51 protein-coding genes and 1 pseudogene (2 of these 52 cut by a window edge) are annotated in these 55,936 nt (G+C 72.5%); 20 read left to right on the top strand and 32 right to left on the bottom strand.

Going from position 1 to position 55,936, the window contains the following annotated elements:
- The 17 genes from lpxA to Z164_RS0110615 form a co-directional block, all read right to left on the bottom strand.
- Positions 1-535: the 5' portion of an acyl-ACP--UDP-N-acetylglucosamine O-acyltransferase gene (lpxA, locus tag Z164_RS0110695; protein WP_024890692.1), read on the bottom strand. It extends 254 nt beyond the left edge of the window; the window shows 535 of its 789 coding nt (coding positions 1-535); it begins with the start codon at positions 533-535; its stop codon lies off the left edge, out of view.
- A 1-nt stretch (position 536) separates the two neighbouring features.
- Positions 537-992 (bottom strand): 3-hydroxyacyl-ACP dehydratase FabZ, encoded by a 456-nt coding sequence (gene fabZ / locus Z164_RS0110690; RefSeq protein WP_024890691.1) that lies wholly within the window; start codon positions 990-992, stop codon positions 537-539.
- Entirely contained in the window at positions 989-2,020 is a 1,032-nt protein-coding gene (lpxD, locus tag Z164_RS0110685) for a UDP-3-O-(3-hydroxymyristoyl)glucosamine N-acyltransferase (RefSeq protein ID WP_024890690.1), read from the bottom strand. The genes fabZ and lpxD overlap by 4 nt, the downstream gene beginning before the upstream one ends.
- A gap of 20 nt (positions 2,021-2,040) precedes the next feature.
- Complete coding sequence (bamA, locus tag Z164_RS0110680) at positions 2,041-4,569, bottom strand: outer membrane protein assembly factor BamA (protein WP_024890689.1); 2,529 nt, start codon at positions 4,567-4,569, stop codon at positions 2,041-2,043.
- 56 nt (positions 4,570-4,625) lie between these two features.
- Complete coding sequence (rseP, locus tag Z164_RS0110675) at positions 4,626-5,993, bottom strand: RIP metalloprotease RseP (RefSeq protein WP_024890688.1); 1,368 nt, start codon at positions 5,991-5,993, stop codon at positions 4,626-4,628.
- Positions 5,994-6,014: 21 nt separating this feature from the next.
- Positions 6,015-7,193 (bottom strand): 1-deoxy-D-xylulose-5-phosphate reductoisomerase, encoded by a 1,179-nt coding sequence (locus tag Z164_RS0110670; RefSeq protein WP_043689765.1) that lies wholly within the window; start codon positions 7,191-7,193, stop codon positions 6,015-6,017.
- A gap of 2 nt (positions 7,194-7,195) precedes the next feature.
- Positions 7,196-8,032 (bottom strand): phosphatidate cytidylyltransferase, encoded by an 837-nt coding sequence (locus Z164_RS0110665; protein WP_024890686.1) that lies wholly within the window; start codon positions 8,030-8,032, stop codon positions 7,196-7,198.
- A complete protein-coding gene (uppS, locus tag Z164_RS0110660) occupies positions 8,029-8,781 on the bottom strand; it encodes a polyprenyl diphosphate synthase (RefSeq protein ID WP_024890685.1) in 753 nt (250 codons plus the stop codon). The genes Z164_RS0110665 and uppS overlap by 4 nt, the downstream gene beginning before the upstream one ends.
- Before the next feature lie 147 nt (positions 8,782-8,928).
- The gene (gene frr, locus Z164_RS0110655; protein ID WP_024890684.1) at positions 8,929-9,486 is read right to left on the bottom strand and encodes a ribosome recycling factor; all 558 of its coding nucleotides are present in this window, start codon (positions 9,484-9,486) and stop codon (positions 8,929-8,931) included.
- 86 nt (positions 9,487-9,572) lie between these two features.
- Positions 9,573-10,322 carry a UMP kinase gene (pyrH, locus tag Z164_RS0110650; protein ID WP_024890683.1) on the bottom strand — a complete coding sequence of 250 codons (750 nt, stop codon included), beginning with the start codon at positions 10,320-10,322 and terminating at the stop codon, positions 9,573-9,575.
- 31 nt (positions 10,323-10,353) lie between these two features.
- A complete protein-coding gene (locus Z164_RS0110645; protein ID WP_024890682.1) occupies positions 10,354-11,877 on the bottom strand; it encodes a GGDEF domain-containing protein in 1,524 nt (507 codons plus the stop codon).
- Between the two features lie 216 nt (positions 11,878-12,093).
- Positions 12,094-12,972, bottom strand: coding sequence for a translation elongation factor Ts (tsf, locus tag Z164_RS0110640; RefSeq protein ID WP_024890681.1), 879 nt, complete (start codon positions 12,970-12,972; stop codon positions 12,094-12,096).
- 102 nt (positions 12,973-13,074) lie between these two features.
- On the bottom strand, positions 13,075-13,899 hold the full coding sequence (gene rpsB, locus Z164_RS0110635; protein WP_024890680.1) for a 30S ribosomal protein S2: 825 nt from the start codon (positions 13,897-13,899) through the stop codon (positions 13,075-13,077).
- A 271-nt stretch (positions 13,900-14,170) separates the two neighbouring features.
- On the bottom strand, positions 14,171-15,199 hold the full coding sequence (locus tag Z164_RS0110630; protein ID WP_043689762.1) for a Csu type fimbrial protein: 1,029 nt from the start codon (positions 15,197-15,199) through the stop codon (positions 14,171-14,173).
- Positions 15,196-17,613, bottom strand: a complete 2,418-nt coding sequence (locus Z164_RS0110625; RefSeq protein WP_024890678.1) for a fimbria/pilus outer membrane usher protein — start codon at positions 17,611-17,613, stop codon at positions 15,196-15,198. Before Z164_RS0110625 ends, Z164_RS0110630 begins: the two co-directional genes overlap by 4 nt.
- Positions 17,573-18,307 carry a fimbrial biogenesis chaperone gene (locus Z164_RS0110620; RefSeq protein ID WP_024890677.1) on the bottom strand — a complete coding sequence of 245 codons (735 nt, stop codon included), beginning with the start codon at positions 18,305-18,307 and terminating at the stop codon, positions 17,573-17,575. The genes Z164_RS0110625 and Z164_RS0110620 overlap by 41 nt, the downstream gene beginning before the upstream one ends.
- 10 nt (positions 18,308-18,317) lie before the next feature.
- Entirely contained in the window at positions 18,318-18,815 is a 498-nt protein-coding gene (locus Z164_RS0110615) for a Csu type fimbrial protein (protein WP_024890676.1), read from the bottom strand.
- A 173-nt stretch (positions 18,816-18,988) separates the two neighbouring features.
- Here Z164_RS0110615 and map point away from each other — a divergent pair, with 173 nt between their 5' ends.
- From map to dapE, 6 genes are all read left to right on the top strand, one after another.
- Entirely contained in the window at positions 18,989-19,768 is a 780-nt protein-coding gene (gene map / locus Z164_RS0110610) for a type I methionyl aminopeptidase (RefSeq protein WP_024890675.1), read from the top strand.
- 10 nt (positions 19,769-19,778) lie between these two features.
- Positions 19,779-22,391, top strand: a complete 2,613-nt coding sequence (gene glnD / locus Z164_RS0110605) for a [protein-PII] uridylyltransferase (RefSeq protein WP_024890674.1) — start codon at positions 19,779-19,781, stop codon at positions 22,389-22,391.
- A 44-nt stretch (positions 22,392-22,435) separates the two neighbouring features.
- The gene (gene dapD, locus Z164_RS0110600; protein WP_052338411.1) at positions 22,436-23,302 is read left to right on the top strand and encodes a 2,3,4,5-tetrahydropyridine-2,6-dicarboxylate N-succinyltransferase; all 867 of its coding nucleotides are present in this window, start codon (positions 22,436-22,438) and stop codon (positions 23,300-23,302) included.
- Positions 23,303-23,438: 136 nt separating this feature from the next.
- Positions 23,439-24,164, top strand: a complete 726-nt coding sequence (locus Z164_RS0110595; protein ID WP_236621790.1) for a hypothetical protein — start codon at positions 23,439-23,441, stop codon at positions 24,162-24,164.
- Between the two features lie 37 nt (positions 24,165-24,201).
- On the top strand, positions 24,202-24,558 hold the full coding sequence (locus Z164_RS0110590) for an arsenate reductase (protein WP_024890671.1): 357 nt from the start codon (positions 24,202-24,204) through the stop codon (positions 24,556-24,558).
- A 10-nt stretch (positions 24,559-24,568) separates the two neighbouring features.
- Positions 24,569-25,711, top strand: a complete 1,143-nt coding sequence (dapE, locus tag Z164_RS0110585) for a succinyl-diaminopimelate desuccinylase (protein ID WP_024890670.1) — start codon at positions 24,569-24,571, stop codon at positions 25,709-25,711.
- A 36-nt stretch (positions 25,712-25,747) separates the two neighbouring features.
- Here the strand turns inward: dapE and Z164_RS23350 are convergent, their stop codons facing one another.
- From Z164_RS23350 to Z164_RS0110570, 3 genes are read right to left on the bottom strand one after another with little or no spacing between them, the layout of a single operon-like run.
- Positions 25,748-26,344, bottom strand: coding sequence for a hypothetical protein (locus tag Z164_RS23350; protein ID WP_024890669.1), 597 nt, complete (start codon positions 26,342-26,344; stop codon positions 25,748-25,750).
- 30 nt (positions 26,345-26,374) lie between these two features.
- Positions 26,375-27,247 carry a hypothetical protein gene (locus Z164_RS20370; protein WP_152540919.1) on the bottom strand — a complete coding sequence of 291 codons (873 nt, stop codon included), beginning with the start codon at positions 27,245-27,247 and terminating at the stop codon, positions 26,375-26,377.
- A 28-nt stretch (positions 27,248-27,275) separates the two neighbouring features.
- Positions 27,276-28,013, bottom strand: coding sequence for a hypothetical protein (locus Z164_RS0110570; RefSeq protein ID WP_152540918.1), 738 nt, complete (start codon positions 28,011-28,013; stop codon positions 27,276-27,278).
- A 473-nt stretch (positions 28,014-28,486) separates the two neighbouring features.
- Between Z164_RS0110570 and asnB the strand changes: the two genes are divergently transcribed.
- From asnB to Z164_RS0110555, 3 genes are all read left to right on the top strand, one after another.
- Positions 28,487-30,181: an asparagine synthase B gene (gene asnB / locus Z164_RS0110565; protein ID WP_024890666.1), complete on the top strand. Its 1,695-nt coding sequence runs from the start codon at positions 28,487-28,489 to the stop codon at positions 30,179-30,181.
- Positions 30,182-30,293: 112 nt separating this feature from the next.
- A complete protein-coding gene (gene fabV, locus Z164_RS0110560) occupies positions 30,294-31,499 on the top strand; it encodes an enoyl-ACP reductase FabV (RefSeq protein WP_024890665.1) in 1,206 nt (401 codons plus the stop codon).
- 127 nt (positions 31,500-31,626) lie between these two features.
- Entirely contained in the window at positions 31,627-32,226 is a 600-nt protein-coding gene (locus Z164_RS0110555; RefSeq protein ID WP_024890664.1) for a nitroreductase family protein, read from the top strand.
- 34 nt (positions 32,227-32,260) lie between these two features.
- Here the strand turns inward: Z164_RS0110555 and Z164_RS0110550 are convergent, their stop codons facing one another.
- Positions 32,261-34,765, bottom strand: a complete 2,505-nt coding sequence (locus Z164_RS0110550) for a penicillin acylase family protein (protein ID WP_024890663.1) — start codon at positions 34,763-34,765, stop codon at positions 32,261-32,263.
- A gap of 140 nt (positions 34,766-34,905) precedes the next feature.
- Here Z164_RS0110550 and bfr point away from each other — a divergent pair, with 140 nt between their 5' ends.
- Positions 34,906-35,403 (top strand): bacterioferritin, encoded by a 498-nt coding sequence (gene bfr, locus Z164_RS0110545; protein WP_024890662.1) that lies wholly within the window; start codon positions 34,906-34,908, stop codon positions 35,401-35,403.
- Positions 35,404-35,533: 130 nt separating this feature from the next.
- Here bfr and phbB (Z164_RS0110540) read toward each other — a convergent pair whose 3' ends face one another.
- The 4 genes and pseudogenes from phbB (Z164_RS0110540) to gluQRS form a co-directional block, all read right to left on the bottom strand.
- Complete coding sequence (phbB, locus tag Z164_RS0110540) at positions 35,534-36,274, bottom strand: acetoacetyl-CoA reductase (RefSeq protein WP_024890661.1); 741 nt, start codon at positions 36,272-36,274, stop codon at positions 35,534-35,536.
- A 142-nt stretch (positions 36,275-36,416) separates the two neighbouring features.
- A pseudogene (gene phaR, locus Z164_RS0110535) lies at positions 36,417-36,970 on the bottom strand (polyhydroxyalkanoate synthesis repressor PhaR).
- Between the two features lie 43 nt (positions 36,971-37,013).
- On the bottom strand, positions 37,014-37,754 hold the full coding sequence (phbB, locus tag Z164_RS0110530; protein WP_024890659.1) for an acetoacetyl-CoA reductase: 741 nt from the start codon (positions 37,752-37,754) through the stop codon (positions 37,014-37,016).
- Positions 37,755-37,800: 46 nt separating this feature from the next.
- Positions 37,801-38,715, bottom strand: a complete 915-nt coding sequence (gene gluQRS, locus Z164_RS0110525; RefSeq protein WP_024890658.1) for a tRNA glutamyl-Q(34) synthetase GluQRS — start codon at positions 38,713-38,715, stop codon at positions 37,801-37,803.
- Between the two features lie 120 nt (positions 38,716-38,835).
- Here gluQRS and htpX point away from each other — a divergent pair, with 120 nt between their 5' ends.
- Positions 38,836-39,729: a protease HtpX gene (htpX, locus tag Z164_RS0110520; RefSeq protein WP_024890657.1), complete on the top strand. Its 894-nt coding sequence runs from the start codon at positions 38,836-38,838 to the stop codon at positions 39,727-39,729.
- 146 nt (positions 39,730-39,875) lie between these two features.
- Here htpX and Z164_RS0110515 read toward each other — a convergent pair whose 3' ends face one another.
- A complete protein-coding gene (locus Z164_RS0110515) occupies positions 39,876-41,951 on the bottom strand; it encodes an EAL domain-containing response regulator (protein ID WP_024890656.1) in 2,076 nt (691 codons plus the stop codon).
- 103 nt (positions 41,952-42,054) lie between these two features.
- Complete coding sequence (gene epmB, locus Z164_RS0110510; RefSeq protein WP_024890655.1) at positions 42,055-43,062, bottom strand: EF-P beta-lysylation protein EpmB; 1,008 nt, start codon at positions 43,060-43,062, stop codon at positions 42,055-42,057.
- 79 nt (positions 43,063-43,141) lie between these two features.
- Between epmB and efp the strand changes: the two genes are divergently transcribed.
- From efp to folE2, 7 genes are all read left to right on the top strand, one after another.
- A complete protein-coding gene (gene efp / locus Z164_RS0110505) occupies positions 43,142-43,708 on the top strand; it encodes an elongation factor P (RefSeq protein WP_024890654.1) in 567 nt (188 codons plus the stop codon).
- Positions 43,709-43,715: 7 nt separating this feature from the next.
- Positions 43,716-44,561: a PA3715 family protein gene (locus Z164_RS0110500; protein WP_052338409.1), complete on the top strand. Its 846-nt coding sequence runs from the start codon at positions 43,716-43,718 to the stop codon at positions 44,559-44,561.
- 4 nt (positions 44,562-44,565) lie between these two features.
- A complete protein-coding gene (locus Z164_RS0110495) occupies positions 44,566-45,903 on the top strand; it encodes a TRZ/ATZ family hydrolase (protein WP_024890652.1) in 1,338 nt (445 codons plus the stop codon).
- A 35-nt stretch (positions 45,904-45,938) separates the two neighbouring features.
- Complete coding sequence (gene ubiG / locus Z164_RS0110490; RefSeq protein ID WP_024890651.1) at positions 45,939-46,661, top strand: bifunctional 2-polyprenyl-6-hydroxyphenol methylase/3-demethylubiquinol 3-O-methyltransferase UbiG; 723 nt, start codon at positions 45,939-45,941, stop codon at positions 46,659-46,661.
- Positions 46,658-47,338, top strand: a complete 681-nt coding sequence (gene gph, locus Z164_RS0110485) for a phosphoglycolate phosphatase (protein WP_024890650.1) — start codon at positions 46,658-46,660, stop codon at positions 47,336-47,338. The genes ubiG and gph overlap by 4 nt, the downstream gene beginning before the upstream one ends.
- 27 nt (positions 47,339-47,365) lie before the next feature.
- A complete protein-coding gene (locus tag Z164_RS0110480) occupies positions 47,366-48,040 on the top strand; it encodes a hypothetical protein (RefSeq protein WP_024890649.1) in 675 nt (224 codons plus the stop codon).
- Between the two features lie 120 nt (positions 48,041-48,160).
- A complete protein-coding gene (gene folE2, locus Z164_RS0110475) occupies positions 48,161-49,087 on the top strand; it encodes a GTP cyclohydrolase FolE2 (RefSeq protein ID WP_024890648.1) in 927 nt (308 codons plus the stop codon).
- 61 nt (positions 49,088-49,148) lie between these two features.
- Here the strand turns inward: folE2 and Z164_RS0110470 are convergent, their stop codons facing one another.
- Genes Z164_RS0110470 through yidD form a run of 3 tightly spaced genes read right to left on the bottom strand, consistent with a single transcriptional unit; the run spans position 49,149 to position 51,567 of the window.
- Positions 49,149-49,985, bottom strand: a complete 837-nt coding sequence (locus Z164_RS0110470) for a M23 family metallopeptidase (protein ID WP_024890647.1) — start codon at positions 49,983-49,985, stop codon at positions 49,149-49,151.
- Positions 49,985-51,334 carry a dihydroorotase gene (locus Z164_RS0110465; protein ID WP_024890646.1) on the bottom strand — a complete coding sequence of 450 codons (1,350 nt, stop codon included), beginning with the start codon at positions 51,332-51,334 and terminating at the stop codon, positions 49,985-49,987. The genes Z164_RS0110470 and Z164_RS0110465 overlap by 1 nt, the downstream gene beginning before the upstream one ends.
- Positions 51,331-51,567, bottom strand: coding sequence for a membrane protein insertion efficiency factor YidD (yidD, locus tag Z164_RS0110460; RefSeq protein WP_024890645.1), 237 nt, complete (start codon positions 51,565-51,567; stop codon positions 51,331-51,333). Before yidD ends, Z164_RS0110465 begins: the two co-directional genes overlap by 4 nt.
- Before the next feature lie 108 nt (positions 51,568-51,675).
- Here yidD and dksA point away from each other — a divergent pair, with 108 nt between their 5' ends.
- A complete protein-coding gene (dksA, locus tag Z164_RS21935; RefSeq protein WP_081770148.1) occupies positions 51,676-52,638 on the top strand; it encodes an RNA polymerase-binding protein DksA in 963 nt (320 codons plus the stop codon).
- A 292-nt stretch (positions 52,639-52,930) separates the two neighbouring features.
- On the top strand, positions 52,931-54,517 hold the full coding sequence (locus Z164_RS0110445) for an alkaline phosphatase (protein WP_024890642.1): 1,587 nt from the start codon (positions 52,931-52,933) through the stop codon (positions 54,515-54,517).
- A 7-nt stretch (positions 54,518-54,524) separates the two neighbouring features.
- On the opposite strand, the gene Z164_RS0110440 is transcribed toward Z164_RS0110445, so the two are convergent.
- Both Z164_RS0110440 and Z164_RS0110435 read right to left on the bottom strand, forming a co-directional pair.
- On the bottom strand, positions 54,525-55,490 hold the full coding sequence (locus Z164_RS0110440) for a glycosyltransferase family 32 protein (protein WP_024890641.1): 966 nt from the start codon (positions 55,488-55,490) through the stop codon (positions 54,525-54,527).
- Positions 55,491-55,907: 417 nt separating this feature from the next.
- On the bottom strand, positions 55,908-55,936 hold the 3' portion of the coding sequence (locus Z164_RS0110435) for an MFS transporter (protein WP_024890640.1). The gene runs 1,249 nt beyond the window's last position; only the last 29 of its 1,278 coding nucleotides appear in the window; its start codon lies off the right edge, out of view; it ends in the stop codon at positions 55,908-55,910.

Raw genomic sequence — 55,936 nt, 5'->3', positions numbered from 1 at the left:
CGCCGTTGACGAAGGCGCCCATGCCGACGAAGGCGTGCATGCCGATCCGGCAGAACTGGTGGATGCCGGCGAAGCCGCTGAGGATCACGTGGTCGCCGATCTCGACGTGGCCGGCGAGGGTGGCGTTGTTGGAGAACACGCAGTGGCTGCCGACGATGCAGTCGTGGGCGACGTGGACGTAGGCCAGCAGCCAGTTGTCGTCGCCGATGCGGGTGGTGCCGCCGCCGTCGCCGGTGCCGCGGTTGACGGTCACGAACTCGCGCACCACGTTGCGATCGCCGATCGTCAGGTCCACGCGCTCGCCGCGGAATTTCTTGTCCTGGGGCTCGCCGCCGATCGCGGCGTGGCCGTGGAAGCGGTTGTCGCGGCCGATCCGCGCCGGGCCCTGGATGCTGCAGTGGGGGCCGATGCGGGTGCCGTCGCCGATCTCGACCTCCGGCCCGATCAGGCTGAAGGCGCCGACCTCCACGCCTTCGCCCAGCCGCGCGCCGGGATCGACGACGGCGGTGGGGTGGATGCGCGTCGCGGCGGCCATGTCAGGCCGCCCGCGCGCACAGGATCTCGGCGCAGGCCACCTCCCGCCCGTCGACGCGCGCCACGCCGCCGTACAGGGTCATGTTGCGGATCTCGCGGCGCACGCCGACCTCCAGCTCCAGGCGGTCGCCGGGCAGCACCATGCGCGAGAACTTGGCCTTGTCGATCTTGACCAGGTAGGACAGCTCGCCGCAATGGTCGGCGCCCAGGTCGAGGTGGGTGAGGATGCCGCCGGCCTGCGCCAGCGCCTCGAGCACCAGCACGCCGGGCATCACCGGGCGGCCGGGGAAGTGGCCCTGGAAGAACTGCTCGTTGCCGCTGACGCTCTTGTGGCAGACCACGCGGGCGCGCGGTTCGTAGGCGACCACGCGGTCGATCAGCAGGAACGGGTAGCGATGCGGCAACAGCTTGAGCACGCCGTCGTGCTCGATCGGCAGTTTGAAATCCCCAGTGGTCATGCTTGTCCTTCTCGTGCTTTCTCCAGCGCGCCCACGCGCCGCGCGAGCGCGTCGAGCTGCCGCAGGCGCACGGCGTTGCGACGCCACTCGCGGGTGGCCATCGCCGGAATGCCCGACGAGTATTCGCCGGGCTCGTCGATCGAAGCCGAGACCATGGACATCGCGTGCACCAGCACGCGGTCGCAGATCTCGAGGTGGCCGGAAATGCCGACCTTGCCCGCGATCATGCAGTAGCGGCCGATGCGGGTGCTGCCGGCCACGCCCACGCAGCCGGCCATCGCCGTGTGCGCGCCGACGTGGACGTTGTGGGCGATCTGGATCAGGTTGTCCAGGCGCACGCCGTCCTCGAGCACGGTGTCGTCGAGCGCGCCGCGATCGACGGTGGTGTTGGCGCCGATCTCGACGTCGTCGCCGCAGACCACGCCGCCGAGCTGCGGCACCTTGATCCAGCGTCCGTCCTCCATCGCCAGGCCGAAGCCCTCCGCGCCGAGCACGGCGCCGGGCTGGATCTGCACCCGCTTGCCCAGGCGCACGCGGCGGTCCAGCGTCACCCGCGCGACCAGCACGCAGCCGACGTCCAGATGGCAGTCCTCGCCGATCGTGCAGCCCGGGCCGATGCTGCAGCCCGCGGCCACCGTGCTGCGCGGGCCGACGTAGACGTGCGGGCCGATCGCCGCGCCTGGATCGATGCGCGCGCTCGGATCGACCACCGCGCTGGGATGGATGCCCGGCGCATGCGCGAGGCGAGGCTCGTACAGCGCGGCGATCTTCGCGTAGGCGACGTAAGGGTCCTTGGCCAGCAGCACGGTGCCGGCATGGCCCTCGGCGTCGGCCTCGCGCAGCACCACCACGCCCGCGGCGCTGGCGGCCAGTTGCGGGCGCAGGCGCGGGTTGGACAGGAACGACAGCTCGTCGGCGCCGGCGCGCCCGAGCGGGGCGACGCCGCGCACGACGACGCCGCCGTCGCCGCGCAGCGCCAGGCCGAAGCGTTCCGCCAGCTCGGCGGCGGTATGCGAGGACGATGCCACGGTCGGCCGGTCGGGGCGCGTCAGAACGCGCCGCCGAAGGTGAACTGCAGGCGCTCGACCTCGTCGCCGCGGCGGATCAGGTCGCCGGAACCGCCGAACACGTCGTCCTGCTTCTCGATCGGATACGCGTAGCTGATCGAGATCGGGCCCACCGGCGCGCGCCACATCAGCGCCACGCCCGCCGAGATGCGCAGGTCGCGCGCCTCGAAGGCGTCGAGGTCGCTGTAGACGTTTCCGAAGTCGACGAAGGCGGAAATGCGCGCGGCCGGCGAGTCGAGCAGGGTCGGGAAGTACATCTCCAGCGAGCCGACGGTCTTCAGCGCGCCGCCCAGCGGCTGCAGGTAGCTGCTGTTGCCGGCGGCCTCGCGCGGACCCAGGGTGTTGTCGCGGAAGCCGCGCACCGAGCGCGTGCCGCCGGCGTAGAAGTTCTCGAAGAACGGCAGGCCCGATGCGGTGATCGTGCGCACGTAATCGGGCGAGCTCGGATCGCAGGGGTCGGACGGATCCGCGCCCGGCACCCAGATCGGCGGCGTCTCGGGATCGTTGTCGTGATCCACCTGGACGGGATTGTTGAAGCAGACGTTGCGGGTGACGTCGTCGCCGTAGCTGTCGCCGTAGCCGATCTCGGCGCGGGTGTTGAGCACGAAGGCGCGGCTGATCGGCCAGTACTTGGAGAACTCGTAGTTGATCTTGTAGAACTCGGCGGTCGAGCCGGGCAGGGCGATTTCCGCCGAGACCCGCTGGTAGGTGCCGCGGGTGGGCTGCAGGTAGTCGTTGCGGGTGTCGCGCGCCCAGCCCACCTCGGTGCGCCAGGAATGGAAGGTGCGGGTGTTGAAGGCGTCGACGTAGTCGACGATCGAGTCCGGGGTGTAGTCGCGACGGGTGAAGATTTCGTTGCTGTCGATGCCGAACAGCACCGAGATGCTGTCGTTCTCGGTGATCGGCACGCCGAAGAAGGCCTGGCCGGCGGCGCTGGTCGAGGAATACTGCGCGGTGTTGAACTCGGAGTTGTCGAACTCGCGCCACCACAGGTTGTAGCCCAGCGAGACGCCGTCGTCGGTGAAGTACGGGTTGAGGTAGGAGAACGCGTAGCGCTGCAGGTAGACGTTGCGGCTGGCCTCGATCGAGACGCGGTTGCCGCTGCCGAGGAAGTTGTTCTGCGACAGCTGCACCGAGGTGGTCACGCCGGAGAGCTGCGAATAGCCCAGGCCGAAGACGAAGCTGCCCGAGGTGGTCTCCTTGACGTCGAACACCACGTCCACCTCGTCCTGGCTGCCGGGGACCGGCTGCGTCTCGACGTTGACGCTGCCCGATTCGAAGAAGCCCAGCCGCTGCAGGCGCACCTTGGAGCGGTCGATCGCCGCCTGCGAGTACCACGCGCCCTCGAACTGGCGCATCTCGCGGCGCAGGACCTCGTCGGAGGTGCGGGTGTTGCCCTTGAACACGATCCGGCGCACGTTGACGCGCGGGCCCGGCACCACCTGCAGGTTGATCGCGACGGTACGCTTCTCGCGGTCGACCTCGGGGATCGGGTTCACCTGCGCGAAGGCGTAGCCGATGTTGCTCAGCGTGGCCACGATGGAGTCGGACGTCAGCTCGAGCAGGGCGCGCGAGAAGGTCTGGCCCTCGCGGACGAACAGCCGCTCCTCGATCTGCTCCTTGGGCAGGATGGTGTCGCCGCTGACCTCGACCGAGGAGACGGTGTAGATCTCGCCCTCGGTGATGCCGGCGGTGATGTACATGTCGCGCTTGTCGGGGCTGATCGAGACCTGGGTGCTGTCCACGGCGAAATCGACGTAGCCGCGGTCGAGGTAGAAGTTGTTGAGCTTCTCCAGGTCGCCCGACAGCTTCTCGCGCGAGTACTGGTCGTCGCGGCGGTACCAGCTCAGCCAGTTGCTCTCGCCCGACTCCCAGGAATCGGTGATCTCCTCCTGGTCGTAGGTCTCGTTGCCGATCAGGTTGATGTGGCGGATCTTGGCCGCCTTGCCCTCGTCGATGGCGATGGTGACGTCGACGCGGTTGCGGTCGAGCTGCGAGACGGTCGGGGTGATGCTGACGTTGTACTTGCCGCGGTTGTTGTACTGGCGGGTCAGCTCCTGGGTGACGCGGTCCAGCGCGAGGCGGTCGAAGGTGTCGCCCTCGGACAGGCCGATGTCGGCCAGGCCGCGCTGCAGGTCCTCGGTCTTGATGTCCTTGTTGCCGGTCAGGGTGAGGCGGTTGATCGCCGGGCGCTCGGTCACCGTCACCACCAGGATGTCGCCCTGGCGGCCGACCCGCACGTCCTCGAAGAAGCCGGTGCGGTACAGCGCGCGGATCGCCTCGCCGATGCGCGCCTGGTCCACGGTGTCGCCGCGCTCGATCGGCAGGTAGGTGAACACGGTGCCGGCGCCGATGCGCTGCAGGCCGTCGACGCGGATGTCGGACACTGCGAACGTGCTGGCTGCGGGTTGCGCGGCGGGGACGGCCGGCGCCGTCTGGGCCCAGGCGGGCGCGGCGATGGCCGCGGTGAGGGCGAGGGCGAGCAGGCGGCGGCTGGGAATACGCGTCATCTAGTACGTCCGTTGGGGGGGCGCGCCGCGGCGGGCCGCGGGCGAGATTCGGGCTGTCAGCGTTGCAGCATCGGCAGGGACAGGATGTCGTTGTGGAACGCCAGCCCCATGAGGCAGGCCAGCAGAAACAGGCCGACGTACTGGCCGGCGGCCATGGCCCGTTCGCTGAGCGGGCTGCCCTTGACCAACTCGATAAGGTAATACATCAGGTGTCCGCCATCCAACAGCGGGATCGGCAGCAGGTTGATCACCGCCAGGCTCAGCGACAGCAGCGCGAGGATGGTCAGGTACCAGGCCGCGCCCTGCTGGGCGTAGGCATTGGTGGCGCGGGCGATGGTGATCGGGCCGGCGACGGTGTTCTCCAGCGCGATGCGGCCGGTGAACGCGCGCCCGATCATGCCGAACAGCTGCCCGGTGAGGTGGCCGGTTTCGCGCAGCGCCGCCGGGACCGCTTCCAGCGGGCCGTAGCGCTGCACCGCGTCGCGCGCCGGCGGCTCGCCGCGGGCCGATTCGATCCCCAGCCCCCAGTATTCGCGCCCGCCGGCGTCCTTCAGGGCGCGCGGCGCGACCTCCAGCGCCAGCCGCTGGCCGTCGCGCTCGACCTCGACCATGCCGGCGCCGCCGCGCTCGCCCAGCGCGCGCACCAGCGGGGCGATCTCCTCGAAACTGCTCACCGGCGTGCCGTCGACCGCGGTGATGCGGTCGTCCTCGGCCAGGATGCCCCAGGCCGGGGAATCGGGCAGCACCCGGCCGATCACCGCGGGGACGAGCTGGTGGCGCGGTACCAGGCCGATCGCCGGCAGCAGCGCCCGATCGTCGAGATCGGCGCCGAGCGCGGACAGCGGCAGCCGGCGCTCGACCTCGCGGCCGCCGGCATCGACGATGCGCAGGTCCACGTCGCGGCGGTCCAGGGCCGCCGGCAGCAGCGCCAGCTGCACCTCGTTCCAGGTCGGGGTCTCGCGCTCGCCGACGGCGAGGATGCGGTCGCCGCGCTGCAGGCCGGCCTCCGCCGCGACCGCGCGCACCTGGCCGATCACCGGCTGGTAGTCGGCGCGACCGATGACGAACATCGCCCACAGCAGCGCCACGCACAGCAGCAGGTTGGCGGCCGGCCCGGCGGCGACGATCGCCATGCGCGCGCCCACCGGCTTGCGGTTGAAGGCCTGGGAGGCGGCCTCGGCCGGTACCGGCGCCTCGCGCTCGTCGAGCATCTTCACGTAGCCGCCGAGCGGGATCGCGGCGATCGCGAACTCGGTGCCGTCGCGGTTGCGGCGCGACCACAGCGGCTTGCCGAAGCCGATCGAGAAGCGCAGCACCTTGACGCCGGCGCGGCGCGCCACCCAGTAGTGGCCGAACTCGTGGAAGGTGACCAGCAGGCCGAGGCTGACGATCAGCCACCACACCGAACCGAGGACGTTACTCATGTAAGCGGCTCATCGCGAGGCTCATGCGGCGGCGTGGCGGGACAGGGCGAGGGTGGCGTGGCGGCGCGCCTGCGCGTCCACCTCGCGCACGGCCTCCAGCGAACCGGCATCGGTCGCGGGCAGCGTCGCGAGCGTGGACTCGACGATGGCGGGAATGCCCAGGAAACCGATCCGGCCCTGAAGGAAGGCTGAAACCGCAACCTCGTTGGCGGCGTTGAGCGCCGCCGGGGCGGTCCCGCCGGCCTCCAGCGCCTGCCGCGCCAGGCGCAGGCAGGCGAACGCCTCCAGGTCCGGCGGCTCGAAGTCCAGCCGCCCGTGTTCGACCAGGTCCAGCGGCGCGACCCCGGAGGCGATCCGCTCCGGCCAGGCGAAGCCCAGCGCCAGCGCGGTGCGCATGTCCGGCAGGCCCAACTGGGCCAGGGTCGAGCCGTCCACGTACTCGACCAGGGCGTGGACCAGGCTCTGCGGGTGCACCACCACGCCGATGCGTTCGTTGCCCAGCCCGAACAGGTGGTGGGCCTCGATGACCTCCAGGCCCTTGTTCATCAGGGTCGCGGAATCGACCGAGATCTTCGGGCCCATCGACCACTTGGGATGGGCGATGGCCTGTTCCGGCGTGATCGCGGCCATCTGCTCGCGCCGGCGGCCGCGGAACGGCCCGCCCGAGGCGGTCAGCACCAGCCGCCGCACGCCGTCGGCCACGCGGCCGCCGGGCAGGCACTGGAACAGGGCGTTGTGCTCGCTGTCGATGGGCAGGATGCGGGCGCCGCCGCGCGCGGCCTCGGCCATCAGCAGGGCCCCGGCCATCACCAGGGATTCCTTGTTGGCCAGCAGCAGGCGCTTGCCGGCGCGCGCCGCGGCCAGGGTCGAGGCGAGCCCGGCCGCGCCGACGATCGCCGCGACCACGGTGTCGCAGTCCTCGCCGCCGGCCAGCGCGCACAGCGCTTCGTCGCCGGCGTGGGCGCGGGTGGGCAGGCCGGCGTCGCGCAGGCCGGCCGCCAGCGCGGCGTAGCCGGCGGGGTCCGCGATCACGGCGTGATCGGGGCGGTGGATGCGGCACAGCGCCAGCAGCGCGTCCACGCGGCTGCCCGCGGCGAGCACGCTGGCGCGCAGCCGGTCGGGGTGGCGGGCGACGACGTCCAGCGCCGAGCCGCCGATCGAGCCGGTCGCGCCGAGAACCGCCACGCGCTGCGCCGCCATCGTCAGAAGCCCAGCCAGATCTGCCCGATGGCGAACACGGGCAGCGCCGCCAGCACGCCGTCGACGCGATCGAGCAGGCCGCCATGGCCGGGGATCAGGTGCCCGGAGTCCTTGGCGCCGGCGTGACGCTTGAGCAGGCTCTCGAACAAGTCGCCGACGACCGAGAACAGCACCGAGACCAGCGCCACCAGGCCGACGCCGCCCATCAGCGCGGCCGGGGTGCCCAGCAGCAGGCCGCCGGCCACCGCCACCGCCACGCCGGCGACCACGCCGCCGACCAGGCCTTCGACCGTCTTGTTGGGGCTGATCCGGGGCGCCAGCTTGCGGCGGCCGAAGCGGCGGCCGGCGAAATAGGCGCCGGAGTCGGCGGCCCACACGGTCATCAGCGCCACCAGCAGCCAGCCGTGGCCGTTCGGCTCGCCGGCGTGGATCAGGCTCAGCGCCGCCCAGGCCGGCAGCACCGCCGCGGTGCCCGCGGCGAGCTTGAACACGCGCGCGCGACCGGCGCGATCGGCGCCGAAGCCGGCGCGGCGCAGCCACAGCATGGCCAGCAGCCACCAGCCGATGCCGGCCACGCACAGCAGCTTGAGCAGCACCAGCGACCCGGCCGGGTCGCCGGAGGACCCCCACACCACGGCCACCATCAGCAGCAGGTTGGCCAGCAGCAGCACGCCGCGCGCCAGCGGATCGTCGATCTCGGCCAGGCGGAACCACTCCCACAGCGCGCCGAGGAACATGATCGCGGCCAGCGCCGCCATCCACGGCGTGGGCAGCAGCAGGACCGCGGCGATGGCCAGCGGGGCCATGACCAGGGAAGCGAGGACGCGGGTTCGGGTCATGGGCTGGGATTATCCGTGTCGGTCGCGGCGGCGGTGCCCGGCGCCGCGACCTGGGCGCTGGTCAGCCCGAAGCGCCGCTCGCGGGCGGCGTAGTCGGCCAGGGCGCGGTCGAGGGTGGCGGCGTCCAGTTCGGGCCACAGGGTATCCGTGAACCACAGTTCGGTATAGGCCAGTTGCCAGAGCAGGAAGTTGCTGATGCGCAGGTCGCCGCCGGTGCGGATGAACAGGTCCGGCGGCGGCAGGTCGGCCAGCGCGACGCGGGCGCCCACGGCCGCCTCGTCGATCTCCTCGGGCCGCAGGCGGCCGGCGGCGACGTCCTCGGCCAGCGCGCGCGCGGCCGCGGCGATGTCCTGGCGGCCGCCGTAGCTGGCGGCGACGTTCAGGTGCAGCCGGCCGTGGCGGCGCGTGCGCGCCTCGGCCGCGTCCATGCGCGCGCGCAGCGCCGGGGCGAAGCGTTCGCGCTCGCCGATGAAGCGCACCCGCACTTCGCGCCGGTCGAGTTCCTCGACCTCGCGTTCCAGCGCGCCCATGAACAGCTTCATCAACGCGCCCACCTCGTCCTCGGGCCGGCCCCAGTTCTCGCTGGAGAACGCGAACAGGGTCAGCGCGCCGATGCCGCGCTCCAGGCACCAGTCGATGCACAGGTTGACCGCGCGCGCGCCGGCGCGGTGGCCGATCGCGCGCGGGCGCTTGCGGCGCGCGGCCCAGCGGCCGTTGCCGTCCATGATGACCGCCACGTGCTTCGGCACCTGGCCGGGACTCGGGATTCGGGGGGCTGGATCCGCAACGGTGGGCTCCCGCGAATCGGTGGCGTCAGTCAATGGCGTGGCCTCGCTGGCTCGGGCGTCTGGCCGATCTCGAATCCCCGGAAGACCGGAAATCCCCGATTCCGGCCTTCAGACCGCCATCAGTTCCTGTTCCTTGGCCTTGACCACCTCGTCGACGTCCTTGATCGCCTGGTCGGTGAGCTTCTGGATCTCTTCCTCGGTGCGGCGCTCTTCGTCCTCGCCGATCAGCTTGTCCTTCAGCAGCTCCTTGACCTGCTGGTTGGCGTCGCGGCGGATGTTGCGGATCGCGACCTTGGCGCCTTCGCCTTCCTGGTGGACGTGCTTGGACAGCTCCCGGCGGCGTTCCTCGGTGAGCGCGGGCAGGTTGATGCGGATGGTGGTGCCGGCGGTGTTCGGGGTCAGGCCGAGGTCGGAGGCCAGGATCGCCTTCTCCACCGCGGAGACCATCTGCTTCTCCCAGGGGGTGATGGTCAGCGTGCGGGCGTCGCTCACGGCGACGCTGGCGACCTGCGACAGCGGCATGTCCGAGCCGTAGTAGTTGACCTTGAGGTGTTCCACCAGCGCGGTCGAGGCGCGGCCGGTGCGCACCTTGGTGAGGTCGTGGCGCAGCGCCTCGACGCTCTTGGCCATGCGGGTCTGGGCGTCTTTCTTGATGTCGTTGAGCATCGCCGGCTCCGGTTGGGGCGGATAACCGCGGGAGTATAAAGGCAGGAGCGGGCCCGGGGAGGGGCCAGGGGCCAGCGGGCGCGACGCTAGCGCCGGCTTCCGCCCCTGGGGCCCTGGCCGCTGCCGTGGACCAGGGTGCCGATCGGCTCGCCGCGCAGGATGCGCAGCAGCACGCCGGGCTGGCCCATGTCGAACACGCGCAGCGGCAGGTCGCTGTCGCGGGCGAGCGCGAAGGCCGCGGTGTCCATCACTTCCAGGCCGCGGGCGATGACCTCGTCGTAGCCGAGGCTGTCGAAGCGCACCGCGTCAGGGTGCTTCTTCGGGTCCTTGTCGTACACGCCGTCGACCTTGGTCGCCTTGAGCAACAGGTCGGCGCCGATCTCGATCGCGCGCAGCGCGGCGCCGGAATCAGTGGTGAAGAACGGGCTGCCGACGCCGGCGGCGAAGATCACCAGGCGACCCTTCTCCAGGTGCCGGATCGCGCGGCGACGGATGTAGTCCTCGCAGACGTCGTTGATCTTGATCGCGCTCATCACCCGCGCCTTGGCGCCGAGCTTCTCCAGCGCGTCCTGCATCGCCAGCGCGTTGATGACGGTGGCCAGCATGCCCATCTGGTCGCCGGTGACCCGGTCCATGCCGCTGGCCGCGAGCCCGGCGCCGCGGAAGATGTTGCCGCCGCCGATGACCAGCGCGACCTCCGCGCCGGCCTGCTGCGCCTCGATCACCTCGCGCGCGAGGCGGGTGATGACCTTGGGGTCGATGCCGTAGTCCTCGTCCCCCATCAGCGCCTCGCCGGACAGTTTGAGCAGGATGCGGCGATAGGCGAGGGTGGACATGCGGGCCTCAGATGTCGTGAACCCGGGAATTCTATCCGATCGCCGGTGGCCCCGGCGCGCCCGCGTGGTCGCGTGCGCGCATGGCGACCTGGTTGCGTCCCTCGCGCTTGGCGCCGTACAGCGCCTCGTCGGCGGCCTGCAGCATCGCGCGCGCATCGGGAAAGCGCGCCTCCTCGCCGTGCGTGGCCAGCCCGGCGGAGAAGGTGACGTGGATCGGCTCGCCGTCGACGATGGCCATCGGCTGCGCGGCAACGGTGGCCAGGATGCGCTCCAGGATCTGCCGGCCGCGTTCGGCCCCGCACCGGTGCAGCACCACCAGGAACTCCTCGCCGCCGTAGCGGGCCAGCAGGTCGCGCGCGCGCAGCATCCGCGACAGCGCCTGGCTGAATTCCCGCAGCACCTTGTCGCCGATCAGGTGCCCGTGGCGGTCGTTGATGCGCTTGAAGTCGTCCAGGTCGACGAAGGCGATCGACAGCGGCTGGCCCGCGCGGTCGGCCTCGTCGAACGCCTGCTGCAGCACGTCCTCGAGCTGGCGGCGGTTGTAGGCGCCGGTCAGCGGATCGCGCCGGACCAGTTCGTCGAGCTCGCGCGCGCGCGCCTCCAGGCGATCGGCCTCGCGCCGCGCGACCGCCAGCTCCTGCCGCTCCAGCAACTGGCGAATCATCGCCAGCTCGCGGCCCTGGTGCTCGATCTGCCGGGCCTGTTCCTCGCGCTCGATGCGCACGTCGAACAGCGTCGCGACCTCCGGCGCCAGCGCCGCCAGGCGCGCGGACAGCTCCTCCAGCGCCAGCGGCGCCAGGCCCAGGCACGGGCCGGCGATCGCGTCGAGCTGCGCGCGGGCGTGGGCGTCGTCCGGGCGCAGCCAGAGATCGGCGAGCAGGCCGGCGGCGACCACGCAGCCCAGCGTGGGGTCGCGCGTCTCCACCGTTTCGCTGCTGCGGATCATGCGCTGCAGGTAGGCCGACAGGCCCCAGCGCGCGGCCAGCCACGCGCCGACCTCGGTATGGTCGCCGCCGAGATGATCGCGCTCGGCCTGCAGCCGCTCGCGGCCCTGCAGCGGCACGTCCGGCAACCGGGCATAGCGCTCAGGCATGGCGTTGAGCAGCGCCAGGATGCCGATGTCCTGCAGCAGCGCGCCCAGCATCAGTTCCTCCGGGCGCTCGAACTGCAGGCGCTCGCACAGTGCGCGCGCGGCGGTGGCGGCGAGCACGCTGCGCTGCCAGACGCGTTCGTGCAGGCCCGCCAGGGTGCGGTCGGCCTGCATCGTGCGCGCCACGACGAAACCGAGCGCGAGGCTGAGGGCGGCGTTGAGCCCGAGCAGCGCCAGCGCCTGCGACAGGGTGTCCACCCGGCGCCGGGTGGCGCTGGCGTAGAGCGGGGAATTGGCGATGCGCAGCAGCCGCGCGCTGAGCGCGGGGTCGAGCGCGATCGCCTCGGCGGTGGCCGCCAGATCGGTGCCGGGGTCCTCGGCCAGTTCCAGCAGGCGCAGCGCCACGCCGGGCAGCGTCGGCAGCGTCCGGCAGTGGGCGAGGAGAGAGACGAGATCGGGGTGCATCGCAACCTGCGGGGTCGGCGGCCTCGCGGAAGTTATCGGCCGTCGCGCGCGCGACTGAAGACCGCCGGCGGCGCCGTCGCCCCGGTTTTCCGACCGTCGCGACCCGGCCGCCGCGCGAATCGGCCCGGCCGCGGACACGCGTTCGGGCCGAGCGGGCGCCGCAAAAAGAGAGGGCCGCGGCATGCCGCGGCCCTCCGGGTCGTTGCGGGCGAAGGATCAGGCCAGGCCGGCCTGCTTCATCACTTCCGCCGCGTAGTCCTCGACCACCTTCTCGATGCCCTCGCCGACGGCCAGGCGCTGGAAGCCCACGACCTCGGCGCCGGCGGCCTTGAGCGTCTGCTCCACGCTCTGGTTGGTGTCGAGCACGTAGGGCTGGCCGTACAGGGTGACCTCGTTGACGATCTTGGCCAGCTTGCCGCCGATGATCTTCTCGAGGATCTCGGCCGGCTTGGCCTTGTCCTTCTCCGACATCTTCGCCAGCTCGATTTCCTTTTCCTTGGCGATGAAGTCGGCCGGCACGTCGGCGGCGGTGTTGTAGGGCGGGTTCATCGCGGCCACGTGCATGGCGATGCCGCGCGCCAGCTCGGCGTCGCCGCCCTTGACCTCGACCAGCACGCCGATGCGGCCGCCGTGCACGTAGGCGGCGACGTTGTGGGCGCTTTCGATGCGGGCGACGCGGCGCACCTGCACGTTCTCGCCGACCTTGGCGATCAGCGCGGCACGGGCTTCCTCCACCGTCTCGCCGGAGGCCAGCTTGGCGGCCTTCAGCGCCTCGACGTCGGTGCCGCCGGCGGCCAGCGCGGCTTCGGCCACGGCGTCGGTGAAGGCGACGAAGTTGCCGTCCTTCGCCACGAAGTCGGTCTCGGAGTTGACCTCGACCAGCACGGCCTTGCCCTCGGCCTGGGCGGTGGCGATGCGGCCCTCGGCGGCGACGCGGCTGGCCTTCTTGTCGGCCTTGGCCAGGCCGGACTTGCGCAGCGCCTCGGCGGCGGCGTCGATGTCGCCGTTGGCCTCGGTGAGCGCCTTCTTGCACTCCATCATGCCGGCGCCGGTGCGCTCGCGCAGTTCCTTGACCAGGCTTGCGGTGATTTCCATGGGATACCTCGGGATGCGTGGAACTTGAACAGCGCTGGCGCCCGGCGTGGCCGGGGCGCCTGCGCCCGGGAACGCGGCCGCGCGCGGCGGCCGCGAGTGGACTTACTCGGCCGGGGCGGCCGGAGCGGCTTCGCTCGTGGCCTCGGCGGCCTCGTCGGCCTTGGCCGGCTTCTTGCCGCCGGCCTTGCGGCCGCGGCCCTCGCCCTCGGCGAACTCTTCCTCGCGCACGGTCGCCGCCGACGGCGCGGCGGCCTTGCCTTCCAGCACCGCATCGGCGGCGGCGCTGGCGTAGAGCTGCACGGCGCGGATGGCGTCGTCGTTGCCGGGGATGGCGTAGTCCACCAGGTTGGGGTCGTAGTTGGTGTCGACCACCGCGACCACCGGGATGCCGAGCTTCTTGGCCTCCTTGATCGCGATGTCCTCGTGGCCGATGTCGATCACGAACAGCGCGTCGGGCAGGCGGTTCATTTCCTTGATGCCGCCCAGCGAGGCTTCCAGCTTGTCGCGCTCGCGGCGCAGGCCCAGCACCTCGTGCTTGACCAGCTTGTCGAAGGTGCCGTCGGTCTCGGCGGCCTCGAGCTCCTTCAGGCGCGCCACCGACTTCTTCACCGTGGCGAAGTTGGTCAGCGTGCCGCCCAGCCAGCGCTGGGTCATGTAGGGCATGCCGCAGCGCTCGGCTTCCTGGCGGACCGCCTCGCGCGCGCTGCGCTTGGTGCCCACGAACAGGACGATGCCGCGCTTCTGCGCGATCGAGGAGATGAAGTTCATCGCGTCGCCGAACAGCGGCACGGTCTTCTCGAGGTTGATGATGTGGATCTTGCCGCGCGCGCCGAAGATGTACGGCGACATCTTGGGGTTCCAGTAGCGGGTCTGGTGGCCGAAATGAACGCCGGCCTCCAGCATCTGGCGCATGGTGATCTGGGGCATTGCACGAACTCCAGGCAGGGGAACCGGCCGCCCGGCTTGTGGTGGGCGGGCGCCCGCGCGAAGCGCGCGGGCGCGGGGTTCCGGGGTTGGGCCTCCCCGCGGCCTCCGTGTCCGAACCCGCCTCCTGGGAGAGCGGGCACCCCGGCACGGGCGATGGCGGCGGGTGTGTATTCGCCGGTGACGCCCGGCGTGGGCGGCGCCGTCCGCCGGAGCGGGACGCAGCCGCGCATTCTATCCACAGGGCCCGCCGCGGGCAACCGGGCGCTTGCCTTCAGTAGCTCACCGTCACCGTGACGGTATCGCGGTAGTCGCCGGCGGGCACGACCTGGATCGCGGGCACGCGACCGTAGACGGTCACAGACTGCGCGCCGCCGGTGCCGGTGCCGGTGCCGGTGGCGGTGTCGCTGCCGGGAACGGCGCCCCAGCGCAGGGTGCGCGCCGGGTCGCGGTAGAGCTCGTAGGCCACGTAGTGCTCGCCACCGCCCTCCCGGCGCATGCGCCGCGTGCCGCCGCTGGCGTATAGGCCGGTGTCCAGCGCGACGTTCCAGGGGGTGCGCCCGGTGCAGGTGAAGGTCAGGGTGGAGGCCTGGTCGACCGGCTGCGCCACCCGCCCGGCCACGGTCCCGAAGGCGAGGTCGGTCGCGCTGGACAGGGTGCACCGGTGCGGCACCGCGGCCTGGGCACTGAAGGGAAAGGTGATGCTGCCGCCGCCGGTGCCGCCGCCGGTGCACGAGGCCGGGAACGGCGGGGCACCGAGGATGGGCTCGTTGTAGCGGTAGTCCAGGCGGGTGTGGGCGCCGGTGAAGGCGTTCGCGTAGCTGCCGGCGGCCAGTCCGCTCTGCGCGGGAATGCGCCCGTACATCGGGAGGGTGAGCGTGTTGGCGCCGCCCAGCACCAGGACCGTGTACTCGAACGTGGTCTCCAGCGGGATCGGGGCCTCGGCGGAGGCCGAATCGCCCCAGACTTGGCTGCGCGCGGGGTCGCGGTAGATCTGGAATGCCAGCCGGTCGCCGTGCGGGTTCACCAGTTGCCGCGGCGCGTGGCGGCCCTCGCCGGCGGTGCCGGCGCCGATGTTCAGGCACATCCGCAGACGGATCACCGACAGCAGGGTGACTCCGAACGTCGAGCAGCTCACGGTGACGGTGGCGGCGGTGTCCACCGGCGAGGCGCCGGAGACGGTGCCGAAGGCCAGCGGCGTCGCGGAGGCGGTGCAGCTGGTGGCCGCCGCGGCCGGCTGCGGCCAGCCGCCGGCGGTCGCGGCGAGGCCGGCGAGGGCGAGCACGGCGGCGACGGGCTTCATGGCGACGCTTCCGGAACGCAGGGCAGGCCGCCGATCCGGTGGATGCCGTGGCCGGCATCCTCCGGCAGTTCGAGGGTGGCGACGCAATCGCCCCCGGGCGTGCTGACGTGGAGGTGGTGGCGGTCGTCCAGGTGTTCCAGGTAGACGTGGCCGTCGTGCCCCACCACCACCGTGGCATCGCGGCCGCGCACGCGCGCACGACTGCCGGCAGGCAGCGGCGCGCCGTCGGCATCGTGCAGCACCGCCATCGCCGCGCGCACCGGCGCCATCGCGAAGTCAACCCGCACCCCGGCGCGGTCCGGCGGTGCGACCAGGTGGGCGGTGCGGTCCACGCGCACGCCCGGCGGCAGGTCCATGGGATCGACCGACAGGCGGTTGAGCTGCCAGGCGTTGAGCGGGGTCACCAGCAGCAGGCCGCGACGGTCGGTGACGCCGACCAGGCGGTTCTCCAGTTCCACCGGCACGCCGGCCAGGCCGGCGGCCGAGACCACCGCGAAGGCGTCGGACAGCTCGCGCGCGGCGAACCAGCCGCCGCCCATCCGGACCACGCTGCCGCTGGCCTGTGCGTAGCTCAGGCGGCTGTCGCCGAAGCGCGACACCCCCGCGCCGATCCTTCCGCGCGGGCCCAGCCAGCCGGCCTCGGCGAGCCCGCCGCCGCCGCTGTCGCCGGCGCGCGCCTGCAGCCGCCAGCCGAAACCGCCGTCGCCCGGCACCGGTCGCGCCAGGTCGGCGACGGCGTCGTCGCGGTCGCCGTCGTGCTGCCAGGACACCGCGAGCTGGGTGGCGCGGTCGCGTCCGAGCGGCACGATCACGCCGAGGTAGGCGCTGAAGTCGTCGGCGTCGTCGAGGTTGCGGTTGAGCGACAGGTTGGCCGACCAGCGGCCGCCGAAGCCGCGGTTCCAGTACAGGCCGGCGTAGCGCGCGCGATCGGCCGGCTGCTCGCGGGCGGGGTCGGCGGCGCGGTCCAGCCGGACGTAGCTCAGGCTGAAACTGCCGGCGCGGGTGTTGGCGCCGGCCAGCGCGCGTTCGTTGCGGGTCGGCGGCGGCGCGCCGTAGAGCGAGGCGATGTCGCGGTAGTCGCGCCCGGCGCGTCGCGTCTCCAGGCTCAGGTGGTAGCGGCGGCCGGTCCAGGTCCAGCCGAGCGAGGATTGCGCGCCGGCGGCGCCGTCGAGCCGGCTGCGCGCGTGCGCCGCGTGGACCACGCCGGCCATGCCGATCTGCCAGGCCGCGCCGAGGCCGGCCGTGCGCAGGTCGCCGCCCGCCTCGACCAGCGCTTCCACGGTCAGCCGGTCGCTGGCGCCGTAGCGCCAGGTGCCGCTGCCCACCGCCTGGCTGGCGTAGGCGAAGGACCGGAGGCCGTAGTCCTCGCGCACCGCGCCCAGGCTGAGCGACCAGTCGCTCAGGCCCCGGGCCAGCAGCCGCTGGGTGGCGTAGAAGGGAAAGTCGAGGGTGCGCACCCGGCCGAAGGCGTCGGTCACCACGATCTGCGCGCTGCCGGCGCCGGTGAGGTTGGGCACCGGCGTCAGCCGGAACGGTCCGGTCGGCGCGCGCCCGCTGTACTGGCGGATGCCGTCGACGTACAGCTCGACCTCCGAGGGCACCGCGGCTTCGCCTAGGAATTCCGGCAGCGGCGCGGTGATGCGATAGGGCTGCAGGGCGAAGTTGCGGCCGATCTGGAGGCCGCCGATGCGCACCGGCCGGCTCCAGTCGAGGAATCCGGTGAACACGTCGCCGACGGTGACGCCGATCGCCCGGTCCGGAAACGAGAACTGCCAGCGGGTGTCGAGCCGCGTGGTCCGGCCCATCCTGCCGCCGGTGCTGGCGCCCGTGCCGATGCGCGCGACCCCGGTGGTCGAGAACACGCCCGGTCCCGCGCCGAAGGCGCGCAGTTCGGCGAAGGCCGTCGCGCCCCAGCCCTCGCCGCCATCGCTGGCGAAGAGGTCGTAGTTGAGCAGCAGCCCGGGGGAGGCGTCGGCGACCACCGGCGCCTGCGCCGGCGGCCCGCCGAGCGTGGTGACGCCCAGCGCCAGCGTCTCCAGCGGCGCGTCGATATGGACGCGCTGGTGCGCCGGCTCGTAGCGCACCCGCACCCCGGCGATCTCGTCCGGCGCGAGATGCATGCCGTCGTCGTAGCCGTCCAGGGCGAAGCCCAGCGCGCGCAGGGTGGCGGCGGACGCGTGCAGGCGGTCGCCGCGCAGTTCGAACGGCAACGGCTCGGGGTGGGGCGTCCGGTTGAGGATCGCTTCCAGGTGCAGCGGTATGGGCGGCCGCGTCTGGCCGGCCGAGGTAGGGCCGGCGGCCGCGAGCGCGGGCGGGGGGATGGGCGGGACCGGCTGCGCGCGGGCGGCGGACACGGCGGCCACCAGCAGCGCGCTACCGATCCGCGACCAGTGCGCGCTGCGCGGGATCGCCATCGATCCTGACCTGGATCTCGGCGCCCGAGCCGGCCAAGGCGGCATCGGGCAGGCGCCAGCGGCGGCGCTGGCCGGGCAGCACGTAGCCCGCCAGGCCCGGCGCCACCTCGCGGCGAATCCCGTCGCCGGCCACGTGCGTCATGTCGGCCAGTTGCGCGCGCGCATTGCCGCTGTTCTCGACCTCCACGTAGCGCGCGCCGTCTTCGGCGACGATGCGCGTGTGCAGGACCGGCGCGGCCGCCGCCAGCGGGGACAGGAACACCGGCACCGAATAGCGCAGCACGAAGCGCAGGCCGCTGCGCGGCCGCCCGGGCGCGTCGTGCACCGGCAGTTCGTCCACGACGACGCGGTAGCTGGCCTCGGTCGAGGCCGGAGGCGGTCCCAGGCGCACGATGCGCACCAACTGCTCGCCGCGCGGCGGGATCTCGGCCAGCGGCGGGCTGGCCGCCAGCGCCTCGGTCGGCTCCAGGATGTCCTCCCCGTCCGCCTGCCGCCAGGCGAAGACGCGGACCTGCACGTGCATCGGCTCGGCGCCGTCGTTGCGCAACGTCAGGCCCTGGGCGTTGCGCTCGGCGGGAATCGTCACCAGCGTCGGCGCGACCTGCAGGGTGGCGGATGCGCCCGCCGTCCAGGCCAGAAGGGCGAGCGCGCAGAGGAGCCGGAGCAGGCCGGCCGGGACGGGGCGCGGGCGCATGGCGGCGCCCTCAATAGGTGATCGTGGCGGTAATCGTGTCGAGGTAGCTGCCGGCCTGGAAGTTCGCGCTGGGCACCCGGCCGTAGACCGGGATCGCCTGCAGGTCGCCGGTACCGCTGCCGGCCAGCGTGTCGGCGCCGACCGTTTCCCCCCAGACCACCGAGCGCGCGGCGTCCTGGTAGAGCTGGTAGGGCACGAGATCGTCGTCGCCCGCCATGGCGCGGCTGGCCACGCCGCCGCCGCCGTCGTTCTGGCCGGCGTCCAGGGCGATGTTGTAGGCCAGGCCGGGGGTGCAGTTGACGTTCAACTGCCCGGCCGCGTCGACGTTGGTGGCGGTCGAGGGTTGGGTGCCGAAGGCCACGCCGGTGGGGGCCACGGTGTCGATGGCGCAGACGCCGGCGATGGTCAGCGTCACGTCGAAGGTGGTGGTGGCGGACTGCGCCCAGGCGGCCGGCGCGCAGGCGAGGGCGGAGCAGAGCAGCAGGAGGTGCTTCGTCGTGCGGTTCATGGGGCGTCCTTTCCGGTGGCTGGGCCGGGGGCTGCCGGAGCAGCGATCGGGCCGTGCGGAACCGGGATCCGGCCGCAGCGAGCCTGCGGGGGAGGCTTGCACGCGCGTTGCATACGGCGCGTGACGAAACCCGCGCGTCGGCGCGGGCGCGCGCGATCGGCGATAATGGCGCCATGGCCATGACCCTCAAGACCCCCGAAGAGATCGAGAAGATGCGCGAGGCCGGCCGCCTGGCCGCCGAGGTGCTGCAGGTGGTCGCCCCGTACGTGAAGCCCGGGGTGACCACCGAGGAACTCGATCGCATCTGCCACGATCACATCGTCCGCGTCCAGGGCGCGGTGCCGGCCAACGTCGGCTATCGCGGCTATCCCAAGGCCACCTGCATTTCCGCCAACAACGTCATCTGCCACGGCATTCCGGGCGACAAGGTGCTCAAGGACGGCGACATCATCAACATCGACGTCACCGTCATCAAGGACGGCTGGCACGGCGACACCAGCCGCATGTATTACGTCGGCACGCCCTCGGTGATGGCACGCAGGCTGGTGGAGGTGACCCGGCAGGCGCTGTTCGAGGGCATCCGCGCGGTGCGCCCGGGCGCGACCCTCGGCGACATCGGCCACGCCATCCAGAAGTACGCCGAAGGCGAGCGCTTCAGCGTGGTGCGCGAGTACTGCGGGCACGGCATCGGCAAGGTCTACCACGACGATCCGCAGGTGCTGCATTACGGCCGCCCGGGCGAAGGCATGGTGCTGCAGCCGGGGATGACCTTCACCATCGAGCCGATGATCAACGAAGGTTCGCGCTACACCCGGGTGCTGCCCGACGGCTGGACCGTGGTGACCAAGGACCGCAAGCTGTCGGCGCAGTGGGAGCACACGATCGCGGTGACCGCGGACGGCGCCGACATCCTGACCCGCGTGCCCGGCGACGACAACGAGCAGTTCCTCTAGGACCGCGCGGATGGCCGGCCAGTCCCCGTCCGCGGCCCCCGGCAGCGGGGAAGACGCGGCCTGGGCCGCCGAGGCGCGCGCGGCCCTGGCCGAGCACGACGCCCAACTGGCGGCGCGCTTCGATGCCGGCGAAGCCATCGACCGCCTGCTCGCCGCGCGCACCACCGCCGTCGACGGCTGGGTGCGCCAGGCGTGGGCGCGCTGCATCCCTGCCGATGCGCCGCTGTCGCTGTTCGCCGTCGGCGGCTACGGCCGCGGCGAGCTGTTTCCGCATTCCGACATCGATCTGCTGGCGCTGGCCGGCGACGGCGTCCGGGAGGAACACGCCGAGGCCCTGGGCCGGTTGTTCGCGCTGTTGTGGGATGCCGGGCTGCCGGTCGGGCACGCGGTGCGCAGCGCCGAGGAGTGCACCCGCGAGGCCGCCGCCGACCTGACCGTGCAGACCAACCTGCAGGACGCGCGGCCGCTGCTGGCCAATCTCGACGAGGTGCGCGCGCTCGCCGCCGCCATCGCACCGGAGCGCAGCTGGCCGGCGGCGCGCTATTTCGAGGGCAAGCGCGAGGAGCAGCGCCGGCGCCATGCGCGCTTCGGCGATACCGCCGACAACCTGGAGCCCAACATCAAGGAAGGCCCGGGCGGCCTGCGCGACATCCACACCCTGCGCTGGATGGCGCGGCGGGTGTTCGACGTGCACGGCGTCGAGCAGCTCATCACCCTGGGCCAGCTCGGCATCGACGAGTACGCCACCCTGGAGCGCGAGCGGCAGGCGCTGTCGCGGCTGCGCTTCGGCCTGCACCTGGTGGCCGGCAAGGCGGAGGAACGCCTGCGCTTCGACCACCAGAAGTCCCTGGCGGCGCGGCTGGCGCACGTGGACGAGGCCGACAACGCGATGGTCGAGCGGATGATGCAGGGCTTCTACCGCAGCGCGGCGGTGGTGCTGCGGATCAACGACCGGCTGCTGCAGCGCTTCGAGGAGCAGATCGAGGGCGAGGGCGAACTGGTCCCGATCGACGCCGAGTTCGCCACCCGCCGCGGCTACCTGGCCGCTCGCGACGAGGTCTGGCCCGGCGGCGACATCGGCCGCGTGTTCGACCTGTTCGCGATCTGGGCCGAGCACCCGGGCGTGCGCGGCCTGCATTCGCAGACCGCGCGCGCGCTGGCCGAATCGCTGCACGCGCTGCCGTCCTGGCGCGAGGCGTCGGGCGAACTGCGCGGGCGCTTCATCGACCTGCTGCGCGGGCCGGCGCCGGTGCGCACGCTGGAGCGGATGGCGCGGCTGGGGGTGCTGGGGCTGTGGATCCCGGAGTTCGCCCGCGTCTCCGGGCGCATGCAGTTCGACCTGTTCCACGTCTACACCGTCGACCAGCACACGCTGGCGGTGTTGCGCAACATCGCCAGCTTTTCGGCCGAAGCGCCCGACCCGCGCTTCAGCGCCGCCCACGAGGTCTGGCCGCTGCTGCGCCGGCCCGAGCTGCTGCTGCTGGCCGGCCTGTTCCACGACATCGGCAAGGGACGCGGCGGCGACCACTCGGAACTGGGCGCGGCCGATGCGCGCGAGTTCTGCGAGGGCCATGGCCTGCCCGAGGAGGACACCGCGCTGGTGGAGTGGCTGGTGCGACGGCATCTGCTGATGTCGACCACCGCGCAGAAGCTCGACATCTCCGATCCGGCGGTGATCCACCGCTTCGCCACCGAGGTCGCCGACCGCGAGCGCCTGGACTACCTGTACCTGCTGACCTGCGCCGACATCGCCGGCACCTCGCCGCGGCTGTGGAACGCGTGGAAGGATCGCCTGCTGACCGATCTGCGTACCGCCACGCGGCTGGCGCTGCGGCGCGGGCTGGAGCATCCGGTCGCCGCCGGGCAGCGCATCGCCGAGACCCGCGATCGCGTGCGCGGCCTGCTGTCGGCGCACGGCGTCGACGGCGCCGAGGCCGAGGCGCTGTTCTCCCGCATGCCGGCCGAGGCCTTCCTGCGCGGGCGGCCCGACCAGGTGGCCTGGCAGGCGCTGTCGCTGCGCGGCACCGCACCGGGCGACACCGTGGTGCGGGTGCGGAGGCTGGCCGCGGGCGCGCAGGCGCTGGAGGCGTTCGTGCATTCGCCCGACCGCGACGGCCTGTTCACCGCGATCGCGATCACCCTCGACCGCAGCGGGCTGGCGATCCAGCAGGCGCGCGCGCTGGACGGCCCTGGCGGCACCATCTTCGACACCTTCCAGGTGCTGTCCGCCGACCCGCGCCACGCCCCCGAGCCGCAGGCGATCGAGCGCAAGCTGGCCACGGTGCTGGCCGGCTCGCTCGACGTGCGCCCGGCGCGCCGCGCGCAGCCGCGTCACCTGCGCCACTTCCGCGTGGTGCCGCACCTGGACTTCAACGACAGCGCCGACGGCCGCCAGACCGTCTTCAGCCTGGTCTGCACCGACCGCCCCGGCCTGCTCGCCGACGTCGCCCACGTGCTGCGCAGCCAGCACCTGCGCGTGCACGATGCGCGCATTGCCACCTTCGGCGAGCGCGTCGAGGACGTGTTCCGCCTCAGCGACCGCGACAACCGCGCCCTCGACGCCTCGCGCCGCGAGGCGCTGCGCGAGGCGCTGCTCGCGACCCTCGACGCCGGTGCCGGCTGACCGGCCGCGCCGCGCCGTTCCTTCCATCCTTTCCGGACACCGCCATGACCGTTCCCAGCTTCAACGCCGATCCCAACGCCATCGCCATCCTGCACGCCACCATCGACAGCGCCTTCGAGCGCCGCGCCGCGCTCACGCCCGAGGAAGTGGAGGGGGCGGTGCGCCCGGCGGTGGAGCAGGCGATGGCCGGACTGGAAGCCGGTGCGCTGCGCGTGGCCGAGCCCGATGGCGCCGGCGGCTGGCGGGTCAACGAATGGCTGAAGAAGGCCGTGCTGCTGTACTTCCGCATCAACGAGATGGCGCTGGTGGAGGCCGAGCCCGCGCCGTACTGGGACAAGGTCGAGGCGCGCTTCGCCGGCTACGACGAGACCCAGTTCCGACAGGCCGGCGTGCGCGTGGTGCCCGGCGCGTTCGTGCGCCGCGGCAGCTACCTGGGCCGCGACGTGGTGCTGATGCCGAGCTTCGTCAACATCGGCGCCCACGTGGGCGAAGGCACCATGGTCGACACCTGGGCCACGGTGGGCTCCTGCGCGCAGGTCGGTCGGCACTGCCACATTTCCGGCGGCGCCGGCATCGGCGGCGTGCTCGAACCGTTGCAAGCTTCGCCCACGATCGTCGAGGACCACTGCTTCATCGGTGCGCGCTCGGAGGTGGTCGAGGGCGTGGTGGTCGGCCACCACAGCGTGATCGGCATGGGCGTGTTCCTGGGCCAGTCCACCCGCATCTACGACCGCGCCACACGCGAGATCAGCTATGGCTACGTGCCGCCGGGCAGCGTGGTGGTGGCCGGCGCGCTGCCGGCCGAGGACGGCAGCCATTCGCTGTACTGCGCGGTGATCGTGAAAAAGGTCGACGAGCGCACCCGCGCCAAGACCAGCGTCAACGATCTGCTGCGCGGTCTGGCGGGCTAGCGGGCACGTGCCGGGCCTGGCCCGCGCGGCGCGCTATCGGCATCCTCGTCCGAGCGTCTTCGCGCGCATCCTCGCGCAACTCGTGCATGCGCGCGGCTGGACCCGGTTGCGCCGTGCGATGTCGCGGCGCTGGCCGATGCCGAAGCTGGCCAGCGACGTGCGCGATGTCGTGTATCTGAACTGGTGGGTGGCGGCGCGCCATGCGCCGCCCGCGCCACCCGGGTTCCGCTACGTCGAGCGCGACGGCCGCACGCCGTACACCGTGTTGACCTATCGCCACGGCGGCTTCGGCCCCGAAATCGCCGGGCCGCTGCGCCGGCTCGCTCCGTCGCCGCTGCAGAGCAACTGGCGCTGGTATCTGCAGCGCGAGGGCGATGCGGCCGGCGCGCCCGTGGTGCTGTTCGATCGCAACGTGATGGACAGCGCCCTGTACGTGCTGGGCGCGCGCGCGTTCAGCGATGCGATGCAGCCGCACCTGTCTGCGCGCTTCACGCACGTGTGCTCGCCGGAGGGCTGCGCGACCCGGATCGAGAGCGGCGACGGTGGGGCCCCGTCGCTGCGCGCCGAACTGGCCGCGGCCGACGACTGGGGCGATGCGCTATGGGCGCCGGCGTTCGGGGGCCGGGACGCCGCGCTACGGTTCCTGGCCTGCCAGGACGAGGCGCTGGCGATGACGGTCGACGGCCGCTGGGCGGCGACCCGGATCGAATTGCCGGTCGCGCTGGCCGATCTGCGCCCGCTGCGCTGCGTCGGGCGCGTGGACTGTCCGCGGATCGAAGCGTTCGGCGCGGGCGCCCAGGCGCCGTTCGCGTTCCTGCTCGAACAGGTGCCGTTCCGGGTCGTGTCCGAGCGCCTGTTGTGAGATTCTGAGCGCTTGTGCAACCGGCGTGCGGAAGGTCATGGTCACCGTCTACGGATTGAAGAACTGCGATACCTGCAGGAAGGCCACCAAGTGGCTCGAGCGTTTCGGGGTGGCGTACGCCTTCGTGGATTACCGCGACGCCAAGCCTTCGCCGGAGACGCTGGTCGACTGGGCCGCCAAGCTGGGCGGCTTCCCGGCGATGGTCAACAAGTCCTCGACCACGTGGCGGCAGCTGCCGGAGAACCGCAAGGCGGCGGCCAGCGATGCCGAGTGGAAGCTGCTGCTGCGCGAGTATCCGCAGCTGATCCGGCGGCCGGTGGTCGTCACCGAGGACGGCGAGGTCACCCAGGGCTTCAGCGACAACGGCTTCAAGCAGCGCTTCGGCGTCGGCTGAGCGCGCCGCGATGTCCGATGTCCTCGATCTCGCCCGCGAACTGATCGCGCGGCCTTCGGTGACGCCGGAGGACGCCGGCTGCCAGGCGCTCGTCGCCGAGCGGCTGGCGCGCGCGGGGTTCGCCTGCGAGCGGCTGCGCTTCGGCGAGGTCGAGAACCTGTGGGCCACCCACGGCAGCGGCGGCCCGGTGCTGCTGCTGCTCGGCCATACCGACGTGGTGCCGCCGGGTCCGCGCGAGGCCTGGCGCAGCGACCCGTTCGCGCCGGAGATCCGCGACGGCGTGCTGTACGGACGCGGCGCGGCCGACATGAAGAGCGGCGTGGCGGCCTTCGTGATCGCCGCCGAGCGCTTCGCCGCGTCCCGGCCGGGGCACGCCGGCACGCTCGCGCTGCTGCTGACCTCGGACGAGGAGGGCGACGCGATCGACGGCGTGCGGCGGGTGGCCGAGACCTTCCGCGCGCGCGGGCAGCGCATCGACTGGTGCATCACCGGCGAGCCGTCCTCGAAGGCGCGGCTGGGCGACCTGCTGCGGGTCGGCCGCCGCGGCTCGCTGTCGGCGACGCTGACCGTGCGCGGCGTGCAGGGCCACGTCGCCTACCCGCAACTGGCGCGCAACCCGGTGCACGAGGCGCTGCCCGCGCTGGCCGAACTGGCGGCGCGTGGCTGGGACGACGGCTACGAGCGCTTCCCGCCGACCAGCCTGCAGATCAGCAACATCGGCGCCGGCACCGGCGCCGGCAACGTGATCCCCGGCGAACTGCAGGTGCGGTTCAACCTGCGCTACAACCCGCACTGGACCGCGCAGCGGCTGGAGGACGAAGTGGCGGCGCTGCTCGCCCGCCACGGTCTCGACCACGAACTGCGCTGGCACCGCAGCGGCGAACCCTTCTACACGCCCGAAGGCCCGCTGCGCGCCGCCGCCCGCGAGGTCCTGGCCGCGTACGCCGGCGAGCCGCCCGAGGAGAGTACCGGCGGCGGCACCTCGGATGCGCGCTTCATCGCGCCGCTGGGCGCGCAGTGCATCGAGATCGGGCCGGTCAACGCCAGCATCCACCAGGTGGACGAGCACGTGCGCGTGGCCGACCTGGAGGCGCTGCCGGGCCTGTATCTCGCCCTGATCGAGCGCCTGCTGCCGGAAGCGAAGCCGCGCTGAGCCTGAGCCTGCAGGACCGCTACCGGACCCCGATGTTCATGGGCGGTCGGCAGCGGCCCTCGGACGCGCCGGCGCGTACCGCTCGCCTTCGCCGATGCGTCGAGCGCCCGCATCGACGTTCACGCAGATCCTCTCGCCGCAGACCACGGCATCGGACGCATAGAACGCTTGCAGCACCGGGATCGCGTCGTCGTAGCGCTGCAGTTGCGCGCGGGTGGCGGCGAGCTCGCGCCTGAAGTAGCCGAGGACCAGCAGCGACACCAGCACCGTCGTCGCCAGCGTCGCCAGCGAGGCGAACGTCCAGGTCCGGGCGACGCGGCCCATGCGTTCGACCCGCGCGCCCAGCGACGCCAGGGCCTGCCCGTGCTCGTGCAATCGGGGCTTCAGCGCCTCTTCGGCTTGCCGGGCGATCCGTTCGGCCGCCTGGCCGGTGATGCGCGCAACGTCCTCATGCACCCTGTGGCTCGATTCCTTCAGCGCTTCGGCATCCTGCCTCAATGTGCCCCGGATCTTCTCGGCATGCTCGGAAATCTCGGTGCGCAGCGCCAGCAGCAGCTTGGCGATCTCGGTGTTGGATTCGATGGATTGGCGTAGCGCCGCGTGGGCGGCGGCAAGATCGTCCGTGGTCTGCATGATCGTCCTCGAGTCCGTCCAAAATGCCCGCTATGCGCGCACCAGTTCGACCGGTTGCTGTTGTGGGTGTTCCGACTGCGAGACGGTGGCCTGCTGTTCGTCATAAAGTTGTCGACCCTGTCGCTCCAGTTGCGCGCCTTCGTCCGAGCGGTTGAACTGCCGGCCGATCTCGTCGAGCCTGTCGCTGTCCCCTCGCTGCAGTGCTGCGTGCAACTGCTCGAGCACGGGGTCCTCGAAAGGCGATCGGTCGGCGACGTGCGTCGCGGCATGGCGCGAGCCCTGGTCGAGGCCGCGTTGCGATTCGTCCTCGCTGAGCAACCGCTGCCATCGCGTTCTTTCGGGCAAGGCGTTCTCCTGCTCGCGGTTGTGCGGACTGCCCGGCACCGGATCGGGGATGCGCTTGAACTCCCGGATGTTGTCCAGCGGCTTCAGCGCACCATCGTAGTCTTTGTCCTGCAGCTCGAACCCGAGCGGCAGCTCGATCCGCCTGTGAAGCCCGGCGTGGTTCAGCGCGCCCCAGGTGAAGTCGATGCAGCTATTGGTGGCGCCGTTGTAGTCGAGATCGAAATAGCGCTCGTCCTTCGCGACCCCTTGTTCGCCGTAGTCCCGGAGCGCGTCGTACTGGGCTGCGGTGATTTCCATCGTGCGTGCATAGGCGGGGTTCAGATACATTTCGTGCTCGTCCCTGACCACGTGCCCGGGTCCGCGCATGCCGCTTTGGATTGGGGAAAAGCCATACCCGTTTTCCGTCTTGCCGTCGCTGACGCTGTAGTAGACATGACCGGCCTGCGATGTCTGGGTCGCGTCGCCATCGAGTCTCTGGATCGGAGCGCCGGGCGCGGCCACGTAGATCGTGACCGTATAGGGGCCTTTCGGTTCGGAAGGCGGTCGCGGGGCGGGCATGGCCAAGTCCATTCGGGGGAGGAACGGGCTATCTCGGGTAGTAATGCGAGACCAGGAGTTCGTATCGCAACGCCGGCAAAGCGTGCTTCAGCTCGATCAGGACGGGATGGGATTCCAGGTTTTCTACTTCCAGACGGTACTTCCCAGGCGTCGTCGGGCTGATCCTGGCGATTTCGTGAACGTAGTAGGCCTTGTCGTACTCGTAAAGTCCGGCGGCGATCAGCGGGCTGTTGTCGGTGCTTCCGGCGGAGTGATGCGTGAAGACGTCGTTCGGATTCTTCTCGTACCACGTCTCCTGTCTCTGAATGTCTCGATGACGGTCGTACAGCTCGACCGGTTGTTCCTCCGGCCCGTCGATACGCCAAAGGCGGACGCTGATCGGCAGCGGGGATTCAAGCAGGTACGCGGAGAGTCTTTTCGCATGGTCCATCATCTCGTCGCTTCCGTCCGACGCTGCGTTGACCGCCCTGAACCCGATGAACGCCGGCTTGAGGATCTCGCCGGCCCGCGCATCCGGCAGCTCGAACACGACGCTGAGCCTGCTGCCGGCCCGGTCGAGGGCGAAGGGTTCGACCACGGGGAAGTTGCCGGGGCGCGGCGAGGGCGCCGAGTCGGCGTTGCGGGCGTGGTCCGTGCATGCGGTCATGAAGAGCGTTCCTGCGATGGCGACGAGGGCCGCAAGGCGCGTTCTCGCGCGTCCGGCCGGGCGGCGAGGCGCGATGCCCGATGGGGGAATGCCGGGGGCGGCGGTCTGGATTCGGGTCACCGCAAGCTCCATCTGCAGAGAAGGCCTCGCCGGGCGAGGTCGCGCGCGATCGCAGTCTAGGAATCCGGGCGACGAGGCGCAATTCGGCGACGGCCCTGCGGAGGTACGCCCTCCCGATATCCATCGCGGTATCGGGCGCCAGGCTTGGCGCCGAGAACGCGCTGGTATCGCCGGGGCGATCGCCGACGGCGCGCCGGGAAGGTTGCGGCGGAAACGGTTGCCAAGCGCGGTGCGAACCGGTAGCGTCGCTTCCCATGCACCGCCTGCCGTCCATCGCCAACAACGCCAACCGCAATAACCGCGGCACGAATTCTCGTGCGCGGCTGCGGGCCCGCGCATAGGCGAAGCGACAAGCGCCAGACGAACGAAGCCCGCGCCGCAAGGCGCGGGCTTTTTCGTGCACGCGAGATTCCTCCTCCGCGGGGCGGGGGAGGGCGAAACGCCAATGTCTTCCTACGACGGAGTTCCTTCGCATGTGCTCGATCTTCGGTATCTTCGGCCTGCAACCCGGCGACGATCTCCCGCGCCTGCGCCGCCAGGCGCTGGAATGCTCGCAGCGCCAGCGCCACCGCGGCCCCGACTGGAGCGGGGTCTACGTCGGCGACGGTGCGCTGCTGGTCCACGAGCGGCTGGCCATCGTCGATCCGGCCGGCGGCGCGCAGCCGCTGCGCTCGGCCGACGGCGCGCTGGCGCTGGCGGTCAACGGCGAGATCTACAACCACCAGGCGCTGAAGGCGCAGTTGCGCGCGCCCTACGATTTCCAGACCGGCTCCGACTGCGAGGTCATCAACGCGCTCTACCGCGAGAGCGAGGCCGATGGCAGCGGCCCGAGCGCGTTCCTGGAGCGGCTCAACGGCATCTTCGCCTTCGCCCTGTGGGACCAGGCGAAGGGCCGGGCGATCATCGCCCGCGACCCGATCGGCGTGGTGCCGCTGTACTGGGGCCACGACCGCGAGGGGCGGCTGCGGGTGGCCTCGGAGATGAAGGCGCTGGTCGATCGCTGCGCCGACGTCGCCCAGTTTCCGCCCGGGCATTGGTACGACAGCGCCAGCGGCGCGCTGGTGCGCTACTACGATCGCCCCTGGCGCGACTACGAGGCGGTGCGCGGCGTCGAGGTGTCGCCGCGCGAGTTGCGCGAGGCCTTCGAGGCCGCGGTGCACCGGCAATTGATGACCGACGTGCCCTACGGCGTGCTGCTGTCGGGCGGTTTGGACTCCTCCCTGGTCGCGGCGGTGGCCGCGCGCTACGCGCGCCACCGCATCGAGGACGGCGACCGCAGCGAGGCCTGGTGGCCGCGCCTGCATTCGTTCGCGATCGGCCTGGCCGGCTCGCCCGACCTCGCCGCGGCGAAGGTCGCGGCCGAAGCGCTGGGTACCGTGCATCACGGTTTCGAGTACACCCTGGAAGAGGGCCTCGACGCGCTGCCGGAGGTGATCCGGCATATCGAGACCTACGACGTCACCACCGTGCGCGCCTCCACGCCGATGTTCCTGCTGGCGCGCCGGATCAAGGCGATGGGGGTGAAGATGGTGCTCTCGGGCGAGGGCAGCGACGAGATCTTCGGTGGCTATCTCTACTTCCACAAGGCGCCCGACGCGCGCGAGTTCCACCAGGAGCTGGTGCGCAAGCTCGACGCCCTGCACGACTACGACTGCCTGCGCGCCAACAAGTCGATGATGGCCTGGGGCGTGGAGCCGCGGGTGCCGTTCCTGGACCGCGAGTTCCTGGACGTGGCGATGCGCATGGACGCCGCGCACAAGATGATCGATGCGTCGCGGGGGCGAATCGAAAAGGCGGTGTTGCGCGAGGCGTTCGAGGGCTACCTGCCGCGCGAGATCCTGTGGCGGCAGAAGGAGCAGTTCAGCGATGGCGTGGGCTACGGCTGGATCGACGGCCTGAAGGCGCATGTGCAGGCGCAGGTCGGCGACCGCGAGCTGGCGGCCGCGGCGCGGCGCTTCCCGCACAACCCGCCGCAGACCAAGGAGGCGTACCTCTATCGCAGCCTGTTCGAGCGCGCGTTCCCGACGCCCGCCGCGGCCGAGACCGTGCCCGGCGGCAAGTCCATCGCCTGCTCCTCGCCGGCGGCGATCGCCTGGGACGCGGCGTTCGCGGCGGCGGCCGATCCGTCCGGCCGCGCGGTGGCGGGGGTGCACCACGCGGCCGCCTGAGCGCCGCGTTCGCCGGCGGCTTGGCGCCGTTTCCACCGTGGGCCACCGTACGGGACCGGCGCCGGCGCAGGGCTTAGACTTGCGCTCCCGTTCCGTCTCCACAGGGCACAACGTGATCATCCATCCCAAGGTCCGCGGCTTCATCTGCACCACCACGCATCCCAAGGGTTGCGAGCTCAACGTGCGCGACCAGATCGCGGCCACGCGGGCGCGCGGCGTGCGCAGCGACGGGCCGAAGAAGGTGCTGGTGATCGGCGCTTCCAGCGGCTACGGGCTGGCCGCGCGCATCAGCGCCGCGTTCGGCTTTGGCGCCGATACCCTGGGCGTGTTCTTCGAGAAGCCCGGCACCGAGAAGAAGCCGGGCACCGCCGGCTGGTACAACGCCGCGGCGTTCGACCGCTACGCCAAGCAGGCCGGCCTCTACAGCCGCTCGATCAACGGCGATGCGTTCTCCGACGCCGCGCGCGAGAAGGCGATCGCGCTGATCCGCGAGGAGATGGGCGGGCAGGTGGACCTGGTGGTGTATTCGCTGGCATCGCCCGTGCGCAAGCTGCCCGACACCGGCGAGGTCAAGCGCTCGGCGCTCAAGCCGATCGGCGCGCCCTACACCTCGACCGCGATCGACACCAATCGCGACCAGATCGTGCAGGCCACGATCGAGCCGGCCACCGAGCAGGAGATCGAGGACACGGTGGCGGTGATGGGCGGGCAGGACTGGGCGCTGTGGATCGAGGCCCTGGACCGCGCCGGGGTGCTGGCCGAGGGCGCCCGGACCGTCGCCTTCAGCTACATCGGCACCGAGATCACCTGGCCGATCTACTGGCACGGCGCGCTCGGCCGCGCCAAGGCCGATCTCGACGCCACCGCGCGCCGCCTGGACGCGAAGCTGGCGGCGCGGGGCGGCGCGGCGAACGTGGCCGTGCTGAAGTCGGTGGTCACCCAGGCCAGCGCGGCGATCCCGGTGCTGCCGCTGTACATCGCCATCGTCTTCAAGGTCATGAAGGCGCAGGGCCTGCACGAAGGGCCGATCGAGCAGCTCGACCGCCTGTTCCGCGAACGCATGTACCGCGAGGACGGCCGCCCGGCCGAGCTCGACGACGCGGGCCGGCTGCGGCTGGACGACTGGGAGCTGCGCCCGGAGGTGCAGGACGCCTGCAAGGCGCTGTGGCCGCAGGTCACCACCGAGAACCTGTTCGAGCTGACCGACTACGCCGGCTACAAGCACGAGTTCCTCAAGCTGTTCGGCTTCGACCGCGACGACGTGGACTACGACGCCGAGGTGGATCCGGTGGCGAACTTCGACGTCGTCGAGCTCTGAGCGGCCGGGGCCGGCCGCCGTGCCGGCCCTGCAACGATTCGTCCCGCCGCCGGTCCTGTTGCGCGGACGGCGGCGTCCTTAGTCTGCTGCCTGCATTCATCCTTCACCCCCACCGCAGGCACGCATCATGAGCAATCCCTTCATCGAAGCCAGCCGTCGCCGCCGTACGCAGTACGCGCTCGGCGACCGGCTGCCCCTGTCCCAGGACGAGACCGCCGAGCTGATCAAGGAAGCGGTCCGGCTGTCGCCGTCGTCGTTCAACTCGCAGAGCTCCCGCGCGGTGATCCTGTTCGGCGCGCAGAGCCGGCGCTTCTGGGAGATCGTCAAGGACGCGCTGCGCGCGATCGTGCCGGCCGAGTCCTTCGCCGCGACCGAGCAGAAGATCGACGGTTTCGCCGCCGGCGCCGGCACCGTGCTGTTCTACGAGGACCAGGACGTGGTCAAGGGGCTGCAGGCGCAGTTCCCGCTGTACGCCGACAACTTCCCGGTGTGGTCCGAGCACGCCAGCGCGATGGCGCAGTTCTCGGTGTGGACGGCGCTGGCCAACGCCGGCATCGGCGCCAGCCTGCAGCACTACAACCCGCTGCCGGATGCCGCCGCCGCCGCCGAATGGTCGCTGCCGGCCAGCTGGACGCTGCGCGCGCAGATGCCGTTCGGCTCCAACGAGGCGCCGATCGGCGACAAGACCTTCATCGACGACGCCGAACGCTTCCGCGTCTTCGGCTGATCCGCGGCCGCCGGCCGCCCAGGCGCTCGCGCGGCTACGGCGCGGGCGTCAGCCGCAGGCGGTGCGCCGCCTCGCCCGGAAGGAACGGTGCGGGGCGGCCCTGTACCCAGTCCGCATGGCCGGCACCCCAGAACGGCGACAGCGGGTGGCCGCTCTGGCCGCCGGGCATGTGGGCGATGCCCTCGGCCTCGTGGCCCGGCGCGACCACCATGCGCTGCGAGGCGCCGAACGCCGGACCCTGTACGCGCGGCATCATGCCGTCGCCCGGCAACGGGTCGGGCGGCATGCACAGCAGGCGCCGGCCCAGCAGCGGGATCGCGCCCGCCAGCGGGTGGCAGATGGCGGCGGTGTTGCGCTCGCCCCAGGTGCGCTCGCGCAACGGCCCCAGCGCCTCCAGTTCCGCCCGTACCTCGGTCGCGGCGTCCTCGAACAGCGCGGCCCAGCCGTGCGCATCGTCGCGGCAGCGCGCGGGCGCGTCCTCGCGCTCGGCGCAGGCGTAGCGGCGCGGCAGCAGGTGCGCCGGTCGGCGCTGCACCAGCGGCCAGACCACGCCTTCCAGGTTGGGCCAGTCCGGGGCGACGAAGTCCGGACCCAGTGCGGCGCGCGCCGGCGCGGTCAGCCCGTCGGCGATGCGCGCGTGCACCGCCAGCCGCCAGGCGCGCACGATGCGGTAGGCCACGGAGCCGGGCTCGGCCCGGCCCGACCAGTCGCGCGCGGCCTCGGCCAGCGCGTGCAGCGCCGGCGAGCCGGCGTCTCCCGGCGCCACCGGGCGCGCGGCGGTCTCGCGCAGCAGCGTCCACCAGCGCGTCATCAGCAGCGCGCGGTCGTCGAGCTGGATGTCGAGCAGGTCGCGTTCGGCGAAGCGCTCGCGCGCGGCCAGTGCATCGCGGATCTGCCGCGCGCGCGCGCCCAGGGCGGCGCCGCCGTCGCCGATGCGGGCGTAGTCGGCGCCGTCCACGACGCGGCTGTTGGCCGTCCACAGGCGGTCGGCGGCCGGCGAGCGCAGCAGCGGGGAGGCGTCGGTGGCGATCGGCCAGGGCGCGCAGGGCGCGGTGGCATCGAGCGGCAGGAAACCGCCGCAGCCGGCCTCGCGCACCGGGATCGGCCCCAGCAGCCGCCAGGCGATGCGGCCTTCGCGGTCGCCGAGGACGAGGTTCTGGGTGGGCGTCGCGGTGCGGTCGGCGATCGCCAGCGCGTCGTCGAGGTCGCGGGCGAGCGCGAAGTCGGCCAGGCCGAAGTTCAGCGACCCCGGCAGGTGCGCGACCCAGCGCAGCGCCAGCGCGGTGCCGTCGGCCTCGCGATGGAGCAGCGGGCCCCAGGCGGTCTCCTCGACGGTCAGGGTCTCGTCCGTGCCGCCGGCGACCGCGATCCGCTCGACGTGGCGCACCACCGGCACGCAGCCGGACGCCGGCGACGAGGCCTCGCACGGGCGCACGCGCCGCCAGTCCAGGAAGTCGCCGTAGCTGTTGGTGAAGCCCCAGGCGACGCGGGTGTTGCTGCCGACCACCACCGCCGGCAGGCCCGGCAGGGTGAAGCCGGAGACGTCCACGCGGCCGCCGGGCGCGCGCGGGTGCGGGTAGCGCAGGCGCGCGCGGAACCAGATACCGGGCGCGCGCAGCCCGAGGTGCATGTCGTCGGCGACCAGCGCGCGGCCGTCCGCGGTCAGCGCGCCGGAGACCGCGAAGTTGTTGCTGCCGGGTCGCAGGTCGGTGCCGGTGCCCGCCGCGACGAGCGCGGCGAGGCCGCCGCTGCCGCCGGGCTCGGAGCCGGACGGCGCCAGCCCGGGCGCCGCCTCTCTGGCCGGTGGGGCGGGCAGGGTACGCAGGTCCACCGCGGAGGCATCGGGCAGCACCGCGTCGCCGCGCGGCCCGCCGAACAACGGCGCATCCCAGCTGCTGCCGTCGTGGGCGAGCAGGGCGAACAGCGCCGGCGGCAGGTGCGGACGCATCCGCCCGCGCGCCAGCTCCTGTGCGTTGTCGGCGTCCTGCAGGTCGAAGTACATCGCGTAGCCGGTCAGCGCGGCGTCCGCCGCGGTCCACGGTTCCGGCGCGCGGCCCAGCAGCAGGTAGGGCCACGGCCGCACCCGCAGCGCCGCCAGCCCGGCGTTGGCGCCGTCGGCGTAGGCCTCGAGCTGCGCCAGGCGGTCGCCGGCGATCTCCGCCAGCGAGGCTTCCACCCGCGCCCGCATGCGGTGCGCGCGGTTGCGGCGATCGGTCTCCAGCGCGCGCTCGCCGAACAGCGCCGCGAGCTCCCCGGCCGCCACCCGGCGCATCAGGTCCATCTCGAAATAGCGCTCCTGCGCGTGCACGTAGCCCAGCGCGCGGAAGGCGTCGGTCTCGCTGGCGGCCTCCACCGTCACCACGCCGAGCGCGTCGCGCTGGACGGTCGCCGGCGCCGACAGCCCGGGCAGCGCGAACTCGCCGTCGAGCCGGGGCAGGCTGCCGCGCAGCAGCCACCAGGCCAGCGCCGCGGCGGCCAGCGCCAGCACCGCGAGCAGCAGGGCCAGCCGGCCCAGGAGGCGTCCTGTCCGCGATCGCATGGTGGGTCCTCGTCCGGGGGCGTCGACCGATTGTAGGTCGGTGCGGCGACAGCGAGAATGCAAGTCGGACCGATTCGCATCCGATCATCGCCGCGCGCGGATGGGCATACTGCCGCGCATTCCCCCGCGCCGAGACCGCCATGAAGGGTCATCCCGAAGTCGTCGATTACCTCAAGGAGCTGCTGCGCGGCGAACTCGCCGCGCGCGATCAGTACTTCCTGCATTCGCGCCGCTACGAGGACCTGGGCCTGCACCGCCTCTACGAGCGCATCCACCACGAGATGGAGGAGGAGACCCAGCACGCCGACGCGCTGCTGCGGCGCATCCTGTTCCTGGAGGGCGATCCGGACATGCGCCCGCACGCGTTCGAGCCCGGGCGCACCGTGGAGGAGATGCTGCAGAAGGATCTCGATCTCGAGTACAAGGTGCGCGCCGATCTCGCCCGCGGCGTGGCGCTGTGCGAGCGTCACCAGGACTTCGTCAGCCGGCAGGTGCTGGTGGCGCAGCTCGCCGATACCGAGGAAGACCACACCTACTGGCTGGAGCAGCAGTTGCGGCTGATCCGCATGATCGGCCTGCAGAACTACCAGCAGAGCAAGATCGGCGAAGGCGAGGGCGGCCACGCCGGGACGCCCTGAGCGCCGGCGCGGGCCTGTTCGCGCTCCGTGGCGGGCGCAGCCGGCCGGGCGTACGGCCACGCGCAGCGCACGCGATCGGCGGGCACCGCGCCAGCGCGGTTCCGAGCGCGGCGACGGATCCGGACGGCGCTCAGAAGCTCATGAACAGGCCGCCGTTGACCGGCAGGTTGGCGCCGGTGACGAAGCCGGCCTCCTCGTCGACGAGGAAGGCGACGGCGCGCGCGATCTCCTCCGGGCGGCCGAGGCGGCCCACCGGAACCTGCTCGACGATGCCGGCGCGGATCGCCTCGGGCATGCGCATGACCAGCGCGGTCTCGCAGTAGCCCGGCGAGACGGTGTTGACGGTCACGCCCTTGCGCGCGACCTCGCGCGCCAGCGCCATGGTGAAGCCGTGCATGCCGGCCTTGGCGGCGGAGTAGTTGGTCTGCCCGAACTGTCCGGTCTGGCCGTTGACCGAGGACAGGTTGACGATGCGGCCGAAGCCGCGCTCGACCATGCCTCCAACCGCGTGCCGGCACAGGTTGAACACGCTGCCCAGGTTGACGTCGACGACGTCCTGCCACTGCGCCCGGTCCATCTTGCGCAGAGTGACGTCGCGGGTGATGCCGGCATTGTTGACCAGCACGTCCAGCGCGCCGTGGCGCGCCTGCACGTCGGCCACGAAGCGGCCGCAGGCGTCGAAGTCGGCCACGTCGAGCGCGGCGAACTCCACCTCCAGGCCGTGCATGGCGGTCTCGAACGCGGCGAGGCGTTCGGCCTGCCCGTCGAGGTCGGCGGCGACCACGCGGTGGCCGGCGCGGGCCAGGTGCCGGCAGATGGCGGTGCCCAGCCCGCCGAGTCCGCCGGTGACGACGGCGATGCGTTTGCTCATGGGAATGCTCCGGAAGCCGGAAGGGGATGGCGACGATCGAATCGGCGCCGGGCGCCGTGCGGGGGGCCCGGCGTGGCCGCTCGCGCGGGCTCGGCCTGCCCGGATGCCGTCGCCGGTCGGCGTGTCGGATCCGGGCGGGCGCTCAGCGGCCGCGCTTGTCGCCGGGCTTGTCGGTGCCGGGCGCGCGGCCCACGCTGCCGATCAGGTTCTGCTGGAACTCCTGCCACAGCTCCAGGTTGCGCTCGGTGAGCTTGTTCATCATCGACCAGGGCGTCTGCCCCAGCAGCCCGCTCATCTGCTGGCGGAACTGCTGCTGCTGGTCGAGGAAGGTCTGCATGGAGCGCTCGAGGTAGGTCGCCATGAAGCCCTGCAGCGAGTCGCCGTAGAAGCGGATGATCTGGCTCAGCAACTGCGTCGACAGCATCGGCTGCCCGTCCTGCTCGTGCTCGGCGATGATCTGCAGCAGCACCTGGCGGGTGAGGTCGTCGCCGCTCTTGGCGTCGCGTACCTCGAAGTTCTCGCCGTCCAGGATCAGCTGGCGCACGTCCTCGATGGTGATGTAGCTGGAGATCTCGGTGTCGTAGAGGCGGCGGTTGGGATACTTCTTGATGATGCGCAGATCGCTCATGAATCGAAGGCCTGGCCGTATTGCCCCGCAGCATGGCCCACGCCGGAAGCCGGCGCAACTTGGACCATCGTCCGGGGGCCGGCCCCGCGCATTCAGCGCGGGCGCCGGCGGCTACCAGCCCATGTACTGCCCGCCGTTGGCCGACAGGTTGGCGCCGGTGATCCAGGCCGCCTCGTCGGGGAGGAAGAAGGCCACCGCGTAGGCGATCTCGTCCGGCGTGCCGAGGCGGCCGGTCGGGATCTGGGCGACGATCTTCTCGCGCACCGGCTCGGGCACCGCCATCACCATGTCGGTGCCGATGTAGCCGGGGGAGACGGTGTTGACGGTGATCCCGAAGCGCGCGTTCTCCTGCGCCAGGGAGATGGTGAAGCCGTGCATGCCGGCCTTGGCGGCGGCGTAGTTGGCCTGGCCGTACTGGCCCTTCTGCCCGTTGATCGAGCTGATCTGCACGATGCGGCCCCACTTGCGCTCGCGCATGCCCTCGATCACCGGCCGGGTCACGTTGAACACCGAGTTGAGGTTGGTGTTGATGACCTCCTGCCACTGCTGCGCGGTCATTTTGTGGAAGGTGGTGTCGCGGGTGATGCCGGCATTGTTGATCAGGATCTCGACCGGCCCGAGCTCGGCCTCGACGTCGCGCACCATGCGCTCGGCGTCCTCCGGCGAGGACACGTCGCCCGGGACCAGGGTCGCCTCGCAGCCGCTCTCGCGCATCTTCCGCAGCCAGGCCTGCGCGCGCGCCTCGTCGCGGTAGTTGGTGGCGACGCGGTGGCCGGCGGCATGCAGCCGCCTGCAGATCGCGGTGCCGATGCCACCGGTGCCGCCCGTGACGAGGGCCACTCTTGAGGTCATGTGTGCGTCTCCTGGGATGCGCTGTCGGGAAGAGGTCGTCCCGATTCTAGGCGTCCCGCGCGGCCGGGGCGTTGTGCGTTGCGGCGAGCGGATCGGGGGTGTCGCGCGGGATCCGGGCGGGCTGGAACGCGGCAAGCGCCGCGGCCAGCCACGCGGCCGGATCCGCCGGCGCGCTCGCCAGCGGCGCCTGGCCGAGGAAGCGCCAGGCGGCCTCGAGCGCGGCGACGGGCGCGTCCTCGATGGGGGCGGCGCCCTGCGACTTCGAGAGCTTGCGCCCGGCGCCGTCGCGCCGCAGCGGCAGGTGCGCGTAGGCGGGCGTCGGCAGGCCGAGCAGCCGCTGCAGCAGGATCTGCCGCGGCGTGGAGTCCAGCAGGTCGGCGCCGCGGACGACATCGGTGATCCCCTGGTCCGCGTCGTCGACGACCACCGCCAGTTGGTAGGCCCACAGGCCGTCGGCGCGGCGCAGCACGAAGTCGCCGACCTCGGCGTGGACGTCCTGCCGGACCCGGCCGTGGACGCCATCGTCGAAGGCGATCGTGCAGCCGGGCGGTACGCGCAGCCGGATCGCCGGATCCGGCCGCCGCGCGCCGGGCGCGCAGGCGTGGTGCGGGCCCCCGCGCGCGGCCAGGTCGGCGCGGCTGCAGTGGCAGACGAAGGCGTGGCCGGCATCGAGCAGTCGCGCCAGCGCCGCGGCGTAGTGCGCGCCGCGCGCGCTCTGCCGCAGCACCGGGCCGTCCGGGACCAGGCCCAGCCGGTCGAGCGCGGCCAATTGCGCCTGCGCCGCGCCCGGCACCTCGCGCGGCGGGTCGATGTCCTCGATGCGCACCCGCCACTCGCCGCCGGCGCGGCGCGCCATCAGCCAGCTGCCGAGTGCGGCGACCAGCGAGCCGGCATGCAGCGGCCCGGTGGGCGAGGGGGCGAAGCGCCCGCGGCGCGGCGCGGGAGGTGCGGGGACGGGCATCGGGCGGGGGGCTTGCGCGGCGAGGCGCGCGCGGTTTCACTTGAATTTACAACGCCAGCCCTTATCTGGTGAACCGCCTGCGGCCGCGCGCCGCGACACACGACGACGGACACCCCCACGATGTTCAGCCGAATCGCCCTGTTCCTCGCCACCAACCTCGCCGTGCTGGCGCTGGTCAGCATCATCATGGCCATCTTCGGCATCGACCCGGCGACCAACGCCGGCCTGTTGATGTTCGCCGCCATCTTCGGCTTCGGCGGCGCCTTCGTCTCGCTGGCGCTGTCGAAGTGGAGCGCCAAGCGCGGCACCGGCGCGCACGTCATCGAGCAGCCCGCCAACGAGACCGAGCGCTGGCTGGTCGAGACCGTGCGCCGCCAGGCCGAAGCCGCCGGCATCGGCATGCCCGAGGTCGCGATCTACGACGCGCCCGAGATCAATGCCTTCGCCACCGGCGCCAACCGCAACAATGCGCTGGTCGCGGTGTCCACCGGCCTGCTGCGGGCGATGGACCGCGACGAGGCCGAAGCCGTACTCGGCCACGAGGTCGCCCACATCGCCAACGGCGACATGGTCACCATGGCCCTGCTGCAGGGCGTGCTCAACACCTTCGTGATCTTCCTGGCCCGCATCGTCGGCCGCGCGATCAGCAACTACCTCGGCCGCGAGGGCGGCGGGCTGGCCTACTACGGCATCGTGTTCGTGCTGGACATGGTCTTCGGCCTGTTCGCCAGCATGATCGCGATGTGGTTCTCGCGCCGCCGCGAGTTCCGCGCCGACATCGGCGGCGCGCAGCTGGCCGGCCGTCACAAGATGATCGCCGCGCTGGAGCGCCTGGGCCAGACCTACGGCCACAACACCCTGCCCAAGCAGGTCGCGGCCTTCGGCATCAGCGGCGGCGTCGGCCACGGCCTGAAGCGCCTGCTGATGAGCCACCCGCCGCTGGAGGAGCGCATCCAGGCCCTGCGCGACGCCCCGCTCGCGCAGGAGGGCGGCGTCCGGCAGCGGGCGATCTGACGGGCGGGGGGCCCAGAGGCCAGGGATCGGAGGCCAGGGGCCAGGGAGAAGCCGAGTCCTGCCTTCGGACCGCATGCGAAGAGCCCGCCGCGAGGCGGGCTTCTTCTTTGCCCCTGGCCCCTGAGCCCTGGCCCCTGACCCCCGCCTCACTCGAAGTCGTAGTCCATCCGTGGACCGGGCGCGGCCAGGAACCTGCCTTGCACGTAGTCGATGCCGGCGGTGAACAGGATCGACATGCTGGCCGCGTCCTGGACCGCGTCGGCGATGGTGCGGATGCCCAGCTCGCGGGCCCTGGCGACGATCTCGTCGATGCGGCGCTGGTTGTCGGGATTCTGCGGCAGGTCCTCGCTGAAGCTGCGGTCGAGCTTGAGCAGGTGCGGCTGCAGGTGGGCCAGCAACTGGAACGAATCCAGCCCGATGCCGAAGTGCTCCAGCGCCAGCCGGCAGTCGTAGCGGCCGATCGCCTCGGCGAAGTCCCGGGTGGCCTTGAGGTGGGTGAACACCTTGGCCTCGGGCAGTTCCAGCACCAGGTATTCGCCCGGCACCTGCTGCTTGGCCAGCTGCTCGCCGATGTAGCGCACCAGACTGTCGTCGTGCAGCGAGGCCTGGCTGATCTTGACCAGCAGGGTGGTCGGCCTGCCGGCGCGCATGCGCTCGCCGATGCGGGCGATGGCCTGGCCGACCACGTGGTGGTCGATCTCCCACAGCAGGCCGTGTTCCTCGGCGATCTGCAGGAAGGTCAGCGGCTGCACCAGCTCGCCGTCGCCGGCGTCCAGCCGCAGCAGTGCCTCGTACATCGCGCCGGTGTCGCCCTGCAGGCTGACCACGGGCTGGTAGTGCAGGACGAAGCCGTCGCGGTCGAGGGCGTCGCGCAGGCGATCCACCCAGGCCTGCACGTGCTCCTCCTCGGCGCGGTCGGCCGCGGCGGGGTCGAAGATCTCGCAGCGGTTGCCGCCCACGCCCAGCGCCGAGGCCACGCCGGCGTCGGCGCGCGCCAGGACCTGGCTGACGCTGGCGATCTTCTCGCCGATCTGCACGCCGCCGATGCTCGCGGTGACCACGCTGGAGTGCGCGCCGATCTGGAACATCTCGCCGGCGAAGGCGGCCCGCACCCGTTCGGCCAACGCTTCGGTGGCGGCGTAGTCGGCGTCGCGCAGCAGCACCGCCAGCCGGTGCTCGGCGTAGCGCGCGGCGATCGCGTCCTCGCCGATCGCCGCGCGCAGGCGCTCGGCCAGCGCCGCCAGCATGGCGTCGGCGGAATCCAGGCCGATCTCCTGCAGCAGGCGCTGGTAGTGGTCCGGCTCGATCAGCAGCAGGCCGTGGGTGCGGTTGTCGGCGGCCGAGGCCGAGACCGCGTCCTCCAGCGCGCGCAGGAAGGTGGGGCGGTTGAGCAGGCCGGTGACCTGGTCGCGCCTGCGCAGTTCCTCGACCTGGCGGGCCAGTTCCGGATCCACCTCGGCGCGGCGGAAGATCACCTGCAGGCAGGGCTCGCCCTCGTACTGGGCGGCGGTGAACTCCATCGTCGCCGGGAACGGGTTGCCCTCGGCGTCGCGCGCCTGCACCTCGTAGCGCGGCGGCGGCGGCTGGCCGCGCGAGAGCTCCTTGAGCAGCTGCTTGAAGTCGTCCAGCTGCTGCGGCGCGACCATGTCCAGCAGCGACATGCCCTCGATGTCCTCGAAGTCCGACAGCCCCAGCATCTCCAGGTAGGCCGCGTTGGCGCGGATGTGCATGCCCTCGTGGATGTAGGCGATCGGGTCGCGCGAGGAGTCGATCAGCGCATCGCAGCGGCGCTCGGTCTCGCGCACGCGGGCTTCCAGCCGGCGCAGCGAGCGCCGCGCCTCCAGGTCGCCCCATTCGCTGCGCACCAGCGCCAGCAGCAGTTGCGGGCGCTGGCGCGGGGCGACGTGGCGCGCGCCCAGGGTCAGCGCCTCGACGAAGCTCGCCTCGTCCACCGCATCGCTGACGGCGATCAGCGGGATGTCCTTGCCGCTGGCCTGGACCCGCTGCGCGACCTCCGCCAGCGGCAGCGCGCCCGGCCGCTGCGCGGCCAGCACCAGGTCGATGGCCTGCCCGGCCAGCAGCGCCTCCAGTTCCTCGGCCCCGGACGGCCGCAGCGGCCGCACCGCGATGCCGGCGTTGCGCAGGCAGCTGACGATGGCCTCGGCATCCTCGACGCTGTCGTCCACCAGCACCAGCCGGAGTGGGTTGTCCTGCTTCGCCATGCGGCTCTCCCCGGAGCGGTTCATGCCCCCGCGGCGCGCGACGCGCCCCGGAGGCGGGCGTTATGCCACGGGCGCGCGGCGGCGTCCACGGCGAAGGGCGGGCCTACAGCGGGCGCTTGGACGCGTCGCCGGCCACCTCGCGCACCAGTTTCGGCACCAGATAGCCCGACAGGCGCTCGCGCAGCGCGGCGTGCAGCGCCAGCGCGCGGGCGTCCTCGACCTCGAAATGGGCCGCGCCGGCCACCCGGTCGAGCTGGTGCAGGTAGTAGGGCAGCACGCCGCCGGCGAAGCCGCGCTCGGACAGCGCGGCCAGCGCCTCGACGGAATCGTTCACGCCGCGCAGCAGCACGGCCTGGTTGAGCAGCGTCGCGCCCGCCGCGCGCAGGCGCGCCATCGCCGCATCGACCGCGGGATCGAACTCGTTGGCGTGGTTGGCGTGCACCACCACCGCCACCGGCCAGGGCAAGGCGGCCAGCCAGCCGGTCAGTTCGGCGTCCACCCGCTCGGGCAGCACCACCGGCAGCCGGGTATGGATGCGCAGGCGGCGCAGGTGCGGCGCCTGCCGGGCCAGCGCGGCGGTCAGCTCGGCGAGCTTGGGCGTGGCCAGCGACAGCGGGTCGCCGCCGGACAGGATTGCCTCGTCGAGGTCCGGATCGGCGGCGATGGCCTCGACCGCGCCGCGCCAACCGGCGGCGGCCGCGGTCTCCTCGGCGTAGGGGAAGTGGCGACGGAAGCAGTAGCGGCAGTGCACCGCGCAGCTGCCGGTGGCCACCAGCAGGGCGCGGCCGCGGTACTTGCGGATCACCCCCGGCGCCGCGCGCGCGGCGCCGTCGCCGACCGCGTCCAGGCCGAAGCCGGGAACCGGCCGCAGTTCCTCGTCCAGCGGCAGCACCTGGCGCAGCAGCGGGTCGGCGGGATCGCCGTGGCGCATGCGCGCCACGAAGCCGCGCGGCACCCGCAGCGGGAACTGCGCCGCGGCCTCGGCGGGCACCCGTGCGGCCAGGGCCTCCAGCCCCAGCAGGGCCAGCAGTTCGCGGGGATCGCGCACGGCCTCGCGCCAGGCCTGCTGCCAGCGCCGCGGCTGCATGGGAAGGGGGGCTGCGGGTATCATGTCGGGCTATCGCGTGCGCCCGGGCCCCGGGCGCGAATCCGACATTCTATCCCCGCCGCGGCGGGCAGCAGGAGCAACGATGGCCAGCTACGGCATGAACGACGTCAAGAACGGGATGAAGATCCTGGTCAACGGCGAGCCCGCGATCATCACCGACACCGAATACGTCAAGCCGGGCAAGGGCCAGGCCTTCACCCGGGTCAAGTACCGCCAGATCCGCACCGGCCGGGTGCAGGAAATCACCATGAAGAGCACCGACTCGGTCGAGGCGGCCGACGTGGTGGACACCGACATGCAGTACCTGTACTCCGACGGCGAGTACTGGCACTTCATGCAGCAGGAGACCTTCGAGCAGGTGCAGGCCGACAAGGCCGGCATGGGCGGCGCCGAGAAGTGGCTCAAGGGCGAGGAGGACTGCGTGGTGACGCTGTGGAACGGCACGCCGATCCAGGTCACCCCGCCCAACTTCGTGGAGCTGAAGATCGTCGAGACCGATCCCGGCGTGCGCGGCGACACCTCCGGCGGCGGCGGCAAGCCGGCCACGCTGGAGACCGGCGCGGTGGTCCGGGTGCCGCTGTTCGTGGGCCAGGACGAGGTCATCAAGGTGGACACCCGCTCCGGCGAATACGTCAGCCGGGTCAAGTAGCGGTCCGATGCCGCCGACGCGCCGACCGCATCGCCTCGCGCGCGCCGGCGCCCGCAGGGCGCGGCGCGCGGGCGGTGCGCTGGCCGCGATCGCGCTGCTGGCGTGGCTGCCGGCGTGGCTGCCGGCGGGCGCGCAGGTGCAGCAGGCGGCCTGCGACGCCGCGAGCGTGGCCCTGCTGACGGCCGGAGCGGCGCAGGCGCCGGTCGACACGATCTGCCGCGACTGGCCCTACGATCCGGCGATCCGCCTGGCCGCGGCGGTGTTCGCCGAGGCCGGCGCCGACGGCGCCGACGAAGCGCCGCTGCGGCTGCTGACCGCGATGCTGGACCCGGTCGCGGGGCGCGTGCTGGCCCGGCACGCGCGCACGCTCGAGCAGGACGCGGCATTCGCGCTGCGGCCCGGCGGCCTGCGGCTGGACACCGCCCGCTACGACCTCGCCCCCGGCGTGCGCGCCTTCGGCGTGGTGCTGTCGAACGCGGCGCGCGGGCCCAGCTGCCCGGAGCGCGGCTTCGACCGCGAACTGACCCTGATGGTGCGCGACGGCGACGCGCTGCGCCCGGTGTTCTCCACCTGGCTCGACAGCTGGGCGATGGTCGAGGGCAGCGCCTGCGCGTGGGGGCCGCAGCGCACCGTGATCGACCGCGCGCGCGCGGTGCTCACCGTGCAGCCGCCGGGCGAGCGCGCGTTCTCCGATCTGGCGCTGACCGCGATCGTGTCGCGCGAGACCGCCGAGCGCGGCGAAGCGGTCGGAACCCGCGAACGCCGGGTCCGCCGCGTGCTGCGCTACGACGGCGACGCCTATGCCACGGACCCGTTCGATAATCTGTTCTTCTGGAGCGAGAAAGGTGGCTGAGGGAATGACCGCAACCCCGAGCGAGACCTGCGACCTGCTGATCGAGGCCGGCCACGTGGTGCCGGTGGAGCCGCACGCGGTGGTGCTGGAAGACCACGCGGTGGCGGTGCGCGACGGCGCGATCGTCGCGGTGCTGCCGCGCGCCGAGGCGCGCGCGCGCTTCCGGGCCGCCGAGGTGGTGTCGCGGCCGGACGCGGCGCTGATCCCCGGGCTGGTCAATGCCCACACCCACAATCCGATGACGCTCTTGCGCGGGGTCGCCGACGACCTGCCGCTGATGGTCTGGCTGCAGGAGCACATCTGGCCGATCGAGGGCGCGGTGATCGGCCCGGAGTTCGTCGCCGACGGGGTGACCCTGGCGATCGCCGAGATGCTGCGCGGCGGCACCACCTGCGTCAACGAGAACTACTTCTTTCCCGACGTGCAGGCCGCGACCTACAAGCGCCACGGCTTCCGCGCCCGGGTCGGGCTGCCGGTGATCGACTTCCCGACCGCCTGGGCCAGGAGCGACGACGAGTACTTCGATCGCGCCGGCGAGGTCCACGACCAGTGGCGCGACGATCCGCTGATCTCGACCGCGTTCGCGCCGCACGCGCCGTACACCGTCAACGACGCCAACTTCGAGCGCGTGCGGATGCTGGCCGACCAGCTCGACGTGCCCGTGCACCTGCACCTGCACGAGACCGCGCAGGAGGTCGAGCAGTCGCTGAAGGCGCACGGGCAGCGCCCGATCGCGCGGCTGGACCGGCTGGGCCTGTTCAACGACCGCCTGATCGCGGTGCACATGACCCAGCTGACCGAGGCCGAGATCCGCCTGTGCGCCGAGCGCGGGGTGAGCGTGGTGCACTGCCCGGAATCCAACCTCAAGCTGGCCTCGGGCTTCTGCCCGGCCTGCGCGCTGGCGCGCGCCGGCGCCAACCTGGCCATCGGCACCGACGGCTGCGCCAGCAACAACGACCTCGACATGTTTGGCGAGACCCGCACCGCGGCGATCCTCGCCAAGGCGGTGGCGCAGGACGCCGCCGCGCTGGACGCCGCCTCGGCGCTGCGCGCCGCCACCCTGGGCGGGGCGCGGGCGATCGGGCTGGACCACCTGGTGGGCTCGATCGAGCCCGGCAAGCAGGCCGACCTAGCCTGCGTGGACCTGTCGGCGCTGGAGACCCAGCCGTTGCATCATGTGCACTCGCAACTGGTCTACGCCACCGGCCGCCACCAGGTGACCGACGTGTGGATCGCCGGCCGCGAGCGCCTGCGCGACCGCGTCCTGGTCGGCCTGGACCCGGAGGCGCTGGTCGCCAACGCCCGCGAGTGGCGCGGGCGCATCGCCGCGCTGGGCCGTTGAGCGCCGGCGCCCCCTCCATCCCCCGGGAGTCCGCCATGACCGCCGAGACCGTCCACAACTACCGCCAGGAAGAACTGGACAAGTTCTCCGCCCTCGCCAACCGCTGGTGGGACCCGGACGGCCCGCAGAAGCCGCTGCACGCGCTCAATCCCGCGCGGCTCGAGTACGTGGCCGAGCGCGTGCGGCTGGACGGGGCGCGGGTGCTCGACGTCGGCTGCGGCGCCGGCCTGCTGAGCGAGGCCATGGCCCTGGCCGGCGCCGAGGTCACCGCGATCGACCTCGCCGCCGACCTGATCCGCGTCGCCCGCCTGCACGCGCGCGAGAGCGGGGCGGACATCGACTACCGCGTGCAATCGGCCGAGGCGCTGGCCGAGGCCGAACCCGGCGCCTTCGATGCGGTCACCTGCATGGAGATGCTCGAGCACGTGCCCGATCCCGGCGCCATCCTGGCCGCCTGCGCGCGGCTGCTCAAGCCCGGCGGGCGGCTGTTCGTGTCCACCCTCAACCGCACCCCGGCGGCGTTCGCGCTGGCGATCGTGGGCGCGGAATACGTCGCCCGCCTGCTGCCGCGCGGCACCCACCGCTATCGGGACTTCATCCGCCCCTCCGAGCTCGCCGCGTGGCTGCGCGCGACCGGCCTGGCGCTGGAGGACGTGTCCGGGCTGATGTACGAGCCGTGGCGCGGCAGCGCGCGCCTGGTCTCGCGCACCGACGTCAACTATCTCGCCTGCGCGCTCAGGCCGGAAGCGGCGCCATGAGCGGCGGCCGCTTCCCGCGCACGGTGCTGTTCGACCTCGACGGCACCCTGCTCGACAGCGCGCCCGACATGCTGGCCACGGTCAATCGCATGCGCGAGCGCCGCGCGCGGCCGCCGATGCGGCTGGAGGAGCTGCGCCCGCACGTTTCCAAGGGCGCCCGCGCGATGTCGGCCGCGGCCTTCCCCGATGCCGACCTGGCGGCGCGGCAGGACATGATCCCGGAGTTCCTGGCGATCTACCGCGAGGAACTCGGCCGCCACGGCGGTCCGTTCGAGGACGTCGAGGCGCTGTTGCAGGCGCTGGAGGACGACGGCGCGGTGTGGGGCGTGGTGACCAACAAGCCCGAGTACCTCGCCAGCGAAGTGCTGCGCGCGCTGGACTGGCAGTTTCGCTGCAAGGTGCTGGTGGGCGGCGACTCGCTGGCCGAGCGCAAGCCACACCCGCTGCCGCTGCTGCACGCCGCGCGCGCGCTGGAGGCCGAGCCAGGCGCTTGCGTGTACGTGGGCGACGACGAGCGCGACATCCAGGCCGCGCGCGCGGCCGGCATGCCCTCGGTGGTCGCCCTGTGGGGCTACCGGCTGGGCGACGACCTGCCGCAGGACTGGGGCGGCGACGTGCTGGTGGATCGGCCGGGCGAACTGCTCGATCCCGCGCGCTGGCCCGCGCGCCGCGCCTGAGCGCGGGCACATCGCCGCGATCCGCGCATGACCGCTCCCGATGCCCGCGAAGCCCCGGAGGCCTTCATCGACAAGTTCCGCTCGCGCTGGCCGGAGTGGACGGTGGCGATCGCCTTCGTGCCCGCCGAGCGGCGCCCGGCTACGCAAGCCTGGCTGGCGCTGGGCGAGGAGTTCGCGGATGCGGCCTGGGCCGGCGCCGAGGCCGCGCCAGGCCTGGCCAAGCTGGCCTGGTGGCAGGACGAACTGCAGGGCTGGAGCCGCGGCGCGCGGCGCCATCCGCTGGCGCAGCGGCTGCGCGCGCAGGCGGTCGACTGGGTGGCGATGGGGCGCGCGCTCAACGTGCTGCCGGCCACGCGCGAACTCGACGGCGCGCGTGCGCTTGCCGCGCTGCAGCCGCTGGCCGAGGCCCTGGCCGCGGCCGACGCGGCGCTCGCGGGGGATGCCGGCCCGGCGATCGCGTCCGACGCCGACCTGCTGGGCGCCGCGCTGCTGGCCGAGCGGGCGCTGCGCCAAGGCGGCCGCGACGAGGCCCGCCGCGTGCTCGACGCCTGGCCGCAGGCGCGCGGCGCCGGCCGTCGCGTGCGCAGGATCCAGGCCGCGCTGCTGCGGTACCGGCTGGAGGCCATGGCGCGCGGGCGCGAACCCGCGCCGCTGCCGGCATGGCGGGTGCTGCCGGTGGCCTGGCGCGCCGCGCGCGGCTGAAGCGGCGCGGCGCCTATCGCCGCGACAGGCGCCGGGAATCGCCACAACGCAGCGTTTCGGGAGCGTCCGGGCGGCTGCCGGTACACTGGGCGCCCGTTTCCGCCGCCCCCACGGTGTCCTGTGACGCAGCGCCTGTCCCCCGTTCCGTCCCATCCTCTGCCCGACGTCGCCGGCGACGCCGCCTACGCCGCGCGCGCGCTGGACTGGGTCGGCATGGACCGGATCGCGCTGCCGCTGCGCCTGCCGGCCGCGGCCGGCGAGCCGGCGCTGCAGGTGCCCGCCGAGGTCGACGTGGCGGTGGACCTGCGCGACCCGGACGCGCGCGGCATCCACATGTCGCGCCTGTACCTGCGGTTGCAGGACGCCTTCGCCGGCGAGGCGCTCACGCTCGCCGGCCTGCGCCGGGTGCTGCAGGACCTGGTGGAATCGCAGCGCGGCCTGTCCGGCGCGGCGCGGCTGACCCTGCGCTACGACCACCTGCTCAAGCGCCGTGCGCTCGCCAGCGACAACGCCGGCTGGAAGCGCTATCCGGTCGAACTGGAGGCGACCCTGGCCGACGGGCACTTCCGCGCGGTGCTGGCGTTCTCGGTCGAGTATTCGAGCACCTGCCCGGCGTCGGCGGCGCTGTCGCGGCAGCTCAATGCGGCGCGTTTCGCCGAGGACTTCGCCGCCGCCAGGCCGCTGTCGGCGCCGGCGGTGACGGACTGGCTGGCGTCCGAGCGCGGCCTGGCCGCCACCCCGCACGCCCAGCGCAGCCGCGCCGAGGTGCGCGTCGAACTGCGGCCGGCCTTCGACGAGCTGCCGCTGGCCGAGCTGGTCGACGCCCTGGAAGCCGGGCTCGGCACGCCGGTGCAGACCGCGGTCAAGCGCGAGGACGAGCAGGCCTTCGCCCGCCTCAATGCCGAGAACCTGATGTTCTGCGAGGACGCCGCGCGCCGGGTCGCCGCGGTGCTGGCGGCCGACGAGCGCGTGGCCCGCTTCGAGGCGCGGGTGTCGCACTTCGAGAGCCTGCATCCCCACGACGCCGTGGCGCGCGTCAGCGGTTAGCCGCGCCGCTCCGTCGCGTTCGCGCTCGGGGCCGCCGGCCGCGCGCCGCCGGCGCCGCAGGTCAGGGCGTCCGCTCCAGCACCAGCTGCGGATCGATGCGCACGTCGAACCAGTTCATCCCCCAGTGCAGATGCGGGCCGGTCGCGCGCCCGGTCGCGCCGACCGCGCCGATGACCTGGCCCTGCTCGACGCGGTCGCCGACGCGCACGTCCAGCCGCGACAGATGCAGGAAGTTGGAGCTGATGCCGTGGCCGTGGTCGAGCAGCACGGTGCCGCCGGTGAGGTAGAGATCGGGCGCGGCGAAGGTCACGATGCCGCCGGCCGGCGCCTTGACCGGGGTGCCGGCGGGCGCGGCGATGTCCATGCCCGAATGCGGCGAGCCGGGCCGGCCGTTGTAGACGCGGGCGCGGCCGAAGCGGCCGCTGATGCGGCCCTCCACCGGCTGGATGAAGCGCTGGGCGAAGTCGGCGCGGTCGTCGTTCCGGCTGCGCTGGGCGCTGACCTGCGCCTGCTCGCGGCGGATGCGCTCGGCGATGGCCGGCGGCGGGTCCACCGTGGCCGGCGGCACGCCATCCACGCGCTGCAGCGGCCAGTCGCGCGGATCGATGCGGATGGACACGGTCTCGGCGCGGCCGTCGGGCCGGGTCACCGTCACCTGTGCCGGGCCTTGCGCATCGCGCCCGATGCCCAGCGCCACGCTGCCGTAGCCGGTCACCCGCAGGGTGCGGCCGGCGTACTCGACGCGGCTGCCCGGCGGCACCTTGCCGATCACCAGCGCGCCCTGCTGCACGGCGGCGGGAAACACCACGCGGTCGTCCTGCGCCGTCCGCGCCGCGGCCGCGCCCAGCAGCAGCGTGGCGGCCAGCGCGGCCAGCGCCCGCAGCGCCGCGCGCCGGATCAACGCGCGAACTCCAGCCGCCGGCCCCCGGCCGCGCCGACCAGGCGCTCGCCGTCCCAGGCCAGCGCGCCGTTGACCCAGGTCGAGGCGATGCGGCTGCGGAAGGTGGTGCCCTCGAACGGCGACCAGCCGCACTTCGACAGCACCTGCTCGCGGGTCACGGTGAACGGCGTGTCCTCCACCAGCACCAGGTCGGCCCAGTAGCCTTCGCGCAGGAAGCCGCGCTCGCGCACGTCGAACAGCTGCGCGGGCGCATGCGCGAACTTGCGCACCACGGTGGCGATGTCGAAGTGGCCCTCGTGCACGCATTCCAGCGCCGCCACCAGCGCGAACTGCACCAGCGGCAGGCCGCTGGGCGCGCGCACGTAGGCCTGCTGCTTCTCTTCCCAGGTGTGCGGCGCGTGGTCGGTGGCCAGCACGTCGATGACGTCGTCGGCCAGCGCCTGTTGCAGCGCGGCGCGATCGGCGGGGTCCTTGATCGCCGGGTTGCACTTGATCTGGTGGCCGAGCCGGCCGTAGTCGGGGCGGGCGAAGCGCAGGAAGTGCACGCAGGTCTCGGCGGTGATGCGCTTGCGCACGCGGCCGTCGGCGTCCACCAGCGGGCCGCGCTCGAACAGCGCCAGCTCGTCGGCGGTGGAAATGTGCAGCACGTGCAGGCGGGTGCCGTGGCGGCGCGCCAGCTCCAGCGCGAGCCGGGTGGATTTCAGGCAGGCCTCGCGCGAGCGGATGTCGGGATGGCACTCGGCCGGGATCTCGTCGCCGTAGCGCTCGCGGTACTGCGCCAGCAGCGCCTCGATGGTCGGCGTGTCCTCGCAGTGGGTGATGATCGGCACCGGCGTCTCGCGGAAGATGCCGTCCAGCGTCTGCGGATCGTCGACCAGCATGTTGCCGGTGGAGGCGCCCATGAACACCTTGACGCCGGGCGCCGTCTTCGGGTCCAGGGTGCGCACGGCCTCGAGGTTGTCGTTGCTGGCGCCGAGGTAGAAACCGAAGTTGGCGTGCGCGCGCCCCGCGGCGCGGTCGTACTTGTCCTGCAGCGCGGCCGCGTTGAGGGTCGGCGGGCTGGTGTTGGGCATGTCCATGAAGCTGGTCAGGCCGCCGGCGACCGCGGCCGCCGACTCGCTGGCGATGTCGGCCTTGTATTCCAGGCCCGGTTCGCGGAAGTGGACCTGGTCGTCGATCATCCCCGGCAGCAGCCAGCGCCCGGCGGCGTCCACCACGCGCTCGCCGGCGCGCGCCTCCAGGCCGGAGCCGATGGCGGCGATGCGCCCGCCGGAGATGCGCAGGTCGCCCTCGGCGACCCGGCCCTCGTTGACCAGGCGGGCGTTGACGATGAGGGTGTCGGTCATGGCTTCGGATCCGGGTGGGGCATCGGCACGGGATCGTGCCCGCCTGGGTGGAGGGGATGGCAGCGCGAGAGCCGGCGCAGCGCCAGCCAGCCGCCCTTGAACGCGCCGTAGCGGGCGATCGCGGTCATCGCGTATTCCGAACAGCTGGGCACGAAGCGGCAACGCGGTCCCAGCAGCGGGCTCAGCAGGCGTTTGTACAGGCGCAGGAGGGCGATGAGCAGGCGATCGATCACGATGTCTGCGCGGCGTGAACGTGGGCGCGTCGGGCGCGGTTGCCGCTGCAGCCGCCGCAGGGTATAACAGCCCGCTTTCCCATCCAAGGGAATCGAGGACGGAACGACGTGGCAGTGAAGAAAACCGCTCAGAAGTCCGCCAAGACGGCGGCGAAGAAGGCCCCGGCGAAGAAGGCTCCGGCGAAGAAGGCTCCGGCGAAGAAGCCGGCCGTCGCCAAGGCCCCGGCGAAGAAGGCCACGCCGAAGAAGACGGCAGCGAAGCCGGCCCCGGCGAAGGCCGCGCCGAAGCCGGCGCCCGCGAAGAAGGCTCCGGCGAAGAAGGCCCCGGCCGGCAAGCCGGTCGCGGCCGCGAAGGCGCCGGCGAAGAAGGCTGCCGCCCCGGCCAAGGCCGCCGCGCCCGCGCGGCCGGTCTCGAAGAAGCCGGTCGCCAAGGCGGCCAGCGTGGCGAAGAAGGTCGCCCCATCGGTGCCGGCCGGCCAGGACGAGACGTCCCAGGCCACGGCCAAGGCGCAGGCGGCCAGGCAGGCGTCCGACGCGGCGCCGGCCAAGGGCCCGCGCCCGGCGGGCAAGGTCGCGGTGGCGGTCACCGCGCGGCCGACGAAGCCGGCCCCCAAGACGAAGTACAAGGTCGTGGAATACAGCGTCGATCCCGAAACCGGCCGCCCGATCGTGCCGGAGGGCTACAAGCCTTCGCACGACGAGGAGTACATGAGCCCGCTGCAGCTCGAGTACTTCCGCCAGCGCCTGCTGCAGTGGCGCGCGGACCTGGTCGAGGAGTCCAAGCAGACCATCGAGAACCTCAAGGAAGAGGTGCGCGACGTCGGCGACGAGGCCGAGCGCGCCACCCGCGAGACCGAGAACTCGCTGGAACTGCGCACCCGCGACCGCTACCGCAAGCTGATCGCCAAGATCGACAGCACGCTCAAGCGCGTGGATTCGGGCGAATACGGCTACAGCGTGGATTCCGGCGAGGAGATCGGCCTGGACCGCCTGGAGGCCCGGCTCACCGCCGAGCGCACCATCGACGAGCAGGAACGCTGGGAGCATCTGCAGAAGCAGATGGGCGACTGATTTCGCGGCCATCGGTTCCCGCGCACGCGGGGATCGTGCGGGCGGTGCGGTATCCGCCGTGCGCTGCCCGAAGGATCGCCCGTGCCGTGCGTTCGCGCGGCACGGGCGTTTTCGTATCTCGCCGTGGTGCTGCGGCGTGCGTGCCCAGGCGCTGCGCCGGGCCGCGGCAAGTCCCCGATCTGTCATGAACGCCCGGCATCATCGCGCCTTCGTCCGCGGGGCGGTGCCGAGGCCCTTGCGCCGTTCGCGTTGGCATCGCCCCGAGCGGTACTACCGAGGCTGAGGAATCCAGATGATGTCGTTCGACCGCCGCGCCCCCGTCTCCGGCCGCGCGCGAAGGGGCCTGGGCGCGATGGTCGCCTGCGCCGGGCTGTTGCTGGCCTCCGCGTGCAGCCAGCTTCCGGTCCAGTCCCAGCAGGCGTCTCCCCGGGCCCGGCACGTGATCGTCATGATCAACGACGGCGCGGGGTGGGGCGCGTGGGATGCCGCCGCGTACTGGCAGTACGGAGGACGCGAGGGCATGCCGTACTTCGACTTCCCGGCGCGCTACGGCATGACCACGTTTCCGCTGCACGTGGGCAAGCAGCCCACCTACGACGCGTCGCCGGCCACCGGCTACGATCCGCACCGGGCCTGGGACGCCACGCCGACCGGCGACCAGGCGCTTCCGTTCGCGGGCTATCGCTACCTGTCGGCGATGCCGACCGACAGCGCCGCCGCCGGCACCGCGCTGTCCTCCGGGGTCAAGACCTACAACAACGCGATCAACTACGACAACCAAGGCCGCCCGCTGCCCTACGCGACGCTGGTGGCCAAGGCCGAGGGCAAGGCGACCGGCGTGGTGACCAGCGTGCCGTTCTCGCACGCCACGCCGGCGGCGTTCGGCGCGCAGAACCGCTCGCGCACCCACTACCACGAGATCGCCCGGCAGATGCTGTCCGGCGGTCACCTCGACCTGATCATGGGCACCGGCGCGCCCGGCTACAACGTCAACGGCACGCCCTGCGAGCGCCTGCGCGGGGACGAATCGCGATCGGGCTGCGACGATGCCGATGAATTCCTCGCCGCCGAGGACTGGCAGCGGCTGCAGGCGGGCCGCTACGTGCCCGAGGGCGGCGAGGCGGCATGGCGGGTGCTGCGCGACAAGGCCGAGTTCGCGGCGCTGGCCGACGGCACGCTGGCGATCGACGGCCCGGTCCTGGGCCTGCCGCGGATCGCCAAGACCCTGCAGCAGGCGCGCCAGGCGGACCTCGTCGGCCGCGACCGCCGCAACCCCTCCGGCGCGGCCTACGTCGAGACCGTGCCGACGCTGCGGACGATGGCGCGCGGCGCGCTGCGCCATCTGGCGGCGCGCTCGGACGACGGTTTCTTCCTGATGATCGAGGGCGGCGCCACCGACTGGGCCGGGCACACCAGCCGCTGCGGTACGCAGTGGCACTACGGGACCTGTACCTCTGAGCCCGAGTACGGCCGGCTGATCGAGGAAACCGTGGATTTCAACGATGCCGTGGCGGCGGTAGTCGAATGGGTCGAGACCCACAGCAGCTGGGACGAGACCCTGCTGATCGTGACCACCGACCACGACAACAGCATGCCGATGGGCCCCGACGCGCAGGCCCGGGCGTTCGAGCCGGTGGACAACCGCGGCCGGGGCCGGATGCCGGGTTTCAGCTTCCGCCCGACCGGAGACCATTCCAACGCGCTGGTGCCGCTGTGGGCCAGGGGCGTGGGCGCGGACCACTTCGCCGCGCGGGTGCGCGGGCGCGACGAAGGCTATGCCCGCCACGTCGGCCTCAACGATGGCCGTTACATCGACAACACCGACGTGGCCGCGGTCGTGCGCGCCGTGCTGCGCGGCGAGCGGCTCGAACGGCCGTAGCCGCCGCTCAGTCCGGCGCGTCGGTGCCCGGCAGGTAGCGGTGCAGGAAGCTGCCGGGCAAGGCGATGCCGTGGGCGAGGTAGGTGTCGAGCCGGCGCCGGTCCGGCTTGCGCAGCTTGACCAGCGCCGGGACCGGGGCGTCGGCCTGCCACAGCAGCAGGCGCGCGCGCAGCCGGTTGCGGTTCCAGCCGCTGGCTTGGTGGTAGAAGAACGGCCCGTACTCGGCCGCGCACAGCGACAGCCGGTAGCCGCCGCGCGTCTGCATCACCACCTGCGCGGCCAGGTGCATGCTGAGGTAGTGGGGGATGTCGATGCCCTGGCGCACGCGCTCGTACAGGCCGGCGGCGGTCAGGTGGCGGATGTAGTCCTCGTTGCTGGCCGCCACCACGCGCTCGGTGAACTCCCGCTGCAGGTCGGCGACGAAGCGGCTGCCGGCCGGCGCGGCCATGAACCAGTTCTCGACCACCGGGTAGCGCGGCCGCGTGGTGTAGCGCTTCAGCCAGTAGCCGACGAACTCGCTGCCGCTGCGCGCCTGCTCGGCCAGCGCCCACGCCGGCGAGCGGGTCAGCAGGCTGCTGGCGTCGAGCCAGATGCCGCCGTAGCGGCGCAGCAGTTCCAGGCGCAGCCAGTCGGCGGTCTTCACCGCGCCCGCGCCGGCCAGCCCGGGCGGGCGCTCGGGCGCCCAGCGCGACAGGCTGCGGTCGTCGAGGATGCGCAGCTCGAAGCCTTCGGCGTGGCGGCGCCAGTTCTCGAAGCAGGCGCGGATCATCGCCGGCGGGCGTTCGCTGTTCCAGTAGGTCCAGAGGATGCGCGGGATGCCGCCCGTGCCCGCGTCCGCCGGCGCGGGCGGTACGGCGTCGGCGGGCGGGATCTCGTGACGCTCGAAGGCCTGCTCCGGCGCGGGCTCGAGCGCGCGCGGGCTGCGGCGGCGCCAGCGCCTGGCCAGGCGGGCGAGCTGGAGTTCGGCGCGCATCCGCGCCGGAAGGGGAGGGGTGTCCTGCATGCGGAGAGGGGGCCTGCTGCGGATGGGGGCGCGCGTGGCGCGCATGATAGGACGCGGCCGATGCGCGGGGCGCGAAGCCGCCGACGCGGCGCCTAGGCGGAATCGACATTCAGCGTGCGCAAGGCGCCTTCCCAGCAAGCGGGGGGCACTCTGTTTTTCCCTTCCCCCGCAAGCGGGGAGCACTTTGTTTTTCCCTTCCCCCGCTTGCGGGGGAAGGTGCCGAAGGCGGATGGGGGGCAGGCCGTGGGCGTGCAAAAGCCGCCCTCATCCGGCGCTGCGCTTGCGGGAGAAGGAACAAGATGGTCCCGCTTGCGGGAGAAGGAACAAGATGGTCCTGCTTGCGGGAAAAGGAACCGCCCGACGCTGCAGGTCGAATGTCGATACACCCTAGCGCCGCGCGGGCGCGATCGGCGCCT

Source organism: Luteimonas huabeiensis HB2, assembly GCF_000559025.1.
In the GTDB taxonomy this organism is placed as follows: domain Bacteria; phylum Pseudomonadota; class Gammaproteobacteria; order Xanthomonadales; family Xanthomonadaceae; genus Luteimonas; species Luteimonas huabeiensis.
The sequence above is the reverse complement of the archived record's forward strand: the minus strand, read 5'-3'. Positions and strand labels throughout refer to the sequence as shown.

Excerpts from the sequence above, each read along its gene's own strand:
- Z164_RS0110555 (WP_024890664.1), top strand. The coding sequence starts at position 31,627 with ATGAGCAATCCCTTCATCGAAGCCAGCCGTCGCCGCCGTACGCAGTAC.
- dapE (WP_024890670.1), top strand. The coding sequence starts at position 24,569 with ATGTCCGATGTCCTCGATCTCGCCCGCGAACTGATCGCGCGGCCTTCG.
- Z164_RS0110665 (WP_024890686.1), bottom strand. The coding sequence starts at position 8,032 with ATGACCCGAACCCGCGTCCTCGCTTCCCTGGTCATGGCCCCGCTGGCC.
- epmB (WP_024890655.1), bottom strand. The coding sequence starts at position 43,062 with ATGATACCCGCAGCCCCCCTTCCCATGCAGCCGCGGCGCTGGCAGCAG.
- Z164_RS0110590 (WP_024890671.1), top strand. The coding sequence starts at position 24,202 with ATGGTCACCGTCTACGGATTGAAGAACTGCGATACCTGCAGGAAGGCC.
- Z164_RS0110615 (WP_024890676.1), bottom strand. The coding sequence starts at position 18,815 with ATGAACCGCACGACGAAGCACCTCCTGCTGCTCTGCTCCGCCCTCGCC.
- Z164_RS0110550 (WP_024890663.1), bottom strand. The coding sequence starts at position 34,765 with ATGCGATCGCGGACAGGACGCCTCCTGGGCCGGCTGGCCCTGCTGCTC.
- fabZ (WP_024890691.1), bottom strand. The coding sequence starts at position 992 with ATGACCACTGGGGATTTCAAACTGCCGATCGAGCACGACGGCGTGCTC.
- bfr (WP_024890662.1), top strand. The coding sequence starts at position 34,906 with ATGAAGGGTCATCCCGAAGTCGTCGATTACCTCAAGGAGCTGCTGCGC.
- asnB (WP_024890666.1), top strand. The coding sequence starts at position 28,487 with ATGTGCTCGATCTTCGGTATCTTCGGCCTGCAACCCGGCGACGATCTC.
- Z164_RS0110465 (WP_024890646.1), bottom strand. The coding sequence starts at position 51,334 with ATGACCGACACCCTCATCGTCAACGCCCGCCTGGTCAACGAGGGCCGG.
- gluQRS (WP_024890658.1), bottom strand. The coding sequence starts at position 38,715 with ATGCCCGTCCCCGCACCTCCCGCGCCGCGCCGCGGGCGCTTCGCCCCC.
- Z164_RS0110630 (WP_043689762.1), bottom strand. The coding sequence starts at position 15,199 with ATGAAGCCCGTCGCCGCCGTGCTCGCCCTCGCCGGCCTCGCCGCGACC.
- Z164_RS0110595 (WP_236621790.1), top strand. The coding sequence starts at position 23,439 with ATGCCGAAGCTGGCCAGCGACGTGCGCGATGTCGTGTATCTGAACTGG.
- rpsB (WP_024890680.1), bottom strand. The coding sequence starts at position 13,899 with ATGCCCCAGATCACCATGCGCCAGATGCTGGAGGCCGGCGTTCATTTC.
- Z164_RS0110625 (WP_024890678.1), bottom strand. The coding sequence starts at position 17,613 with ATGGCGATCCCGCGCAGCGCGCACTGGTCGCGGATCGGTAGCGCGCTG.
- Z164_RS0110440 (WP_024890641.1), bottom strand. The coding sequence starts at position 55,490 with ATGCGCGCCGAACTCCAGCTCGCCCGCCTGGCCAGGCGCTGGCGCCGC.
- ubiG (WP_024890651.1), top strand. The coding sequence starts at position 45,939 with ATGACCGCCGAGACCGTCCACAACTACCGCCAGGAAGAACTGGACAAG.
- Z164_RS0110620 (WP_024890677.1), bottom strand. The coding sequence starts at position 18,307 with ATGCGCCCGCGCCCCGTCCCGGCCGGCCTGCTCCGGCTCCTCTGCGCG.
- Z164_RS0110515 (WP_024890656.1), bottom strand. The coding sequence starts at position 41,951 with ATGGCGAAGCAGGACAACCCACTCCGGCTGGTGCTGGTGGACGACAGC.
- Z164_RS0110645 (WP_024890682.1), bottom strand. The coding sequence starts at position 11,877 with ATGCACCCCGATCTCGTCTCTCTCCTCGCCCACTGCCGGACGCTGCCG.
- frr (WP_024890684.1), bottom strand. The coding sequence starts at position 9,486 with ATGCTCAACGACATCAAGAAAGACGCCCAGACCCGCATGGCCAAGAGC.
- phbB (WP_024890659.1), bottom strand. The coding sequence starts at position 37,754 with ATGACCTCAAGAGTGGCCCTCGTCACGGGCGGCACCGGTGGCATCGGC.
- Z164_RS0110495 (WP_024890652.1), top strand. The coding sequence starts at position 44,566 with ATGACCGCAACCCCGAGCGAGACCTGCGACCTGCTGATCGAGGCCGGC.
- dapD (WP_052338411.1), top strand. The coding sequence starts at position 22,436 with ATGACCGTTCCCAGCTTCAACGCCGATCCCAACGCCATCGCCATCCTG.
- map (WP_024890675.1), top strand. The coding sequence starts at position 18,989 with ATGGCCATGACCCTCAAGACCCCCGAAGAGATCGAGAAGATGCGCGAG.
- phbB (WP_024890661.1), bottom strand. The coding sequence starts at position 36,274 with ATGAGCAAACGCATCGCCGTCGTCACCGGCGGACTCGGCGGGCTGGGC.
- pyrH (WP_024890683.1), bottom strand. The coding sequence starts at position 10,322 with ATGTCCACCCTCGCCTATCGCCGCATCCTGCTCAAACTGTCCGGCGAG.
- rseP (WP_024890688.1), bottom strand. The coding sequence starts at position 5,993 with ATGAGTAACGTCCTCGGTTCGGTGTGGTGGCTGATCGTCAGCCTCGGC.
- gph (WP_024890650.1), top strand. The coding sequence starts at position 46,658 with ATGAGCGGCGGCCGCTTCCCGCGCACGGTGCTGTTCGACCTCGACGGC.
- efp (WP_024890654.1), top strand. The coding sequence starts at position 43,142 with ATGGCCAGCTACGGCATGAACGACGTCAAGAACGGGATGAAGATCCTG.
- tsf (WP_024890681.1), bottom strand. The coding sequence starts at position 12,972 with ATGGAAATCACCGCAAGCCTGGTCAAGGAACTGCGCGAGCGCACCGGC.
- Z164_RS0110445 (WP_024890642.1), top strand. The coding sequence starts at position 52,931 with ATGATGTCGTTCGACCGCCGCGCCCCCGTCTCCGGCCGCGCGCGAAGG.
- htpX (WP_024890657.1), top strand. The coding sequence starts at position 38,836 with ATGTTCAGCCGAATCGCCCTGTTCCTCGCCACCAACCTCGCCGTGCTG.
- glnD (WP_024890674.1), top strand. The coding sequence starts at position 19,779 with ATGGCCGGCCAGTCCCCGTCCGCGGCCCCCGGCAGCGGGGAAGACGCG.
- Z164_RS20370 (WP_152540919.1), bottom strand. The coding sequence starts at position 27,247 with ATGCCCGCCCCGCGACCGCCTTCCGAACCGAAAGGCCCCTATACGGTC.
- Z164_RS23350 (WP_024890669.1), bottom strand. The coding sequence starts at position 26,344 with ATGCAGACCACGGACGATCTTGCCGCCGCCCACGCGGCGCTACGCCAA.
- Z164_RS0110500 (WP_052338409.1), top strand. The coding sequence starts at position 43,716 with ATGCCGCCGACGCGCCGACCGCATCGCCTCGCGCGCGCCGGCGCCCGC.
- Z164_RS0110480 (WP_024890649.1), top strand. The coding sequence starts at position 47,366 with ATGACCGCTCCCGATGCCCGCGAAGCCCCGGAGGCCTTCATCGACAAG.
- bamA (WP_024890689.1), bottom strand. The coding sequence starts at position 4,569 with ATGACGCGTATTCCCAGCCGCCGCCTGCTCGCCCTCGCCCTCACCGCG.
- Z164_RS0110670 (WP_043689765.1), bottom strand. The coding sequence starts at position 7,193 with ATGGCGGCGCAGCGCGTGGCGGTTCTCGGCGCGACCGGCTCGATCGGC.